General features: G+C 63.2%; 50 protein-coding genes and 1 tRNA gene (1 of these 51 only partly in view). 29 read left to right on the top strand and 22 right to left on the bottom strand.

Annotated features, from left to right (window positions below; translation table 11 throughout):
- Positions 1–40: 40 nt before the first annotated feature.
- Together PSO31014_RS16335 and PSO31014_RS16330 are read left to right on the top strand one after the other, a co-directional pair.
- Positions 41–967 (top strand): LysR family transcriptional regulator, encoded by a 927-nt coding sequence (locus PSO31014_RS16335; RefSeq protein WP_150552575.1) that lies wholly within the window; start codon positions 41–43, stop codon positions 965–967.
- Positions 968–1,769: 802 nt separating this feature from the next.
- Complete coding sequence (locus PSO31014_RS16330; RefSeq protein ID WP_150552574.1) at positions 1,770–2,312, top strand: GIY-YIG nuclease family protein; 543 nt, start codon at positions 1,770–1,772, stop codon at positions 2,310–2,312.
- A 289-nt stretch (positions 2,313–2,601) separates the two neighbouring features.
- Here the strand turns inward: PSO31014_RS16330 and PSO31014_RS16325 are convergent, their stop codons facing one another.
- A complete protein-coding gene (locus tag PSO31014_RS16325; protein ID WP_150552573.1) occupies positions 2,602–3,612 on the bottom strand; it encodes a hypothetical protein in 1,011 nt (336 codons plus the stop codon).
- A 557-nt stretch (positions 3,613–4,169) separates the two neighbouring features.
- Here PSO31014_RS16325 and PSO31014_RS16320 point away from each other — a divergent pair.
- Positions 4,170–5,311, top strand: a protein-coding gene (locus PSO31014_RS16320; protein WP_174976543.1) for an IS3 family transposase whose coding sequence is annotated in 2 segments (ribosomal slippage) — positions 4,170–4,407 and positions 4,407–5,311 — 1,143 coding nt in all. Because the reading frame shifts where the segments join, the coding sequence is not laid out codon by codon here.
- 95 nt (positions 5,312–5,406) lie between these two features.
- On the opposite strand, the gene PSO31014_RS22880 is transcribed toward PSO31014_RS16320, so the two are convergent.
- Positions 5,407–5,910 carry a site-specific integrase gene (locus PSO31014_RS22880; protein ID WP_343039589.1) on the bottom strand — a complete coding sequence of 168 codons (504 nt, stop codon included), beginning with the start codon at positions 5,908–5,910 and terminating at the stop codon, positions 5,407–5,409.
- A 580-nt stretch (positions 5,911–6,490) separates the two neighbouring features.
- Positions 6,491–6,567, bottom strand: a tRNA-Arg gene (locus tag PSO31014_RS16310).
- A 187-nt stretch (positions 6,568–6,754) separates the two neighbouring features.
- Between PSO31014_RS16310 and rocD the strand changes: the two genes are divergently transcribed.
- Entirely contained in the window at positions 6,755–7,960 is a 1,206-nt protein-coding gene (gene rocD, locus PSO31014_RS16305; protein WP_150552571.1) for an ornithine--oxo-acid transaminase, read from the top strand.
- Positions 7,961–8,032: 72 nt separating this feature from the next.
- Here rocD and PSO31014_RS16300 read toward each other — a convergent pair whose 3' ends face one another.
- Entirely contained in the window at positions 8,033–8,362 is a 330-nt protein-coding gene (locus PSO31014_RS16300; RefSeq protein ID WP_017233940.1) for a DMT family transporter, read from the bottom strand.
- 175 nt (positions 8,363–8,537) lie between these two features.
- Between PSO31014_RS16300 and alaC the strand changes: the two genes are divergently transcribed.
- The gene (alaC, locus tag PSO31014_RS16295; RefSeq protein WP_150552570.1) at positions 8,538–9,755 is read left to right on the top strand and encodes an alanine transaminase; all 1,218 of its coding nucleotides are present in this window, start codon (positions 8,538–8,540) and stop codon (positions 9,753–9,755) included.
- 80 nt (positions 9,756–9,835) lie between these two features.
- Here alaC and PSO31014_RS16290 read toward each other — a convergent pair whose 3' ends face one another.
- From PSO31014_RS16290 to PSO31014_RS16275, 4 genes are read right to left on the bottom strand one after another with little or no spacing between them, the layout of a single operon-like run.
- Complete coding sequence (locus PSO31014_RS16290) at positions 9,836–10,249, bottom strand: PPC domain-containing DNA-binding protein (protein ID WP_150552569.1); 414 nt, start codon at positions 10,247–10,249, stop codon at positions 9,836–9,838.
- The gene (locus tag PSO31014_RS16285; RefSeq protein WP_150552568.1) at positions 10,246–10,782 is read right to left on the bottom strand and encodes a PPC domain-containing DNA-binding protein; all 537 of its coding nucleotides are present in this window, start codon (positions 10,780–10,782) and stop codon (positions 10,246–10,248) included. The genes PSO31014_RS16290 and PSO31014_RS16285 overlap by 4 nt, the downstream gene beginning before the upstream one ends.
- Positions 10,779–12,386, bottom strand: coding sequence for an acyl-CoA synthetase (locus PSO31014_RS16280; RefSeq protein ID WP_281349128.1), 1,608 nt, complete (start codon positions 12,384–12,386; stop codon positions 10,779–10,781). The genes PSO31014_RS16285 and PSO31014_RS16280 overlap by 4 nt, the downstream gene beginning before the upstream one ends.
- A gap of 52 nt (positions 12,387–12,438) precedes the next feature.
- A complete protein-coding gene (locus PSO31014_RS16275) occupies positions 12,439–13,605 on the bottom strand; it encodes an acetyl-CoA acetyltransferase (RefSeq protein ID WP_150552566.1) in 1,167 nt (388 codons plus the stop codon).
- Positions 13,606–14,190: 585 nt separating this feature from the next.
- Between PSO31014_RS16275 and PSO31014_RS16270 the strand changes: the two genes are divergently transcribed.
- From PSO31014_RS16270 to PSO31014_RS16260, 3 genes are all read left to right on the top strand, one after another.
- Complete coding sequence (locus PSO31014_RS16270; RefSeq protein ID WP_150552565.1) at positions 14,191–15,210, top strand: TRAP transporter substrate-binding protein; 1,020 nt, start codon at positions 14,191–14,193, stop codon at positions 15,208–15,210.
- Between the two features lie 15 nt (positions 15,211–15,225).
- Positions 15,226–17,088, top strand: a complete 1,863-nt coding sequence (locus PSO31014_RS16265; protein WP_246176745.1) for a TRAP transporter large permease — start codon at positions 15,226–15,228, stop codon at positions 17,086–17,088.
- Between the two features lie 102 nt (positions 17,089–17,190).
- Positions 17,191–17,946 (top strand): SDR family NAD(P)-dependent oxidoreductase, encoded by a 756-nt coding sequence (locus tag PSO31014_RS16260; RefSeq protein WP_150552563.1) that lies wholly within the window; start codon positions 17,191–17,193, stop codon positions 17,944–17,946.
- A 27-nt stretch (positions 17,947–17,973) separates the two neighbouring features.
- Here PSO31014_RS16260 and PSO31014_RS16255 read toward each other — a convergent pair whose 3' ends face one another.
- On the bottom strand, positions 17,974–18,918 hold the full coding sequence (locus tag PSO31014_RS16255; protein WP_150552562.1) for a LysR family transcriptional regulator: 945 nt from the start codon (positions 18,916–18,918) through the stop codon (positions 17,974–17,976).
- A gap of 181 nt (positions 18,919–19,099) precedes the next feature.
- On the opposite strand from PSO31014_RS16255, the gene PSO31014_RS16250 reads away from it, so the two are divergent.
- Both PSO31014_RS16250 and PSO31014_RS16245 read left to right on the top strand, forming a co-directional pair.
- The gene (locus tag PSO31014_RS16250) at positions 19,100–20,329 is read left to right on the top strand and encodes a sigma-54-dependent Fis family transcriptional regulator (protein WP_343039588.1); all 1,230 of its coding nucleotides are present in this window, start codon (positions 19,100–19,102) and stop codon (positions 20,327–20,329) included.
- Between the two features lie 845 nt (positions 20,330–21,174).
- On the top strand, positions 21,175–22,335 hold the full coding sequence (locus tag PSO31014_RS16245) for a porin (RefSeq protein ID WP_017233951.1): 1,161 nt from the start codon (positions 21,175–21,177) through the stop codon (positions 22,333–22,335).
- A 113-nt stretch (positions 22,336–22,448) separates the two neighbouring features.
- On the opposite strand, the gene PSO31014_RS16240 is transcribed toward PSO31014_RS16245, so the two are convergent.
- Complete coding sequence (locus PSO31014_RS16240; protein WP_150552561.1) at positions 22,449–23,867, bottom strand: gamma-glutamyl-gamma-aminobutyrate hydrolase family protein; 1,419 nt, start codon at positions 23,865–23,867, stop codon at positions 22,449–22,451.
- Positions 23,868–24,228: 361 nt separating this feature from the next.
- On the opposite strand from PSO31014_RS16240, the gene PSO31014_RS16235 reads away from it, so the two are divergent.
- Positions 24,229–24,507 (top strand): YkvA family protein, encoded by a 279-nt coding sequence (locus PSO31014_RS16235; RefSeq protein WP_150552560.1) that lies wholly within the window; start codon positions 24,229–24,231, stop codon positions 24,505–24,507.
- Positions 24,508–24,640: 133 nt separating this feature from the next.
- On the opposite strand, the gene PSO31014_RS16230 is transcribed toward PSO31014_RS16235, so the two are convergent.
- Genes PSO31014_RS16230 through PSO31014_RS16220 form a run of 3 tightly spaced genes read right to left on the bottom strand, consistent with a single transcriptional unit; the run spans position 24,641 to position 26,880 of the window.
- Entirely contained in the window at positions 24,641–25,615 is a 975-nt protein-coding gene (locus PSO31014_RS16230) for a quinone oxidoreductase family protein (protein ID WP_150552559.1), read from the bottom strand.
- Between the two features lie 52 nt (positions 25,616–25,667).
- Positions 25,668–26,081, bottom strand: a complete 414-nt coding sequence (locus PSO31014_RS16225) for a methylglyoxal synthase (protein ID WP_150552558.1) — start codon at positions 26,079–26,081, stop codon at positions 25,668–25,670.
- A 19-nt stretch (positions 26,082–26,100) separates the two neighbouring features.
- Positions 26,101–26,880 carry an SDR family oxidoreductase gene (locus PSO31014_RS16220; protein WP_150552557.1) on the bottom strand — a complete coding sequence of 260 codons (780 nt, stop codon included), beginning with the start codon at positions 26,878–26,880 and terminating at the stop codon, positions 26,101–26,103.
- A 210-nt stretch (positions 26,881–27,090) separates the two neighbouring features.
- Between PSO31014_RS16220 and upp the strand changes: the two genes are divergently transcribed.
- Positions 27,091–27,741, top strand: coding sequence for a uracil phosphoribosyltransferase (gene upp, locus PSO31014_RS16215; RefSeq protein ID WP_150552556.1), 651 nt, complete (start codon positions 27,091–27,093; stop codon positions 27,739–27,741).
- 54 nt (positions 27,742–27,795) lie between these two features.
- Here upp and PSO31014_RS16210 read toward each other — a convergent pair whose 3' ends face one another.
- Both PSO31014_RS16210 and PSO31014_RS16205 read right to left on the bottom strand, forming a co-directional pair.
- Positions 27,796–28,731: a DMT family transporter gene (locus PSO31014_RS16210; protein WP_150552555.1), complete on the bottom strand. Its 936-nt coding sequence runs from the start codon at positions 28,729–28,731 to the stop codon at positions 27,796–27,798.
- A gap of 118 nt (positions 28,732–28,849) precedes the next feature.
- Entirely contained in the window at positions 28,850–30,343 is a 1,494-nt protein-coding gene (locus PSO31014_RS16205) for a helicase HerA-like domain-containing protein (RefSeq protein WP_246176743.1), read from the bottom strand.
- A gap of 310 nt (positions 30,344–30,653) precedes the next feature.
- Here PSO31014_RS16205 and PSO31014_RS16200 point away from each other — a divergent pair, with 310 nt between their 5' ends.
- The 15 genes from PSO31014_RS16200 to PSO31014_RS16130 all read left to right on the top strand — a co-directional run bounded on the left by PSO31014_RS16200 (position 30,654) and on the right by PSO31014_RS16130 (position 45,647).
- Positions 30,654–31,379 (top strand): YebC/PmpR family DNA-binding transcriptional regulator, encoded by a 726-nt coding sequence (locus PSO31014_RS16200; RefSeq protein WP_150552553.1) that lies wholly within the window; start codon positions 30,654–30,656, stop codon positions 31,377–31,379.
- A gap of 1 nt (position 31,380) precedes the next feature.
- Positions 31,381–32,658: a phosphoribosylamine--glycine ligase gene (gene purD, locus PSO31014_RS16195; protein ID WP_150552552.1), complete on the top strand. Its 1,278-nt coding sequence runs from the start codon at positions 31,381–31,383 to the stop codon at positions 32,656–32,658.
- A gap of 291 nt (positions 32,659–32,949) precedes the next feature.
- Positions 32,950–33,834 carry a mechanosensitive ion channel family protein gene (locus PSO31014_RS16190; RefSeq protein ID WP_150552551.1) on the top strand — a complete coding sequence of 295 codons (885 nt, stop codon included), beginning with the start codon at positions 32,950–32,952 and terminating at the stop codon, positions 33,832–33,834.
- A gap of 125 nt (positions 33,835–33,959) precedes the next feature.
- On the top strand, positions 33,960–34,895 hold the full coding sequence (gene hemF / locus PSO31014_RS16185; protein WP_150552550.1) for an oxygen-dependent coproporphyrinogen oxidase: 936 nt from the start codon (positions 33,960–33,962) through the stop codon (positions 34,893–34,895).
- A 13-nt stretch (positions 34,896–34,908) separates the two neighbouring features.
- The gene (locus PSO31014_RS16180) at positions 34,909–35,640 is read left to right on the top strand and encodes a nicotinate-nucleotide adenylyltransferase (protein WP_150552549.1); all 732 of its coding nucleotides are present in this window, start codon (positions 34,909–34,911) and stop codon (positions 35,638–35,640) included.
- 62 nt (positions 35,641–35,702) lie between these two features.
- Positions 35,703–36,140 (top strand): ribosome silencing factor, encoded by a 438-nt coding sequence (gene rsfS / locus PSO31014_RS16175; protein WP_150552548.1) that lies wholly within the window; start codon positions 35,703–35,705, stop codon positions 36,138–36,140.
- 27 nt (positions 36,141–36,167) lie between these two features.
- A complete protein-coding gene (rlmH, locus tag PSO31014_RS16170; RefSeq protein ID WP_017232866.1) occupies positions 36,168–36,638 on the top strand; it encodes a 23S rRNA (pseudouridine(1915)-N(3))-methyltransferase RlmH in 471 nt (156 codons plus the stop codon).
- A 263-nt stretch (positions 36,639–36,901) separates the two neighbouring features.
- Positions 36,902–38,233, top strand: coding sequence for a sn-glycerol-3-phosphate ABC transporter substrate-binding protein UgpB (gene ugpB / locus PSO31014_RS16165; RefSeq protein WP_150552547.1), 1,332 nt, complete (start codon positions 36,902–36,904; stop codon positions 38,231–38,233).
- A 157-nt stretch (positions 38,234–38,390) separates the two neighbouring features.
- Positions 38,391–39,287 (top strand): sn-glycerol-3-phosphate ABC transporter permease UgpA, encoded by an 897-nt coding sequence (gene ugpA, locus PSO31014_RS16160; RefSeq protein ID WP_150552546.1) that lies wholly within the window; start codon positions 38,391–38,393, stop codon positions 39,285–39,287.
- On the top strand, positions 39,284–40,129 hold the full coding sequence (ugpE, locus tag PSO31014_RS16155; protein ID WP_017232862.1) for a sn-glycerol-3-phosphate ABC transporter permease UgpE: 846 nt from the start codon (positions 39,284–39,286) through the stop codon (positions 40,127–40,129). The genes ugpA and ugpE overlap by 4 nt, the downstream gene beginning before the upstream one ends.
- 2 nt (positions 40,130–40,131) lie before the next feature.
- Positions 40,132–41,229: a sn-glycerol-3-phosphate import ATP-binding protein UgpC gene (locus PSO31014_RS16150; RefSeq protein WP_150552545.1), complete on the top strand. Its 1,098-nt coding sequence runs from the start codon at positions 40,132–40,134 to the stop codon at positions 41,227–41,229.
- The gene (gene ugpQ, locus PSO31014_RS16145; protein WP_150552544.1) at positions 41,226–42,005 is read left to right on the top strand and encodes a glycerophosphodiester phosphodiesterase; all 780 of its coding nucleotides are present in this window, start codon (positions 41,226–41,228) and stop codon (positions 42,003–42,005) included. The genes PSO31014_RS16150 and ugpQ overlap by 4 nt, the downstream gene beginning before the upstream one ends.
- A 204-nt stretch (positions 42,006–42,209) precedes the next feature.
- Positions 42,210–42,809, top strand: coding sequence for a Maf family protein (locus tag PSO31014_RS16140; RefSeq protein WP_150552543.1), 600 nt, complete (start codon positions 42,210–42,212; stop codon positions 42,807–42,809).
- A 45-nt stretch (positions 42,810–42,854) separates the two neighbouring features.
- Entirely contained in the window at positions 42,855–44,324 is a 1,470-nt protein-coding gene (rng, locus tag PSO31014_RS16135) for a ribonuclease G (RefSeq protein WP_150552542.1), read from the top strand.
- Between the two features lie 30 nt (positions 44,325–44,354).
- Complete coding sequence (locus tag PSO31014_RS16130; RefSeq protein ID WP_150552541.1) at positions 44,355–45,647, top strand: cation diffusion facilitator family transporter; 1,293 nt, start codon at positions 44,355–44,357, stop codon at positions 45,645–45,647.
- 56 nt (positions 45,648–45,703) lie between these two features.
- Here the strand turns inward: PSO31014_RS16130 and rfbC are convergent, their stop codons facing one another.
- Genes rfbC through msbA form a run of 5 tightly spaced genes read right to left on the bottom strand, consistent with a single transcriptional unit; the run spans position 45,704 to position 50,678 of the window.
- Positions 45,704–46,252 carry a dTDP-4-dehydrorhamnose 3,5-epimerase gene (rfbC, locus tag PSO31014_RS16125; RefSeq protein ID WP_150552540.1) on the bottom strand — a complete coding sequence of 183 codons (549 nt, stop codon included), beginning with the start codon at positions 46,250–46,252 and terminating at the stop codon, positions 45,704–45,706.
- Positions 46,253–46,295: 43 nt separating this feature from the next.
- Entirely contained in the window at positions 46,296–47,183 is an 888-nt protein-coding gene (gene rfbA / locus PSO31014_RS16120) for a glucose-1-phosphate thymidylyltransferase RfbA (protein ID WP_150552539.1), read from the bottom strand.
- Between the two features lie 7 nt (positions 47,184–47,190).
- Positions 47,191–48,255, bottom strand: a complete 1,065-nt coding sequence (rfbB, locus tag PSO31014_RS16115) for a dTDP-glucose 4,6-dehydratase (RefSeq protein ID WP_150552538.1) — start codon at positions 48,253–48,255, stop codon at positions 47,191–47,193.
- 32 nt (positions 48,256–48,287) lie between these two features.
- Positions 48,288–48,869, bottom strand: a complete 582-nt coding sequence (locus tag PSO31014_RS16110; protein WP_150552537.1) for a peroxidase-related enzyme — start codon at positions 48,867–48,869, stop codon at positions 48,288–48,290.
- 57 nt (positions 48,870–48,926) lie between these two features.
- Entirely contained in the window at positions 48,927–50,678 is a 1,752-nt protein-coding gene (msbA, locus tag PSO31014_RS16105) for a lipid A export permease/ATP-binding protein MsbA (RefSeq protein WP_150552536.1), read from the bottom strand.
- A 163-nt stretch (positions 50,679–50,841) separates the two neighbouring features.
- Between msbA and recQ the strand changes: the two genes are divergently transcribed.
- Positions 50,842–52,662 carry a DNA helicase RecQ gene (recQ, locus tag PSO31014_RS16100; protein WP_150552535.1) on the top strand — a complete coding sequence of 607 codons (1,821 nt, stop codon included), beginning with the start codon at positions 50,842–50,844 and terminating at the stop codon, positions 52,660–52,662.
- Between the two features lie 47 nt (positions 52,663–52,709).
- Complete coding sequence (locus tag PSO31014_RS16095; RefSeq protein WP_425494884.1) at positions 52,710–53,510, top strand: glycosyltransferase family 2 protein; 801 nt, start codon at positions 52,710–52,712, stop codon at positions 53,508–53,510.
- A 102-nt stretch (positions 53,511–53,612) separates the two neighbouring features.
- Here PSO31014_RS16095 and PSO31014_RS16090 read toward each other — a convergent pair whose 3' ends face one another.
- Together PSO31014_RS16090 and dnaE are read right to left on the bottom strand one after the other, a co-directional pair.
- The gene (locus PSO31014_RS16090) at positions 53,613–54,464 is read right to left on the bottom strand and encodes a glycosyltransferase family 2 protein (RefSeq protein WP_150552534.1); all 852 of its coding nucleotides are present in this window, start codon (positions 54,462–54,464) and stop codon (positions 53,613–53,615) included.
- Between the two features lie 75 nt (positions 54,465–54,539).
- Positions 54,540–57,260, bottom strand: the 3' portion of a protein-coding gene (gene dnaE, locus PSO31014_RS16085) for a DNA polymerase III subunit alpha (protein ID WP_150552533.1). It continues 873 nt past the right edge of the window; 2,721 of the gene's 3,594 nt are visible here — the last part of the coding sequence; its start codon lies off the right edge, out of view; its stop codon occupies positions 54,540–54,542.

Raw genomic sequence — 57,260 nt, 5'->3', positions numbered from 1 at the left:
ATTAACAATATGTTCAAAATTTTTTACATATAGAGATGCGATGGATGCCCACTCGCTGGTACTTTTTGTCGCAATCGTGGAAGCGGGTAATCTCAGCCTTGCTGCGCGAAACATGAAGATGACCCGCGCCAATGTCAGTTACCACCTCACTCAGCTCGAGAAATCGGTCGGCATGCAATTGATGCGACGTACCACGCGGCGAGTGGAGCTCACGGAGGTCGGTCAGCGGCTTTATCAGCACGGCCTGGTCATTCGTGACGAAGTGTTGGCCGCCAAGGAGTCCGTAGCGATGTTTGGCAAGAGCTTGCATGGATCGGTGCGCCTGAGCGTGCCGACCGGATTCGGTCACGTCGTGATGTCGGCATGGTTGATCGAATTCAAGCGTCGCTACCCCGAGATCTCGTTGGATTTGCTGTTCGACAACCGCGTTGACGACCTATTGCGAGAAGAAGTTGATATTGCCGTTAGAGTCATGTCGGAGCCGCCTCAGAACATGGTCGCTGTCGAGCTGGTGCAGGTCCGCCACATCATATGTGCCTCTGCGGATTATGCGCATGCACATCAAATGCCAGTTCGCCTGGACGACCTCCGCAACGTTCCTCTGATCACTTCATCCGTCGCCGGGCGCGACCTGCGCGTTTCTGCGTATGAGGGTGAAGAACGACGGGAATTGACGCTACATCCCACGTTGGCTTCAGAGAATTTTCAGTTTCTGAGGGAGGCGATCCTTGCGGGGCTCGGCATAGGGCTAGTCCCCGACTATGTCGTCGAGCATGACGTAAATGAGGGGCGGATGGTGATAGGGCTACAGAACTGGCGTCTCAGCGTATTCGGCGCTCGTATGTTCCTGCTTCGAATGCCGGGTAGATACCAGACACTTGCCGTTCGAACACTGATCGACTTTGTCGTTGAAAAGGCCAGGGCCTGGGGGAAGGGTAGCGGTCCAATGAATCCTGACACGGATTAACGCGAGAACGCTCACCGAAAGTCACTGGCATATGCCATCTGGCAGAGCAGATGGCAGCATCTGCAATTACGGTAGCCGAATTTGGCATTGAAACAGATGAGCAACACCTTTATATGCCGATGGAGCGAACCGGAACGTGTAAATTTCGTTGTCAATCGATGCGAACCGCGCGATCGGCAATTGGTGCAATGGCCGCACGTTCTACGTGCCGAAAATCGCGGACACAAGTAACGCATCGCAAACCGAAGCCCGCGCAATCGAATGGAATTTCAGGGGGGAAGCTGGCCTGCCCAGAGGGATTCGAACCCCCGACCGTCGGCTTAGAAGGCCTCGCGTTTGGGCGGCGGCGGGGCTGAGAGCCCCTTGCCTTCTATCCAACTGAGACGCGTGTGTCAGCGGATTATAGCGGGCGGTGTGATGGGAGTGTGACGAGTGGCGTGCGAAGAGACGGAGGGAGGGTCGCCGCTGGAAACGCGAAAAGGGAAGACGGATACGTCGTCCTTTCGAATCCGGTGGGGGCACAGGGCTCGAACCTGTAACCACTGCCGTGTGAACGGCTCCCTTCGCGTCCACGCTCCGCGCAGCCGCTCCTGCTCTACCACCGGGGTGCTAACTTCCGGTGAAAATCAGCAGAGTGTCTCGGAAAACGTCTCCGGGACTTGGTGCGAAAGGTATCTTGCCTGCCGTGTATCGTCAATCGTAAGTTTGTCGGGCAAGCTATGTCGAACACAGCTCGCCTCACAAATCTTTCCCGTCAGGTATCATTCGCTCCGAGCTTCAAATCAGAAAAGAATAATCAATCATGCCAATCATCAAAAATTTCGGTTTTCTTTGGGAACGGAAATACATTTATCGCGGAATGGGTGGCGATGCCGGGCACTTGAAGGGCGAAGCGCCAGCTAGACCAATCGCTGACTTTCGCGAGCAAATCGGAGTCTATGTCCTCTACGATAGGAATCAAACCATCGTCTACGTCGGGCAGGCGGGGAACGGCAACGCAACGCTGTTCACTCGACTTAAAAACCATATGGATGGGGCTCTCTGGAATCGATGGGAATATTTCAGCTGGGTTGGATTCCGTAGCGTTAATGCAGGCGGAGCATTAAGCGACCATCAATCAGTCGATTCCGGCGTTTCGGGCTTCAAATACGCCGATGCCTTGAACGAGATTGAGGGCATCCTGATCGAAATCATCGAACCAAAACTTAACAAGCAGGGCGGAAAACTCAAAGGGGCAACCGAGTACTTCCAGCACATTGACGATAAGGTGGCAGGAATCTCTCACAACGATCTGTATGCCGAATTGCGGCAACTTACCAAAACGGTCGAGTCCCTCCATAGATAACCGCGCACGGTCGCTCTGAACCCGCCTTGCAACTGGCATCGCTTTCCACATACCGGAAATCTTTTCGCCAGCCCGATAATCTCGTTTTTAGTCTCGCCGTCGGCTTAGAAGGCGCTCGCTTTAGGCGCCAGCGGGGATCGGGGCCCCTTGCCTTCAATCCAACTGAGACGCGTGTGTAAGTGAATTATGGCGGGCGATGTGATGGGAGCGTGGTGAGTACCTGCGTCGACACACGGTCCCAGCCCCCCCCGCCCACACACACATGATTAGCGATACGCAGATCAATCAATTACAAGTTATCAAGCAGGTCGCCGGTCTGCCCCGAAAAAGGCTCAAGATGGCTGAAAATTAGTTTAGGCCGCGTCGCACCGACCCCGCCCTTTTCGTCCAGGCGGTCCACAACCCCAACAAGCCTACATTTCTCGAACAGCATTGGCTTAAACGGTACGATGTTTCGCGTCTCCGGATACGCAGTAAGGATATGCCCCCGGTACTTGAAGCCCATTGACTGAGATGTCTTGTTCTCTCGTGTAACTTCCCCGCTCAACACAACTGATGCTCCGTGAATTAGCTCAGGGAACAGCACTTCATCCGTCACGTCATCTTCTTCGTCTACGAAAATTGCTTTGTCATCGACGGTAATAATCTCTTCATCGATCGATTCTCCCATTACTACACCAATCGAAAGGGTAGTTTTAGAGTCAACATTTGATGCCAATCGCTCGAGAATCCGGGGACTACAATTGGCGTAAAAATCTAGGTATTTCCGAGGGACATATAGATATTCCCCCTTGTCATTCTGGATGCCAATCAGCTCGTTGTTATCCGAGAATTTGACATTTTCAAATTGTCGTTGGAACAGATTTCCAAGGTGCTTACCAATTTTCGCCACCCATTTGACTGCTTCTAACGCCGTCTTGAATACGTCTTTGAACCCAACACCGTCGAAATCCTTCTCGGCCATCTTCTTCGCGGCATTCGTGACGTATGCGGTCGCTGCTATACCCGCCCCGAGCTTGAGCAAAGTCTCAATATCTGAGGGGATAGCAGCTAACCACGATCCCTTTTGGATACGAACTGGAATCTCAAAGTCGACGTCTCGCAAGTCCGGGGCCTGTGCAAGAACAAAATATCGGAGGGCGTCATCAAATCCAAGGAGTGCATTGGCGGACTTCCTTGCGTCGAAGGCGCCGGACTCTAGGCGCGGCCCCTCGTATTTTACAAACCCGATAAATTCGTCCGCATCCTGATTTTTCAACCCTTCAGACTCCGCTGCTTTTATCGAGTTTCCTGTTGCCATATATTAGAATCCTAAGTATCTGGTCATGTGTCCCCACCCGAAAGTATAACCAAATGTCAGGAGACTGAGGCCGTGGCTGGCACATAGAGATGCATTTGTGCGACATCGGTTCTACCCCTGAGATTCGCGCACCACCATATAGCAGTTCAAGCAGCCCGGACCAAAGTTCGTTTCGGATTTGCGCGAAGGTCGCGCCGCTGCCGCTGCGCAGCCCTCCTACGCCGCCCGGCCCGTAACTTGTTGCGTGACATCTGCCAGTCAACGGCTTACGCCGGGGAAACTGCCCCTGCCCGCAATTGCCTCGTCAACCGATGTCTCGTGGACCGTAAATCGTTGCGCGCATAGAAACACATCAGCAGCGAGGGATGGGGGGGCGCCCACACTGCCGTGATGCAACTCAGCGTTTCTCTCCGTATTCGTAGGGACCGCAAATGAATTCATTCGCTGATAAGCCCTGTCAACATGGTTGACAACTTCGGCTCATGCGGGAGATATGGACCGACCAGCCTTTCGTAGACATCTTCGAGCCATAATTTATGGCAACCGAGGAGGTCAGCATGAGCGGCAAGCGGTACACGGATGAGTTCAAGATCGAGGCAGTCAAACAGGTAACCGAACGGGGTCATTCGGTGGCGGATGTGGCGCAGCGGCTGGGTATCACGACCCACAGCCTTTACGCCTGGAAACTGAAGCTCGGCAGGCCCGACGTCGTGCGGCAGGCGGAGCTGGATCAGAGTGCCGAGGTTCGGCGACTGAAGGCTGAACTCAAGCGCATGACCGAGGAGCGCGACATTCTAAAAAAAGCCGCCGCGTACTTTGCAAAGGGATAACGGCAAGGTACGCGTTCATGCGAACCCATCTCGGCGAGTTCCGCCTGCACTCGATGTGCCGAGTCCTTGGAGTGCATCGCAGCGGCTATTACGTCTGGCAGCGGCAGACAGTCGGTGCCCGCAAGCGTGAGGATGATCGATTGCTCGGTCTGATCAAGCATTCCTGGTTGGCCAGCGGCGGCGTCTATGGCTACCGCAAGGTCACAGTGGATTTGCGTGAATCGGGCGAAACGTGCAGCCGTCACCGCGTCCATAGCCTCATGAAAGGCGAAGGTCTGCGGGCAGAAGTAGGCTATGGCAGTAAGCCCCGCTATCGGGGTGGTCCGGTCGGTGTAATCGCCAACGTGCTGAACCGTGAGTTCGCGCCAACCGCACCGAACCGGGTTTGGGTAACGGACATCACGTACATCCGGACCTACGAGGGCTGGCTGTATCTGGCGGCTGTTATGGATCTGTACTCGCGCCAGATCGTCGGTTGGGCTACGCGCTCGACGATGACCAGCGATCTGGTTTTACAGGCGCTGTTGGCTGCGGTTTGGAAACGCAAACCGGGCCCCGGAGTCATGGTGCATTCCGATCAGGGCAGTCAGTTCACCAGCGATGACTGGCAGTCATTCCTGAAGGCGCACCATATGGTGCCAAGCATGAGTCGGCGCGGTAATTGCCACGACAATGCCGTGGCCGAGAGCTTCTTCAGCGCCCTAAAAAAGGAGCGAATCAAGCGGCGCATCTATCCGAGTCGGGCGACGGCGACCTCGGACCTGTTCGATTACATCGAAATGTTTTATAACCCGGTTTGTCGGCATGGTTCCGCCGGCGATCTTTCACCGATTGAGTTTGAGCGGCGCTACGCGCTAAACGGCTCGTGAGTGTCTATGAAACTCTGGCCGGTCCAGTTTTGTGCCGACAGATTGCCTCGGGAGTGTGACGGGGATGTGTCGCGGATAAAGCCGCAGCAGTGCCGCTACCAAAGCTTCTTCGCCAAGTCCTCTGCCCTCAGATGCGTATATCGCTGCAACATCGAGAGAGTCTTATGGCCCGTTATTGCTGCGACCTCCATCATCGCAAGACCTCGCTCGAACAGCCGACTCGTCGCCTCATGACGTAGATCGTGAAATCGGACATCCGTCAAATACCCGGGGCTTGCCCCGCCCTCGCCCACATACTGATTTCGGGCGCGGGCCGATGCACGGTCGAACGCCTGTGTAATCGAGTCAGCCGCCAGTCCGAACACGGTGCCAGCGTCACGCGGCCCCGCTTGTGCCAGCACAGCAACAGCTCCGGACGAGAGAGGTACGGTGCGTGGCACATCCGTCTTGGTGCGCGGAATATGCGCGGTGCGCCGCTGAAGATCGACATACTCCCAACGCAATCCCGCGATTTCGCCACGCCGCATTGCCGTCTCGACCGCAAACCGGATGACAAGCTCAAGCACCGCAGAATGCGACGCACGGCCGATTGCTGCCATTTCGGCCCCCCGTCACCCTACGAGTTCGGCCGGGAGGTTTCTGAGGCTTCCTGACCAGCGCCGTCGGGATTCCCGCAGGCAAGGCGACGCCCCATTCGGATACGGCGTGTCGCAAAGCGCGACTTATGAGGTTCAGTTCATGGATAACGGTCTGCGGACCGACTGCGCGCAGACGCATGTTCCGATACTCAACCAACACGGCCGGGGATAGCGCAGGAAGACTGTACGCGCCGAGAGTCTGCTTGATCGTTCTAGCCCGGCCGAGATCACTCTTGCCGCTCCGCTTCGTCGGGGATACTTCGGCACAGTAGCGGTCGAGCAACGCCGCCAGAATCTCGCCGTGCACAGGTGGAGGGAGGAACTGTCCGCGATCAATTTGCGCTTCAAGCTCACGCCCCCATTGGGCGGCATCTGCCCGGGTACTGAAGGACTGAGTACGAGGCGGGTGCCCCTTCTTGCGCACTTGGCATTGCCACTTCGCGCCAAGCTTCCGGATGGTCGCCATGTGTCCTCACTGTGATGAAAGTGTGATGAACACGCGACTCGATGGAACCGGGCGACCGTAGGCCCTTGAATTGGCTGGCCTGCCCAGAGGGATTCGAACCCCCGACCGTCGGCTTAGAAGGCCGATGCTCTATCCAACTGAGCTATGGGCAGTGCGTGATGGCGGCGACAAGACGTCGCTGCCGGCGGGTTTTGCTGTGACGCGATAACGCATCACGTCCAAGCAATCGACGATTATAGCGCACGCGCATGCCAATTTCATCGGCGTCGCTTCAGGAGATGTCCCCCTTTGCGTGCCGTCTCGTTCGCCTTTAGACTGGCAACGTGGAGGAGCGCGAGCATGAACGAAATCGAACGCGAACAACGCTTTGGCGCCCACAACTACGCGCCGCTGCCCGTCGTGCTCTCGCACGCCAAGGGCGTCTGGGTCTGGGATGTCGAGGGCAACCGCTATCTCGACATGATGAGCGCCTACTCCGCCGTCAGCCACGGTCATGCGCATCCTCGCCTGGTCGCCGCGCTCACCGCGCAGGCACAACGCCTCGCCGTCGTCTCCCGCGCCTTCTACACCGACCGGCTCGGCGCCTTCCTTGAACGATTGTGCGACCTCACCACACTTGGCGGCGCACTGCCGATGAACACCGGCGCGGAAGCCGTCGAAACCGCCATCAAGGCCGCCCGCCGCTGGGGCTACAGCGCCAAACGCATTCCCGCCGACAAAGCCGAAATCATCGTCGCCGACGGCAACTTCCACGGTCGCACCACCACCATCGTAGGCTTCTCGTCCGAACCCGCCTATCGCGCCGACTTCGGACCGTTTGCGCCCGGATTCGTGCGCGTGCCCTTCGGCGACATCGACGCCGTGCGCGCCGCCATCACCCCCAACACCTGCGCCGTCCTGTTCGAAACGATCCAGGGCGAAGGCGGCATCGTGGTCCCGCCCGACGGCTTCCTGCGCGCTCTGCGACAGCTCTGCACAGAACACAACGTGCTCATGCTGCTCGACGAAATCCAGTCGGGCCTCGGACGCACCGGCCGATGGTTCGCCTATCAGCACGAAGACATCGTGCCCGACGGCGTGATGCTCGGCAAAGCACTCGGCGGCGGCCTGCTCCCTGTGTCCGCCTTCGTGGCGCGACGTGACATCATCGACCTGTTCGAACCCGGCAGCCACGGCTCGACCTTTGGCGGCAACGCGCTCGCCGCGACCGTCGCGCTCGAAGCGCTCGATGTGATGGCCGACGAAGACCTGCCGGGACGCAGTGCCGAGATGGGGGAATACCTGCTCTCGCGATTACACGCGATTCACTCGCCGCTCATTCGCGAAGTCCGCGGCCGCGGCCTCTGGGCCGGCATCGAAATCGACCCCGCACACGCCGACGCACACGACCTGTCCGTGCGCATGCTGCGCCGTCGTGTGCTCGCCAAGGAAACGCGCGCGACCGTGCTGCGCCTCGCACCGCCGCTCGTCATCGAACGCACGGAGATCGACACCTGCATCTCCGCCCTCAAGGCCGTGCTGGCCGAAGCGGAAAACGAGGTCTGACACGAAGCCTGACGCGAGGCCAGACCAGACACATGCGCGCCAGAGCGCTCGTGCATTCAAGCGCAGCGCCCGTCAATGCGCCGACGACTTCGACCAGAGATTCATCACCAACACGCCCGCGATGATGAGCGCCATGCCGATCAGCGCAGGGGCGTCGAGCTTCTGACCGAACAACACGCGTGCGGCGATCGAGATGAGCACAATGCCGAGTCCCGACCACATCGCATAAGCCACGCCCACGGGAATCGTGCGCAGTGTGAGCGACAGCATGTAGAACGCCACGCCGTAGCCCACCACAACCAGCGCCACCGGCCCCACGCGCGTGAATCCCTCCGAGGCCTTCAGCGCCGACGTGGCAATCACCTCCGCCACGATCGCCACCAGCAGGTATAGATACGCCATCGACACTCCTTTTCCTCGAATTCGCGGCCGATCATCATAACCGACGGGTTCTCCGCCTGGCCCCGCAAAATTCACTTGCCCAAGCGCCCCGCGTCGCGCTACAGTCACCGTCACGGTGTGGCCAGCACACCGGCGTCGCTCGGACGGTTCCGGGCGCTTACGTTCCAGGATTCTCATGTCCAGCTCTCAGGGCTCGCGCAGCTTTACGCGCATCAATCGTCTTCCCCCTTACGTTTTCAATATCACCGCCGAGCTGAAGATGGCCGCGCGCCGACGTGGCGAGGACATCATCGATCTCTCGATGGGCAACCCCGACGGCGCGACCCCGCCGCACATCGTCAACAAGCTCGTCGAAGTCGCGCAACGCCCCGACACACACGGTTATTCGACGTCGCGCGGCATTCCGCGTCTGCGCCGCGCGATCACGCGCTGGTACAAGGATCGTTACGACGTCGATCTCGATCCCGAGCGCGAAGCCATCGTCACGATCGGCTCGAAGGAAGGCCTCGCTCACCTGATGCTCGCCACGCTCGATCAAGGCGATACGGTGCTCGTGCCGAATCCGTCGTACCCGATTCACATCTACGGCGCGGTCATCGCGGGCGCGAACATCCGCTCCGTGCCGATGACGCCCGGCATCGACTTCTTCACCGAACTCGAGCGCGGCATTCGAGAAAGCCATCCGAAACCCAAGATGGTGATCCTCGGCTTCCCGTCGAACCCCACCGCCCAGTGCGTCGAACTCGAATTCTTCGAGCGAGTGGTCGACCTCGCGCGCAAGCACGACATTCTCGTCGTGCACGATCTGGCCTACGCCGATATCGTCTACGACGGCTACAAGGCGCCCTCGATCATGCAAGTGCCCGGCGCGCAGGACGTGGCCGTCGAATTCTTCACGCTCTCAAAGAGCTACAACATGGCCGGCTGGCGCATCGGCTTCATGGTCGGCAATGCCGAACTCGTCGCCGCGCTCGCGCGCATCAAGAGCTATCACGACTACGGCACGTTCACACCTTTGCAGGTCGCCGCCATCGCCGCGCTCGAAGGCGATCAGCACTGCGTCGAAGAGATTCGCGCACAATATCAGCGCCGCCGCGATGTGCTCTACAAAGGGTTGACGGAAGCGGGTTGGGAAGTCGATCTGCCGCGCGCGTCGATGTACATCTGGGCGCGCATTCCCGAACCGTATCGCGCGCTCGGCTCACTCGAATTCGCGAAGAAGCTGCTCGCGCAGGCCAAGGTCTCGGTCTCGCCGGGCATCGGCTTCGGCGAGTATGGCGACGAATATGTGCGCTTCGCCTTAATCGAGAACGAGTCGCGCATTCGTCAGGCCGTGCGCGGCGTCAAGCACATGTTCCGCGAAGACGGGCTGGTGCACCCGACGGTCGCCTGAGCCGCGACGGCTTACGCCCCAAAGCAACGGGGAGTCCGAAGACTCCCCGTTTGCCTTGCCCTGATCGATGCCTACGCCCCCTATGCGGGCAACCACTCCTGCAACGTCACTTCAATGGTGATGAACGAGAGGTTGCCGCCGCGCACGAAGCGCCCGGCGAACATGCGCCCGTCGGTGTCCGCGACCATGCCGTGCAGCGTGGGAAGCTCGCTCACCGCTTCGGGCCGTACGTCGACCTCACCGAACACATTGAGGATTTCCACCCCGGGCCCACTCACCCGCTGCTCACGCCAACCGTCGCCCGCGCGAAACGCCAGACGCGCGTCGATCAGGCTTCCGACGGCACCGCGCACGATGGCGCGCGAGATGGCATGCTCCGCACATAACGCTTCGATGCTTTCCGTCAAGTCCTGATTGGGTTTGAGACGGGCTACGACCAACCTGCCGAGCGTGCCGTTCTCGATGTCGACCGGGATATCCAGTGCGGCGCTCATGAGAGATCTCCCGCGATGGGATGCAGCAGACGGAAACGCGTTTCCTCGTCATCCGCACTCACGTAGCCGCCGCGCTCGAACAGACACAGGCGAATCACGACCGGCTCGTCGCCGGCCCATGTGTGATCGAGAATCAGATGGCCGCCATGCAGCTCGCCGCTCGGGTCGGAAAACCCCGCATGGCAATGCAGCAGCGTGGCGCCGTCGGCCGTGCGGCCCACAGTGATCGCGCCACCGATCAGATCCACCTCCCGGATTTCGTCGACCGGCGCCCCATAGCCAAAGGGACGCTCCGCGTCTGCGGTGGTCTCGATCATGTGATACCGCAGACCTCGCGCGGTGCCCGCGCAGAAACGGCCGACGCCGCCACCATACGCATAGCGGGATAACGCTTCGCGTAAGGACTCGCCGAGATTCGCACCCGACCGGATCGTGACGCGCAGTTCGTGCTGCCCGCTCAACACGCAGTCTTCCACACGGGGTAACGTGGGGGCGCCTGCATGTTGATAGATCCGTGAAAGCGCAGGTTTCATAGTCGATAGTCTCCTTGCTCTTCGAGCATCGTCTTGATTTGCTTCTTCACGATCTTGCCGTAGCCCGACTTGGGCATGGCATTCCAGAATACGAAGCGCCGCGGCCACTTGTAGCGGGCGATACGCGCTTCGAGATGTCCGAGCAGTTCATCGGCCTGAGCGGCCATGCCTTCCCGGGCGACCACCACGGCAAGCCCGCTCTCGCCCCACTTGGGGTCGGGCACACCCAGCACCGCGCACTCCGACACGGCCGGGTGCGTGAGCAACGCTTCCTCGATCTCGCGCGGATAGACGTTCGAGCCGCCCGAGATGTACATGTCCGACGCGCGGCCCGTGATGTACAGGAACCCCTGCGCATCGACGTGTCCGAGATCGCCGGTGTGAAACCAGTCGTCCTTGAACGCCTTGGCATTCGCCTCCGGATTGTTGTGATATCCCATGAAGACGGCCGGACCGCGCACGCAGATCTCGCCCGACGCGAACGGCGGCTGACGCTCGCCACGCTCGTCGAGAATCGCCACCTCCATACCGGTACGCGGCACGCCGCAGGTGCCCACGCGCGCGTCGGGTGCGTCGTCGTCATCGGTGTGCAGCCACGGCGGCAACACGGTGATGTTGCCCGTCACCTCGCCCAGCCCGTAGTACTGCACCAGCACCCGCCCCAGCTTGCGCAGCGCATATTTCTGATCGGCACGATACATCGGCGCCCCGGCGTAAATCACGAACCGCAGCGAGCGATGGTCGTAGCGATCGACGGCCGGGTCTTCGACCAGCATCTTGACGATGGTCGGCACCGTGAACATGTTGTCGACGCCATGACGCTCGATCGCCTGCCAGACTTGTTCGGCATCCATTTTCTCGCCCGGCAGCAGCACGCTGGCCGCCCCGCGCGCCGTATTGACGATGGCGTGAATGCCCGCCCCGTGCGAGAGCGGCGCCACCACCATCGAGCGGCTGCGATAGGTAATGCCCGGCATCAGGTCGGCCAGATGATTCGTCACGACGAACGCCATCTGTCCATGCGAGAGCACCCCCGCCTTCGGATGCCCGGTCGTGCCCGACGTGTAGAAGAACCACAGTGGATCTTCGTACTCGACTTCCGCCTCGTAGCCGGGCGCGCCATGATGTTCCGTGATCAGCGTCTCGTAATGCAATTCCCCTGCGCGTGGCTCGCCCAGCGCGATCACATGACGCAACGCGGGCGACGCGGCGCGCACGGCTTCGACGTGCCCGTCGAAGCCAGCGTCGTAGATCATCACGCACGCACCACTCGATTGGCCCAGGTACGCCGCCTCCGGCGCGGTAATTCGGAAGTTCGTCGGCACCCACACCGCGCCCAGTCGAAAGGCGACCCATGCACTCTCGAAGATGGGCAGGTTGTTGCGCGAGTGAACCAGCAGCTTGTCGCCCTTGCCCACGCCCAGCTTGCGCAGCGCATCGACGGCGGCGTTCACGCGCGCATCGATCTCGCCCCATGTGCTGACCTTGTCGCCGACAATCAGGCCGGGCTCGTCCGGATGACGTCGGGCAACGTCGGCCAGCAGGCGGCCGAGATTCATGACCTTCTTGAGCATGTCGCTCGTCTCCTCGTTCTTTTCGCTCAGCCCCGCCCGGCAAATGCCGGGCAGCCTGCCTCACCACCGTTCAAGCGAAGCATCAGCGTGCTTCGAGGATGCTCACGTAATTGGCCACCGCCGCGCCGCCCATGTTGAACACGCCCGCGAGCCGCGCATTGGGAATTTGCATCTCGCCCGCGGTCCCCGTCAGTTGCATCGCGGCCATCACGTGCATCGACACGCCCGTGGCGCCGACCGGATGGCCCTTCGCCTTCAGGCCCCCCGACGGGTTGACCGGCAGCAGACCGTTCTTCTCCGTCACGCCCTCGGCGACCAGGCTCGCACCCTGCCCCGGTTTGGCCAGACCCATCGCCTCGTACTCGATCAGCTCGGCGATCGTGAAGCAATCATGCGTCTCGACCAGCGACAGATCCCTCAACGAGACACCAGCCACCCCCAATGCCTGACGCCACGCATGCTGGCCGCCTTCGAACGCCAGCGGATCGCGCCGCGAGAGCGGCAGGTAGTCGTTGACCTGCACCGCCGCGCGAAAACCGACCGCCTTTGGCATCGTGCGCGCCACGTCGGCCTTCGAGATCACGAGCGCTGCCGCGCCGTCCGACACCATAGAACAGTCGGTGCGCTTGAGCGGCCCGGCCACGAACGGATTCTTCTCGGAGACGTTGCGGCAGAAGTCGTAACCGAAGTCGCGACGCATGTGCGCGTAAGGATTCACCGACCCATTGCGATGGTTCTTCGCCGCAATGCGCGCGAGCGCATCGGACTGATCGCCATAGCGATCGAAATAGGCCTGCGCGATCGTCCCGAACACGCCGGCGAAGCCGCCCGGAATGTCGGCCTCTTCGCGTGCATACGAACACTTGAGCAGGACCTCGCCAACCTGCGGCGTCGCCAACTCGGTCATCTTCTCAAAACCGATCACGAGCACGTGAGTCGCCTTGCCCGCCTCGATGGACTGCAAACCACCGTGCACGGCCGCCGACCCCGTTGCGCATGCATTTTCGTAGCGCGTGGCCGGCTTGAAACGTAGTCCGGGAATGCGATTGAAAACGAGCGACGACGGAAAGTCCTGGTACAGGAAGCCACCGTTGAACGTGCCGACGTGAATGGAATCGATCTGCTCGGGCGCGAGACCCGCGTCGTCGAGCGCGGCTTGGGCGACATCGGCCAGCAGGACTTCGGCATCGACGTTATCGAGTTTTCCGAACTGGGAGTGGGCCCAGCCGGTGAGGCATGCAGCTACCATGAAGTGTCTCCGGAAAAATGAGGTCATCCCGCTCCGGTGAGCAATTTCAATGCCAGACCTGTGCGGCACAGCCCCGCCGTGCGCGCCCCACGAGCGCCCGCGCTCCATCGCCGTCTCGCTGCGTCCTCCTCGCCGCGTTCGCGTGCGTGGCGCACTCGCCGTTGACGTAAGCGTAAAGCCGCCGTCGATGGCCCATCAAGCGAATTTGTCGGCGCGCCGGGTCAGCGCTGCTTGCTGCACCGCAACGCGATATCTCGCACCTAAAACCCAGCGACACCTGTCGCATCGTTGTCGTCTGCCGCATGCGACAGGTGTCGCAGCACGGGCAGCCGATGCGACAGGTGTCGCACAATCTGTCGGCCAACCAAACAATGTCCGCGGCGCGGGAGGTCAACAATGCTTAATAACGTAAGGGTTTTCCCGTCCGAACGACGATCTGGCACTCGATTTGCGTAAGATAGCCAAGCCACTTGCGAGCCGCGTCACGCTCGCCTTACGAGATGGCCGAGGCGTTGCAGGGCAACACGTCCGCCCACCTCGCGCTTCAGACGCAGTCACCAAACCTAAAATCAGGAGACATGCAGTATGAGCAACATGGATCGCCGCCACTTCATCAAAGTCGTGGCAGCCACGTCGGCCGCCGCCGCCACGGGCTTGTATCAGACGCAAGCGCACGCTGCCGAATTCACGCTGAAGTTCGCCAACAATCTTCCCGTCAGCCACCCAATGAACGTTCGCGCCAAAGAGATGGCGCAAAAGATCGCGGAGCAGTCGAAAGGTCGCATCGACTTCCAGATTTACCCGAACAACCAGTTGGGCAGCGACAGCGACATGCTGAGCCAGGTTCGCTCGGGCGCCATCGACTACTTCACACTCTCGCCGCTGATTCTTGGCACGCTCGTGCCCTCGGCGCAGATCTCCGGCGTGGGCTTCGCGTTCAAGGACTACGGTCAGGTATGGGCCGCGATGGACGGCGACCTGGGCGCCCACGTACGCAGCCAGATCGCAAAGACTTCAGTGTTCGCCTTCGACAAGATCTGGGAAAACGGGTATCGCCAGATCACCACCAGCAGCCGCCCGATCAATTCGCCGGCCGACCTCAAGGGCCTGAAGATCCGCGTGCCGACGAGCCCGCTGTGGACGTCGATGTTCCGCGCCTTCGACGCGTCGCCCACGTCGATCAATTTCTCCGAGGTGTATTCCGCCCTGCAGACGCACATCGTCGAAGCCCAGGAGAATCCGCTGGCCATTCTGACGACGGCCAAGCTGTACGAAGTGCAGAAGTACGTGTCGATGACGAACCACATGTGGGACGGCTTCTGGTTCCTTGGCAACAAGCAGAAGTGGGACAAGCTGCCGAAGGATCTGCAGGCGATCGTCACCGCCAACGTGAACGCCGCCGCGCTCGCGCAACGCGACGATGTGCGCAAGCTCAACGACAGCGTGACGACCGAACTCAAGCAGAAGGGCCTCGTGTTCAACGCACCGAACAACGAGCAGTTCCGCGACAAGCTTCGCGCCGCCGGCTTCTATGCCGAATGGCACAAGAAGTTCGGTGACGAAGCGTGGGGGATGTTGGAAAAGTACACCGGGAAGCTCGCGTAAATGGAAACGTTGACGATGACGGCCGAGCCGACGCATGCGCTTGCCCGCCTCTTCTGCCACGTCAACCGCGCGGTGATGAAAGTCACCGAAGCGGTTGCCGTGCTGCTGGTGGTGGCCGAGACGCTCATCCTGCTCGCGGGGGTGATCTCGCGTTATGGGTTCGACAATCCGCTCACGTGGTCGGACGAACTGGCACAGATCCTGTTCATCTGGTTATCGATGCTCGGTGCTGTGCTGGCCCTCGACCGGGGCGAGCACATGCGGCTGTCCGCCATCGTCAACAAACTTCCCGCGGCATGGCGTGACTGGTTCCAGACCATGGCCGCGCTCACGGTCTGCGTATTCGTCGCGCTCATTATCGTGCCCGCGTATTCGCATGCCATCGAGCAGATGGACATCACCACGCCCGCGCTCGAAATTCCCGACGGGCTGCGCGCCGCGGCCCTGCCGGTGGGCGCGGTGCTGATGCTCCTCGCCGCCGTCTCGCGCTTGGCGCGCTGCTCGAGCCTGCGTCAGCTCGGTCTGGGTGTGCTGGTCGTGGCCGCGCTAGGTGCTGCGCTGTGGCTTGGGCGCCCCGCGCTCATCGCCATGGGCAATTACAACCTGCTGGTGTTTTTCGTGCTGATCGTCGGCGTATGCGTGGCAGGCGGCATTCCGATCGCGTTTGCTTTCGGGACGGCAACACTGGCGTATCTGGCGCTAGTGACCGACGCCCCGCTGCAGATCGTCGTCAGCCGCATGGACGAAGGGATGTCGGGCCTCATCCTGCTGTCGGTGCCGCTGTTCGTACTGCTCGGCGCGCTCATCGAAATGAGCGGGCTGGCACGCAGCCTGATCGAATTCATGGCCGCGCTGCTCGGTCACGTGCGCGGTGGCCTGCAGTATGTGCTGCTCGGCGCCATGTTCCTGGTCTCCGGCATTTCGGGATCGAAGGCAGCCGACATGGCGGCCGTCGCGCCCGCGCTCTTCCCCGAGATGCAGCGACGCGGCTCGAAGCCGGAAGATCTCGTGGCGCTGCTCTCGTCGACCGGCGCCATGACGGAGACGATCCCGCCGAGCCTGGTGCTCATCACGATCGGCGCCGTGTGCGGTGTATCGATCACCTCGCTCTTCGTCGGCGGCCTGCTGCCCGCGGTCATCGCCACGCTTGCCATCGTCGTGGTGTGTTTCGCACGTTCGCGCAAGGAAGCGCCGAGTGCGGCCCGCCGCGCGCCGTGGCGCGTGATCGGCAAGACGTTCATCGTGGCCTTGCCGGCGCTCGCGCTGCCGATTCTCATCCGCACGGCCGTGATCGAGGGGGCCGCCACGGCCACCGAAGTCTCGACCGTCGGCATCGCCTACACGGTCGTGATCGGGCTGATCGTGCATGCGTTCAAGAAGCACCTGAACTTCAAGCGCCTGTATCCGCTGTTGACGGAAACGGCCGCGCTCTCCGGCGCGATCCTGCTGATTATCGGCATGGCCACGGCCATGGCCTGGGCGCTCACGCAATCCGGGTTCTCCGCCGCGCTGGTCAGTCTGATGCACGGCATGCCCGGCGGTCAGGTCGGCTTCCTGCTCATCTCGATGGTCGTATTCATCATCCTGGGCAGCGTGCTCGAAGGCATTCCGGCCATCGTGCTGTTCGGACCGCTGCTGTTCCCGGTGGCACGCTCCCTGGGCATTCACGACGTGCATTACGCGATGGTCGTGATTCTTTCGATGGGCATGGGACTGTTCGCCCCGCCGCTGGGCGTTGGCTTCTACGCCGCGTGCGCCATCGGCAAGACATCGCCCGACAAGGTGTTCAACCGGATGTGGACCTACATGGGCGCGCTGTTCGTCGCATTGCTGCTCGTGGTGCTCGTTCCCTGGATCTCGATCGGCTTTCTGAAGTAAGGCAAATCCGCTAACGGTTTCGCAATATCACCGACGGGCTCCGCCGCACTGCTGGCGGCGGAGCCCGATCTGTAAAAATCATCAAATTTAGGAGTCCATATCATGACGGAGAAAGTGGCGATAGTGACGGGCGGCGGAATGGGCATTGGTGCCGCCATCTGCGAACGCTTGATGAATGACGGCATGACCGTGGTGGTCGCCGATCTGAACGAAGGCGCCGCGGCCGAGACGGCGGCAAAGCTCGGCGCGGCAGGCGGCACCGCGTGGGCCCTGGGCATGAATGTCGGCGACGCAGCGTCGATTGCCGACGGCTTCGCAACGATTGCGCAGCGCCACGGCCGCTGCGATGTGCTCGTGAACAATGCCGGTATCGCCAAGACGTTCCCGTTTCTCGACTATCCGCTCGATCACTGGCATCAGGTCATGGCCGTGAACCTCACGGGCACGCTGCTGTGCGGGCAGCACGCTGCGCGACTCATGCGCGAGCAGCGCTGGGGGCGCATCGTCAATCTGGCGTCCGTGGCGGGCATTCTGGCGAGTGCCGGACGCACGGCCTACGGCACCTCGAAGGCCGCCGTCATCGGGCTCACGCGTCAGATGGCCATCGAACTCGCGCCGTTCGGCATCACGACCAACGCCGTCGCCCCCGGTCCCATCGACACGCCGCTCACGCAGGCGCTGCATTCCGACATTTCTCGTCGCCACTACACGGAGACGACACCTCTCGGCCGTTATGGGCAGCCGCGTGAGATTGCCGGTGCCGTGAGCTTTCTCGCGTCGGACGACGCCTCGTATGTGACCGGCCATGTCCTGCCGGTCGACGGCGGCTTCGTGGCCGCCGGCATTCTGGAAATCTGAAGGCAGCGCTTGTCTCTCGCGCCGCCTTCAGCGCGCGCTGGTGTCCGGCCCATCGGGCACCAGCCGTGCGCCCGGCGCGCGCTGCATATCGCGCCACACCGCTCGCGCGTTCTCCACAAACGTCTCGACGCACGGATTGTGATTGTCGCGGCTCCAGAGTAGCGCCACTTCCGCCACCGGTGCGTTGCGCAACGGCTTGAAAACCGCATTGCCGAACGCGCTCGTGCTGCTCATCGACATCGGCACCATCGCCACGCCCAGCCCTTCCCCCACCAGGTTGATAATCGTTTGCTGCAGATTGGTTTCGAGCCGGATATGCGGCGAAAAGCCCGCACGACGGCAATGGTCGACGACCAGGTCATAGACAAGCGGCGCGATCTCACGCGGAATGCTCACGAACGACTCTTCGGCCAGTTGCGCGGCGTCGAGCACCCGCGCCCTCCCCAACGGGTGCGTGCGCGGGAGCACGGCCACCATCTCCTCGCGAAACACGGTCGCCGTATCGAGCCCGGTCAGGTCTTCTGGGCGATACATGATGCCGACGTCCGTCTGCCCGGCCCGCACGGATTCGGCGAGCAGATTCGGTAACGTCTCCGCCAATTTCATGTCGACGCGCGCATATGCGGCGGCATACGTACGGGTGAGCGCGGGCAGGATGTTGTACGCGGAGGACATCATGAAGCCGACTGTGATCGCGCCATCCTCTCCCCGGCTTGCCGCCACGACGTTGCGGCGCGCCCGATCGACCGAGTTGAGAATTTCCACCGCGTCCTGATATAAGCGGGCGCCGGCGCGCGTGAGGCGCACGCTGCGGCGCGTACGCTCGAAAAGCTGCACACCAAGCTCCGCCTCCATCAGCGCAATCTGGCGCGACAGCGGCGGCTGGGAGATATGCAATTGCTGTGCGGCTCGGCCGAAGTGCAGGGTCTCTGCGAGCACCACGAAGTATTGGAAATGGCGCAGCTCAATCATCTGATACCTCAAAGGTATTAATAGCGCATCTATATTGTATTGGATGTTATGACAGCGCGGTCGTATCCTGCATCAGCGGTTGGCCACCCGAGCCGGCTGCGACATAAAGAGACGTCAGGAATCGCCAGGCCACAAGCCACCGTCGGCGACCTTTCGTACCGATACGAGAAGGAGACAAGTCATGCCCGCTCACCTCGCTGTAGCGCCAGCCCCCGCTCGACCTGTCGGCCACGCCAGCCCCCTCGGCGCCGCCACTGCCAATACCGCCTTCAGCCACATCACCGCGCTCGCCGAACGCATCGTTCGGGTACCGGCCACCCCCGCCGCCGCATCTCAGATGCGCCCGGACTACCTCGCCATCGACGATCTGTGCGGCACCGACGCCCGCATGCGCGAGTTGCTCTCGCGCGGCAAGCGCTTCGTCGATCGCGGACTGCCGGTGTTGATCCTCGGAGAGACGGGAACGGGCAAGGAGTTTCTGGCCCGCGCGCTGCACGAGTACAGCGAGCGACGCGCACAAGCGTTCGTCGCGATCAATACGGCATCGCTGCCGGAACATCTCGTCGAGAGCGAATTGTTCGGCTATCAGCGCGGCGCATTTTCGGGCGCCCTGCCCGGCGGAATGAAAGGGAAGTTGCAGCAGGCCGACGGCGGTACGCTGTTCCTCGACGAGATCGGGGACATGCCTTATGCGCTGCAAACACGGCTCCTGCGCGTGCTCTCGGAGCGTGAAGTCACGCCGCTGGGCGCGAGTCACCCGGTGCCCGTCAACGTCCAGCTCATCTGCGCCACGCATCAGGATCTCGCCAGCGCGGTGGCACAGGGCACGTTCCGCGAAGATCTTTACTACCGCATTGCCGTGGGCGTACTCACGCTGCCGACGCTGCGCGAGCGCGACGACAAGCGCGAGTTGATCGCGCGCATGCTGTGCGACGAGTGGCCGGGATTGCGCGCCGATCAGGCACTGGCTCGCGTAGCGCCGCACGCCATGTCGTGCCTGCTCACCCACGCGTGGCCGGGCAATCTGCGCCAGATGCGCGCCGCATTGCGTTACGCGTGCGCGGTGATGGCTGGCCATATGCTGGGGATGGACGACCTGCCGCCAGAACTCGTCATGCTGCCGTCGACGCGCGGCGTGGATGGCAATGTCGCGATGCGTGTCATGGAAGCACGAGATGTCGTGGCGTCGAGCCCCGTCGCCGCCCCGAACGAAGCAAGTGCGCAGGCATCACCGCACGACCGCGAGCGTGAGCGCATTCTGCAGGCGCTCGCGCAACACCGCTGGAACATCTCCGCAGCGGCACGCACCCTCGGCTTCTGCCGAGCGTCGCTGTATCGCAAGCTCAAGCAGTTGCGCATTCCGCACGTGCGCGATTGCGGCGACGCCTTCGGCGCGAGCCATTACGCGTAGCCAAACATGCGGTAAAAAACGCAGGCAAAAAACGCAGACAAAAAAAAGCGCGGCCAATGAGGCCGCGCCAAGGTTTGGAGACTTTTCACTCAACGCAAAAGTCTACTTCTCGCGGAACGTAGTATAGGGTCTGGCCTCCCGAATCATTCTCATCATTCGGCGCAATGCATTATTCGGCGACTCGCAATAGTCCGTAAAACGCTATCAACAAAGGACTTTTTGGCGCGAATCCATTTTTCACGCCTGTCGGCATCTCGGATTTTCCTCATCGCATGTGCTTCAGTACGCGCAACGACGCGATCATCACGGCTACCCGCACCGCGCCCCTACACTTCTCCCTATAGCCACCACAAAACCTCACTGATCACGCAATGAAAGGTGCCTCTGTCGACGGCATTATTTCGTTCGGCGCGTGACGTGGGTCAATGATCGCCATCGCGGAGATCACGTGTCGCCGGAACTTAACGCCTTGCCCCATGTCGCGTGTAGATCCAGTGCTGGCAATGCTTCGCGAGCGATGCCGCTTGCCCTCTGCACTGTGTCCCAAGCGCAACACACGTCGCTTGCGTGGTCATTTATCGCCTAGGCTTAATCAAGCCAATCCCTTATTGGACAACGCTTTTCGGCACATTCGGCGGATTCTTCCCGTATCCGAAATAGATTCTTGCGGATTCTGAAATAGGCGCGGATCTCGCTCACTCATACACTGCCCCCTGTCAACAGAGCAGTGCCGATACTTGATCGGGTCCGCGAATGACAAACCGTCACCTCGACATGTTCTGTTTCGCCGCGTTCTGTTTTCACGCGAATTCTGCGATTCGTGTCACGTTACTGGAGCTTAAACCATGAAAAAAACTCTTCTTGCCGCTGCCGTTGTCGGCGCGTTCTCCGCGAGCGCCCAAGCGCAAAGCAGCGTCACCCTGTATGGCTTGATCGACGCTGGCGTCGCTTACACCAGCAACTCGACGACCTCGACGGCTTCGGGTTCGAAGAACTTCCGCGCAACGAGCGGCCTGATCAACGGTAGCCGTTGGGGCCTGAAGGGCGCGGAAGATCTGGGTGGCGGTAACAAGGCCATCTTCGTGCTGGAAAACGGCTTCTCGATCAACAACGGCACGTCGGGCCAGAACGGCCGCATGTTCGGTCGTCAGGCTTTCGTTGGCCTGCAGAACGACAAGTTCGGCTCGGTGACGATCGGTCGTCAATACGACTCGCTGGTTGACTACCTGGCACCGCTGACCCTGAACGGCTCGTCGTTCGGCGGCACGATCGCAGCGCACCCGTACGATAACGACAACACGAACAACTCGTTCCGTGTGAACAACTCGGTCAAGTACTCGAGCGCCAATTACAACGGCCTGACCTTCGGCGGCCTGTATGGCTTCTCGAACAAGGCTGGCGATTTCGCCAACAACCGCGCCTTCAGCGCCGGCGTGAACTACGCGAACGGCCCGCTGACCGTGGCCGCTGCCTACCTGGAACGCCAAGGCAACACGGGCGCCAACAACACCAGCGGCGCAGTCGACACGTCGACTGGCGGTGACTCGGTGTTCAGCGCCTCGAAGCAACGCGTCTGGGGTATCGGTGGTAACTACGCCTTCGGCCCGGCAACCGTCGGCCTGGTGTACACCCACACGCAACTCCAAGGCCTGACCGGCCTGAACTTCAACAGCACCGCAGTTGCCTTTGGCAACGACGGCCTGAAGTTCGACAACTTCGAAGTCAACGGTCGCTACATGCTGACCCCGGCAGTCTCGCTGTCCGCCGCGTACACGTACACGATGGCCAAGCAAGATTCGACGGACAAGAAGCCGAAGTTCCACACCGTGACGCTGCAAGCCGACTACCGTCTGTCGAAGCGTACCGATGTGTACCTGACCGGTTCGTACCAGCACATCTCCGACAACGAAGGCACGGGCCTTCAAGCCGGTGTCGGCGCTGCCGGCGGTATGTCGTCGACCAGCTCGCAAACCGTTGTGGGCACGGGCATCCGTCACCGCTTCTAATCGACGCGGCGCGCGCACCGGCGGCATGATGCCGGTGCGCCTGACATGAAAATGGGCAGCCTCGCGGCTGCCCATTTTTCATTGCGTCGATCGCGGTGCGATCAAACGCCCAATCAGAAGCGCGTTTCGCGCGCGGCGCGCAGGAAGTTGTCGAGCACCGGTGTGCAATCGAGATACTCCGGCCCGCCCGCCCGGTGAAATTCCGGGTGCCATTGCAGCCCCATCACGAACGGCGCCTTGCGGTAGCGAATGGCTTCCACCACCCCATCTTCCGAGCACACCGCCTCCACACTCAGGTCGCGCCCAAGCGTTCTCACCGACTGGTGATGGATCGAGTTGACGATCGGCACATCGACCGGCCCGAGCATCTGCGCGAGCGATGAGCCCTCGGGAAACGTCAGCGTGTGACGGTTGTGTTCGTAGGTATCGGTCACGTGCGGGATCGCGTCGGGCAGATCCGTGGCGATGTCCTGGTGCAGCGTGCCGCCAAATGCCACGTTGATGAGCTGGCAGCCGCGACACACACCGAGAATCGGCTTGCCCTGCTCCACGAACTCATGCAGCAATTCGAGTTCGTACATGTCGCGCATGCGATCGCCCTGCCATTCGTGGCGCGTCGCCACTTCCGAATAGCTGTGCGGCGAGACGTCCGCCCCGCCCTGCAACACCAGCCCGTCGAGATGCTTCGCATAATCGTGAAGACGGATATGGCTCGGATGCAGCAGACCCTGCGTGTCGACCGTGGGAATCATGAACACCAGCACGTCGCGCGACATCACCCAGTGCGCGATCGACTCTTCGAGGTACTGAAGCGTCTTGCTGCGCAGCCCCTTCGCCCCCGGCTCCGGATGAAAAATGCGCGCTGAAATGCCGATCTTCAGGGTGCGCTGCGTGATGCGCTGCCCCGCGCGGTCGTACCACGCGCGAAACCGTGCCGACGTGATACGACGCAGCACCGACCACGGCGAATCGCCCGCCTGCAGGTACGACGGCTGAGTACCCATCGAGGCGGGGCTGCCAGGACGCGCGGCACCGGGGCCGAATGTCGGCTGATGCGGCGGCTCGTCGCTACCGGTACTGCCGGCACTGCCGGGCGCACTCTCACTCCCCGTGCCACCAACGCTGCTGGGCACACCGGTAGCTTCGCTCGGCTTTGGCGCCGGCGTGCCAATCGGATTATGGTCGGCGGCCACTTCGGCTGCCGACGCCCGGACTGAGGGGCTCGTCGCTGAGGCAGGAGCCCCTGTCGACGCCTCGGGCGCGGGCGCTGGACGCGTGAGCGTGTCGGGGTTCGCTGGCATGTTGCCCGATGCCTCGGCCGTGCCCGCAACGGGTTTCGCCGTCGCATGAGACGTCGCCGTTGTCGGCGGCTCCACGTACTCGGACGCGCCCTGCGAGGCTGGCGTTGGCGACGTACCGGCGTCGGTGGACGGCGGCGTCTGCGGTGGGGTTGCGCTCGTACTCGTATCGGGCTCGGGCTTATTCGAAGGCGGCGAAGGCTGCGGCGATTTCGGATCTTGAGCGTCAGTCATGGTGGCGTTTGGATGGCGTCCGCGAAGGGGGAAAAATGGATGGACCACTGCGGCTGGCAAATTATCCCGCTGGCCTGATCCTGCCGCAACCGGGAAAGCCGATCGTCCGTCAGATCCGGCACCAAGGCACCGGCCAGGACTCGATGTACGATGAAACCACCCCGACTCGGCGTGGTCGAAGCACAATATCACGCATCGTGCGTATGAGCCCACATGCTACGGACGACGCAGCCCGGCAGAGGGATAAGCACACGATGCGATAACTTAAAGAATCAATGAGCGACGTTTCCATCAATACAATGAAGACGCCTGCCACATTCGGCGGCGATATTCATTCAGGAGCCTGCAAGTGAAGCGTTTTATGCGTCTTTGGCAAGTTGCGCGCCACGATTTCCGGGTTCTCTGGCACGCGGCTCGCGATCCGCGCCGCCCGCGCTGGTTGCTGCCCGCGCTGGCGCTGCTCGCCGTCTATTTGGTCAGTCCATTCGATCTGATTCCGGACTTTGTGCCAGTCTTCGGCCTGCTCGACGATGTCGTCGTGATCGGGCTGGTCGTGCATTGGCTCATCAATCGTCTGCCCGAGGACGTGCGCGAGGATGCGCGCGCCCACGGCGCCCACGGCTTCAGGCAGCAAGCCTAAGTCGGGTCGTTGACGACGTCGTCGGCCATGAGCAACGGACCTTGGCCGAGTCTCCCCGAACGTTGGACCGGCGTCCGGCGTCCGGGAGCACATCGCATTGATGCCTGCTGGCGTTAGCGTCATTCGCCCCCACTCAGGGCATGAGCAACGTCGACCCAGTGGTTTTGCGCGCCTCGAGATCGCGATGGGCCTGGGCCACGTCGGCCAATGCGTAACGCTGATTGACCTCGATCTTGACCGAGCCCCTGGCGACGACGTCGAACAGGTCCTTGGCCGTCGCTTCCAGGTCGGCCCGCTTGGCCGTGTAGCTGAAGAGCGTCGGTCGCGTGAAGAACAGCGAGCCGCGCGACACAAGGTCGGCAGTGTTGATCTGCGCGACGGGCCCCGACGCGCTCCCGAAGTTCACCATCATGCCCAGCGGCCGCAGGCAGTCGAGCGAGCCGATGAACGTGTCCTTTCCAATGGAATCGTAGACGACCGGCACACCTTCGCCACTCGTGATCTCCTTCACCCGTTCGACGAAATTCTCACGCGTATAGACGATCGGATGGTCGCAGCCATGCTGGCGCGCGAGCGCCGCCTTCTCGTCGGAGCCGACCGTGCCGATCACCGTCGCGCCCAAGGCCTTGGCCCACTGGCACACGATGAGCCCCACGCCGCCGGCGGCCGCATGAATGAGGATCGTGTCGCCCGCCTTGACCGGGTAGGTGCGGCGCAACAGGTACTGCGCGGTCATGCCCTGCAGCATCATCGCGGCGGCCTGATCGTCGCTGATGCTGTCCGGCAGACGCACGAGCGACGCCACCGGCATCACGCGGGCCTGCGAGTAGGCGCCGCAAGGACGGCTGGCATAGGCGACGCGGTCGCCCGCCTTGACGAGCGTCACGCCTTCGCCCACAGCCTCGACCACGCCCGCCGCTTCCATGCCCAGACCGGCCGGCAGCGGCTGCGGGTACAGGCCGGTGCGGAAATACACGTCGATGTAGTTCAGCCCGACGGCGTTGTGGCGCACACGCGCCTCGCCCGGCCCAGGGTCGCCCACTTCGACGTCGACATACTTCATCACTTCCGGGCCGCCATTCTGTTCGATGCGAATTGCCTTGGTCATCCTCGCTCCTCTCACTCGTGTGAAGTGTGTTGTGAACTGTCGGTTCTCGGCGTCACGCCGCCGGCTGCGCGGCCAGACGCACGATCAACTGCTCGAGCAGCATGCGCGCCGTGGCGCTGTTGGTCGCACACGGCACGTTGTGTACGTCGCACGCCCGCACAAGGGCGTTGATATCCGGTTCGTGCGGTTGCGGCGTCATCGGGTCGCGCAGGAACAGCACCATGTCGACACGCCCCTCCGCCAGTTGCGCGCCAATCTGAAGGTCGCCGCCGTGCGGACCGGAAAGCATGCGCTCGACGTCCAGGCCAAGCTCGGTGGCGATGCGTCCGCCCGTCGTGCCCGTCGCGACGAGCTTGCACTGGCGCAGCACGTCGACGTAGTCGTGCGCCACCGCCAGAATGTCGTCTTTTTTCTTGTCGTGCGCGATGAGCGCAATCCGGACTTTAGGTGCCGTCGATACAGTCATTGAAGCCATCTCAGAAAGGTTAAAACGTGCCCGGGTACGCGCCACCGTCGATCAGCACGTTCTGTCCGGTAATGTAGCCCGCCTGCGCGCTGCAGAGAAACGCGCAGGTCGCACCGAACTCGTCCGGCTGCCCGAAGCGGCGGGCCGGAATTGCGGCAGCCCGCTTGGTGCGAACTTCTTCGACCGTCTGTCCGCTCTTCGTCGCCGATGCCTGCAGGGTGGCCGCGAGGCGGTCGGTATCGAAAGCACCCGGCAGCAGATTGTTGATGGTCACGTTGTGCCCAACGGTCGTGCGCGCCAGCCCGGCGACGAACCCGGTCAGCCCGGAGCGGGCGCCATTGGACAACCCGAGGATGTCGATGGGCGCCTTCACGGCCGACGACGTGATGTTCACAATGCGGCCGAAACCGCGCGCCATCATGTCGTCCACGCACGCCTTGATCAGTTCGATGGGGGTGAGCATGTTCGCGTCGAGCGCGCGAATCCAGTCGTCGCGTTGCCAGTCGCGGAAGTCGCCCGGCGGCGGGCCGCCTGCGTTGGTCACGAGAATGTCGAGTTGTCCGCACGCCGCGAGCGCCTGCGCGCGCCCCTCTGGCGTGGTGATGTCGCAGGCCACGGCGGTGACGCTCACGCCCGTGGCCGCGCGAATCTCGTCGGCCGCCGCGTTGAGCGTCTGCGCCGTGCGCGCAACGATCACGACGTTCGCGCCCGCTTCGGCCAGCGCCTGCGCGCACGCGCGTCCCAGCCCCTTGCTCGCGCCGCAGACCAGCGCGGTGCGCCCCTTGATTCCCAGATCCATGTTCAGCCTTCAAGACAAGTGACACGTTGGACGACGGCGGTGGCACCGCCGTCTTGCAGCGATTCTAAGGGAATCGCGCGCGCGCCGCTTTGTGGGGGCAATCGCTTGGGCAATCGGTCCCGAACGACAGCGAAACCCGGACCGACGGCGCCGCATCGGCTAAAATCGCGGCCATGCGGGCCACACCGGCCCTGCCCCGGATTGCCAGCCATGAAACAAGATCCCCGCTTCCCGAATCTCTTTATCTGCGATCACCCGCTGATCCAGCACAAGCTCTCGCACATGCGCGACAAGGAAACGTCGACGCGCACGTTTCGCGGCCTGCTGCGCGAGATCACCTTGCTCATGGGCTACGAGATCACGCGCGACCTGCCGCTCACTACCGAGCGCATCGACACGCCGATGGTCGCCATGGACGCGCCCGTCATCGCGGGCAAGAAACTCGCGATCGTGCCGGTGCTGCGCGCCGGCGTGGGCATGAGCGACGGCCTGCTCGATCTGGTGCCGTCGGCACGCGTCGGTCACATTGGCGTGTATCGCGACGAGCAACATCGTCCGGTCGAATATCTCGTGCGCCTGCCGGATATCGCCGAGCGCCGCTTCATCCTGTGCGACCCGATGGTGGCGACCGGCTATTCGGCCGTGCACGCCGTGGACGTGCTGCGCAAGCGCGGCGTGGCCTCGGAAAACATTGCGTTTCTCGCCCTGGTGGCCGCGCCCGAAGGGGTGAAGGTGCTGCATGACGCGCATCCGGACGTGAAGCTGTATGTCGCGTCGCTCGACGAGCGTCTGGACGATCACGCCTACATCATTCCGGGCCTGGGCGACGCGGGCGACCGCCTGTTCGGCACCAAGAACTGACGCAACACGGATCCCACGCCCCGGCCCGCCTGCGCCGGGGCGACCCTCCCCGCTCTACCGCTCTCCCCGGTGTCCCCGGCCCGGGCGCCGTGTGGCCATCGCCACGCCTACGGCTGCCAGCCCCATCCCTCCCCAAGCGAGCGGCGGCATGTGCTCCCCGACCATGAGCCACGCAGCAAGCGCCGCTGACGGCGGCACGAGGAAAAACAGCGCCGAGACACGCGACGCCTCGCCACGCCGGATCATCGCCAGCAGCAACGAAATCGCGACGATCGAGTTGCCGATCACGAGGTAGACGAGCGCCGCGCCGAGCTGCCATGTCCATTCGATGCGCATCGGCTCCAGCCATGCGGCCAGCGGCAGCGTCGCCGCGAAGCCCACGGCGTATTGCACCAGATTGGACGTGACCGGGTGCTGGCCCACGCCGAAGCGCTTTTCGTAGAGCGTGCCGCACGTGATCGCGCCAAGCGCCACGAATGTCAGTGCCAGCCCCAGCGCGGAAGTCGCCTCCACCGCCGAGCGCGCCACAATGACCAGCGCCGCCCCCGCCAGCCCCAGAAACAGTCCGACCCAGTTCAGTCCGCTCACGCGCTCGCCCACCAGATGCGGCACAGCCAGCGCCACGAGAATCGGTTGCAGCGAGGTAATCAGCGCCACGCTGCCGGCCGACACGCCCAGGCGTAGCGCCAGATAGGTCATGCTGAAGTACAGCGCCTGAATGAGCAGGCCGATGACGACGAGATGACCCCAGGCGGCCGCCGTCTTCGGCAATGGCGGGCGCATGACGAGCGCCAGCGGCGCGAGCAGCACGAGCACCAGCCCATAGCGAAGCGCGAGGAACGTGAGCGGGTCGGCATAGATCAGGCCGATCTTGGCGACGGTAAAGCCGACCGACCATAGAAACAGAAAAATGAGCGGCGCGGCGCGCAGCCACAAGGGGTCGTGGGCGACACCGGTGCGCACCGGTTCCAGCGACGATTTCAGCGACATGAGGGGACGAGCGTTCGATGTAGGGGAGACGGTGCCGGCGATACGTCAGTGGCAAGGCGTACGCCACGCGCCACCGATCGTCGGACGGGGGTGTTGTCGCGGCGACAGACAAGCCCGGTCATCGCCGCCTGCTGCCGCCGAGAATGCTGCCCAGCACGCCGCGCACGATCTCGCGGCCCAACTGGCTGCCGATGGTGCGCGCCGTACTCTTGACCATCGCTTCGACGAGCGTGTCCTTGCGACGCGAGCCGCCCGCACCGCCCAGCAAGCCGCCGAGCGAGTCCCTGACCGCGTCGAGCAGACCGCCGCCGGCCGTTTCGCCGCCGGTCGGCGGCGGCGCGTCCGGCGCCTGCGCCCCACCGCCTGAGGCGGGCGGCACGTCGCCCTGACGCGTCCGGGTGCGCCCGACCAGCGTTTCGTAAGCCGACTCGCGATCCACCGTTTTCTCGTACACGCCAGCCACGAGCGACGCGGCGATGAGCGCTGCACGCTCCTGCGGGGTAATCGGTCCGATGCGCGAGGCCGGCGGCGCGATGTACGCGCGCTCCGTCACGGCGGGACGCCCCTTCTCGTCGAGCAACGACACCAGCGCTTCGCCCACGCCCAGCTCGCCGATCACCGTTTCGATATCGAGCGACGGATTGGCGCGCATTGTCTGCGCCGCCACCTTGACCGCCTTTTGATCGCGCGGCGAATACGCCCGCAGCGCATGCTGCACGCGATTGCCCAACTGGCCGAGCACGGTGTCCGGCACGTCGACCGGATTCTGCGTCACGAAGTACACGCCAACGCCCTTCGAACGAATCAACCGCACCATCTGCTCGATCCGCTCGAGCAACGGCTTCGGCGCCTCGTTGAACAACAAATGTGCCTCGTCGAAGAAGAACACGATCTTGGGCTTGTCGGGATCGCCCACCTCCGGCAAACGCTCGAACAGCTCGGCGAGCAGCCACAGCAGGAACGTGGCGTAGATGCGCGGCGCGGCCAGCAGTTTGTCCGCCGCGAGAATGTTGACGACGCCCCGCCCTTGCGCGTCCGTCTGCATGAAGTCGTCGATATCGAGCATCGGTTCGCCGAAGAACTTGTCGGCGCCTTGTTGCTCGAGCGTGAGCAACCCGCGCTGGATCGCGCCGACCGACGCGGCCGAGATGTTGCCGTACTGCGTGGTGAAGGTCGAGGCATTCTCGCCCACGTGCTGGAGCATGGCGCGCAGGTCCTTGCTGTCGAGCAGCAGAAGGCCGTTGTCGTCGGCAATCTTGAAGACGAGATTGAGCACGCCGGTCTGCGTCTCGTTCAAGCCCAGCAGCCGCGAGAGCAACAGCGGACCAAGATCGGAAACCGTTGCGCGCACCGGGTGGCCCTGCTCGCCGAACACATCCCAAAGTGTGGCGGGGCTGGCATGCCAGTCGGGCGTTTCGAAGCCGAACTGGGCAATGCGCTCCTTGAGCTTGGGCGTCTCGGCGCCGGGCTGCGCGATGCCTGTCAGGTCGCCTTTCACGTCGGCGAGGAACACGGGCACGCCGATGTCGGAGAAGGCCTGCGCCATGACCTGGAGCGTGACGGTCTTGCCCGTGCCGGTGGCCCCGGTAATCAACCCGTGGCGATTGCCCATGGCGGGCAGCAGGCCAAGAACGTGCTGATCATTGCGTGCGATGAGAAGCCGGTCGCCGGGGTCGCCGGCGGGGCTCGCGGCCCCGGCGGGCGCGAGCGGGGATGCCGTTGAGGAAGCGGCAAGCGACGAGGCTTGCGGCGGCACGGGCTTCTGGGGCATGAGAGACCTCGGCGGTAAACGCGGCGCGGCTCGTGACACGGCGCAGCAAACACCCGTGGCACGGTGCGGCGGCATGATAAAATTGCCTCCGATTATAGCGGCAGGTTGCCGCTCTGACTTCGCCGCACAGCGCGGCACGACGGAGAAATTCATGGCGGGTCATTCCAAATGGGCCAACATCAAACACAAGAAGGCAGCGGCAGATGCCAAGCGCGGTAAAGTCTGGACACGCCTGATCAAGGAAATCACGGTGGCCGCGCGCCTGGGCGGCGGCGATGTCGACAGCAACCCGCGTCTGCGCCTGGCTGTGGAAAAGGCCGCCGACGCGAACATGCCCAAGGACAACGTCAAGCGCGCGATCGATCGCGGCGTTGGCGGTCTTGACGGCGCCAACTACGAAGAAATCCGCTACGAAGGCTATGGCATCAACGGCGCCGCCGTGATCGTCGATACCATGACGGACAACCGCGTGCGCACCGTCGCGGAAGTGCGTCATGCCTTCTCCAAGTTTGGCGGCAACATGGGCACCGACGGCTCGGTGGCGTTCCTCTTCACGCACTGCGGCCAGTTCCTGTTCGCGCCGGAGACGCCGGAAGACAAGCTGATGGACGTGGCGCTCGACGCCGGTGCCGACGACGTGATCACCAACGACGACGGCAGCTTCGAAGTCATCTGCCCGGCGAACGACTTCCAGGCCGTGAAGGCCAAGCTTGAAGCGGCCGGTCTGAAGGCCGAAGTCGCGGAAGTCACGATGAAACCGCAAACCGAAGTGGTCTTCACCGGCGAAGACGCCCTGAAGATGCAAAAGCTGCTCGACGCGCTCGAAAACCTCGACGACGTGCAGGAAGTATTCACCAACGCCGTCATCGAGGAATAAGATGAAGATTCTGGTTGTCGGCTCGGGCGGCCGCGAACACGCGCTGGCGTGGAAGCTTGCCCAATCGCCTCGTATTCAGTTGGTTTATGTCGCCCCGGGTAACGGCGGCACGGCGCTCGACGAGCGCCTGCGCAATGTCCCGATCAGCGATCCGAACGTGCTCGCCGAGTTCGCCGTGCGCGAAGGTATTGCGCTGACGGTGGTCGGCCCGGAAACGCCGCTCGCCGCCGGTATCGTCAACATCTTCCGTGCGCGTGGCCTGAAGATTTTCGGCCCGACGAAGGAAGCGGCGCAGCTCGAATCGTCGAAGGACTTCGCCAAGGCGTTCATGAAGCGTCACGGCATTCCCACCGCCGATTACGAAACGTTCTCCGACGCGGCCAGCGCCCACGCCTACATCGACGCCAAGGGCGCGCCGATCGTCATCAAGGCGGACGGCCTCGCCGCAGGCAAGGGCGTGGTCGTGGCGATGTCGCTCGACGAAGCGCATCACGCCGTCGACATGATGCTCGCGGACAACAAGCTCGGCGACGCCGGTGCCCGCGTGGTGATCGAGGAGTTCCTGCAAGGCGAGGAAGCCAGCTTCATCGTGATGGTCGACGGCAAGAACGTGCTGCCGCTGGCCACATCGCAGGATCACAAGCGCCTGCTCGATAACGATCAGGGCCCCAACACCGGCGGCATGGGCGCGTACTCGCCCGCACCGATCGTCACGCCGCAGATCCATGCGCGCGTGATGCGCGAGATCATTCTGCCGACCGTGCGCGGCATGGAAACCGACGGCATCCGCTTCACGGGCTTCCTGTACGCCGGCCTGATGATCGACGCGCAAGGCAACGTCAAGACGCTCGAATTCAACTGCCGCATGGGCGACCCCGAGACGCAGCCGATCATGGCGCGCCTGAAGGGCGACTTTTCGGTCGTGGTCGAGCACGCGATTGCGGGCACGCTCGACAAGGTCGAACTCGACTGGGACCGCCGTTATGCGCTGGGCGTGGTGCTCGCCGCTCACGGCTATCCGGACACCCCGCGCAAGGGCGACCGGATCTCCGACGTGCCGGCCGAGACCGCCGAATGCGTGACGTTCCACGCGGGCACCCAGATCGAGAACGACGTGCTGACGGTGACGGGCGGGCGGGTGCTGTGCGTGGTTGGCCTGTCCGATACCGTGCGTGGCGCGCAGAGCGTGGCGTACCAGACCGTCAATCAGATCAATTTCGACGGCATGCAGTATCGCCACGATATCGGCAACCGCGCACTGGCGCGCAAACCGGAGTAAGCCAGCCGAAGTCAGGCAACCGGCGTCAGGTCGGCCACGCTTGAAGGCAGACCTTGAAGCGCCAAATCGTTGTGCTACGGCCCGGAGACGTCATGTCGTCCGGGCCGTTGTCGTTTTGGCGGTCGTTTTGGCGGCACCTCGTCCGCGAATGCCGTCACAGCGTCGCGATTGACAAGCGCCGAGCAAGTTGGCACGCTGACACCGCGCGGGCACGTCACCGCCGCGCGTCCGGCCAGCCCCGGCGGAATGTATACAGTTTTCCCGACAGACCCTCGCTCGACGGAGACTTACATGTTCGATCTCGACAAGCTGGTCAACGATTATCTGATGCCGTTCGGCCTGAAGATCCTGATGGCCGTCGTCATCTGGATCGTCGGCGGTATCGTCATCAATGTGGTGGCGCGGCTCGTGCGCAGCGCCATGACTCGCCGGGCCATCGACCCCACCCTCGTTCGTTACACCGAATCGACGCTGCGCATCGCCTTGCGCATTGCGCTGATCATTTCCATCCTCAGTGTCTGCGGTATCGAGACGACGTCGTTCGCCGCGCTGCTCGCCGCCGCCGGCATCGCCATCGGCGCGGCCTGGTCCGGACTTCTGTCGAACTTCGCCTCAGGCATCTTCCTCATCGTGCTGCGCCCCTTCAAGACCGGCGACATGATCAGCGCAGGTGGCGTGACCGGGGTGGTCGACGAGATCGGCCTGTTCGTCACCACGCTCACGACGGCAGACAATCTGCGGGTGTACGTCGGCAACACGAAGGTCTTCGGCGACAACATCACGGTGTACGACGCCAACGCGTTTCGCCGCGTCGACTTGACGGCGCAGCTCGCCCACACGGTCGATGTGCAGGACGCGATAGCGCGCCTGAAGGCACGCATCGCGCAGATCCCGAACGTGATGAGCACGCCCGCGATCGATGTGGTGATCCTCGAATTCAATCCCGCCGGGCCGGTACTCGCGGTGCGTCCGTACTGCCACAACCGCGATTACTGGCAGGTGTATTTCGATACCAACCGGGCCATCGCCGAGGTGGGTGGCACGGCCCAGTGGCCGGTGCCGGCGCCGCGTCAGATCCTCATGCCGCCGCCGGGCGACACCGGCAAAGGCATGCCCATTGCGCCCGCGGGCGGCGCGCCAGCGACCAGCCCCTTGCCCAACGCGCCAGCGCCGTGACCGCCAAGGCTTGATGCAGGTCATTCGGGCGGCATTCGGCGAGGCCGTTTGCCGCGTCGGCCTGCCCCCGACCGCGTGGCTGCCGGTACAATCGCGGTTATTACCACGCATCGGGACGTCACAGAATGACAGCGCAAGACGCCGCACCGGCGCCGGATACGGGCGCAGTGCGAACTTATCTGCTCGGGCTTCAGGACCGCATCGTCGAGACGCTCGGGCGCCTCGACGGCAAACGCTTCCTCGCCGACGACTGGCAACGCCCGGCCGATAGCGCGCTGCGCGGCGACGGCCGCACCCGCGTGCTCGACGATGGCGACTTCTTCGAGCGCGGCGGCGTGAACTTCTCTCATGTGGTCGGCGACAAGCTGCCAGGTTCGGCCAGCGCCTCCCGCCCTGAGTTGGCCGGGCGCGGCTTCGAAGCGCTCGGTGTCTCGCTCGTGCTGCATCCGCGCAATCCGTACTGCCCGACTGTGCACTTCAACGTGCGCATTCTGATCGCCACGGCTCCCGGCCAGTTGCCCGCGTTCTGGTTCGGCGGCGGTATGGATCTCACGCCGTACTATGCGTTCGAAGAGGACTGCCGGCATTTTCATCAAACCTGCAAGGACGCGCTCGATCCCTTCGACACCGCGTGGTATCCGCGCTTCAAGACGTGGTGCGACGAGTACTTCTACCTGAAGCATCGCCAGGAGCCGCGCGGCATCGGCGGCATCTTCTTCGACGACTTCTCGGGCGGCGGTTTCGACACGGGCTTCGCTGTCATGCAAAGTGTCGGAGATGCCTTCCTCGACGCTTATGTCCCGATCGTCGAGCGCCGTCGCGGCATGCCCTACGGTGAACGCGAACGGGATTTCCAGGCCCACCGGCGCGGCCGCTATGTCGAATTCAATCTGGTCTGGGACCGTGGTACCCATTTCGGCCTGCAATCGGGGGGACGCACCGAATCGATTCTGATGTCGATGCCGCCGATCGTGAAATGGCACTACGACTGGAAGCCCGAGCCGGACACCCCGGAGGCGAAGCTCTATACCGACTTCCTCGTGCGCCGCGAGTGGGTGTGAAGGCTGGCCGCGCATGACCGTCTCCTCCCCTGCCGCACCCCACGCCACGCATGCGTCGCCCACCGGTTCGATCCGGCGCATCGGTGTGCTCGGCGGCACGTTCGATCCGATTCACACCGGGCACCTCGCGCTCGGCGCGCTGTTCGCCCGCACGCTCGCGCTCGACGAATTGATCCTGATGCCGGCCGGCCAGCAGCCGCAAAAGCAAGGCAGCACAGCGGCCGAACATCGTCTGGCCATGACACGCCTCGCCGCCGAGCAACTCGCCGCAGAGCTCGCGCGCACGCAACCGTCCACCCGGTTGCGCGTCAGCACGCGCGAGATCGAGCGCGCCGGGCCGAGCTACACCGTCGATACGCTGCGCGAGATGCGCCGTGACGTCGGCCCGCAGGCTTCACTGTCACTGCTCATCGGCTCCGACCAACTGGTGCGCCTGGATACCTGGCACGCCTGGCGCGAGCTGTTCGACTACGCGCACGTCTGTGCGGCCGCGCGCCCCGGTTTCCGCTGGGCCACGGCCTCCTCGGAACTGCGCCAAGTCTTCGCCGAACGGGAAAAGTCCGCGCTCGGGGTACAATCCACGCCATGCGGCGGCATTCTGATCGACAACTCACTGGCTGTCGACATCTCCGCCACCGAGTTGCGCGCCACGCTGGCGCACGCGCGAGACGCGGCCACGCCCCCGGCGAACCTGCCCGAATCCGTGTGGCATTACATCCGCGCGCAACACCTGTATCGCGCCTGACGGCCCCTGGCCCTTACCCGGTCGCCGCCTCGGCGCTCCCTGTTTCACCAAAAAGACGCACTATGGATATTCGTAAACTTCAGCGCCTGATCGTCGACGCCCTCGAAGACGTCAAGGCCCAGGACATCAAGGTGTTCAACACCGAGCACCTCACCGCCCTGTTCGAGCGCGTGATCATCGCGAGCGGCACGTCCAATCGCCAGACCAAGGCGCTCGCCGCCAGCGTGCGCGACAAGGTCAAGGCCGCCGGCGGCGACATCATCAGCATGGAAGGCGAAGACGTGGGCGAATGGGTGCTGGTCGACACGGGCGACGCCATCGTGCACATCATGCAGCCGGCCCTGCGTCAGTACTACAACCTCGAAGAGATCTGGGGCGAAAAGCCCGTGCGCCTGAAGGCGGCCGGTACCAAGGCCGGCGCCAAGGCCAGCGTGGAAGATCACGACGACGAGGACGACTCGGTCGAAGCGCCGCCCCCCGCACGCCGCAAGGCAAAGTAAGCCGGCACTGCGCGGAAGTCAGCCGACATGCGCCTGTTCATTCTCGCGGTCGGGCACAAGATGCCCGGCTGGATCGAGACCGCTTTCGCCGAGTACGCCAAGCGCATGCCGCCCGAGCTGCGCATCGAACTCAAGGAAATCAAGCCGGAGCAACGCTCCAACTCCCGCACGGCCGAGACCGTCATGGCGGCCGAAGCGCAGCGCATCGACGCGGCCTTGCCGCGCGGCTGCCGTCTCGTGTGCCTGGACGAACGCGGACAGGACCTCACGACGATGCGTCTGGCCCAATCGCTCACCGGCTGGCAGCAAGACGGGCGCGACGTGGCGTTCGTGATCGGCGGCGCGGACGGCCTCGACCCGGCCCTCAAGGCACGCGCCGACACCCTCATCCGGCTCTCCAGCCTGACGATGCCCCACGGTATGGTGCGGGTATTGCTCGCCGAGCAGCTCTACCGCGCGTGGAGCATCAATGCCAATCACCCCTATCACCGCGTCTGACGACACCCCAAGTCAGAAATAAGTCGGAAATAAGTCAATTCGTCTTGTGCGGTGCAACGCCGCGTTGCGCCGCACGCCAAATCGCGCGTAGCGCCCCGCTGCCCGGCATCCCCCGAAGATTGTCAATCCCCTCAGACGCCGCCATGCAACACGCGTTGTGCGCTGCGGGTGGAAAAAACACAATGACGTGGTAGTCTAGCCCGCGCTGCAAGGTTCGCACCGCGAACAACAACTAGACTTCTCGTGAACCACCGGAGATTGGCATGAAGCAACCGTCCCTGCGAAGTATCGTTTTGGCCGGCGTTGGCGCTGCAATGGCGTTCGGCATGAGCACGTCGGCCCTGGCCGCAACCGAGATTCAGTTCTGGCACTCGATGGAATCTGCCCTCGGCGATCGCGTCAATCAGATCGCCAACGATTTCAACGCGTCGCAAAGCGACTACAAGATTGTCCCGATCTACAAGGGCAACTACGAGCAGGGACTGGCCGCCGGTATCGCCGCGTTCCGCGCCGGTAACGCGCCGGCCATTCTTCAGGTGTACGAAGTGGGTACGGCCACGATGATGCAAGCCAAGAAGGCGGTCAAGCCGGTGTGGCAAGTCATGAAGGACGCCGGCGAGCCGTTCGACGAAGCGGCGTTCGTGCCGACCGTGGCGAGCTACTACGCGGACAGCAAGACCAACCATCTCGTGTCGATGCCGTTCAACAGCTCGACGCCGGTGCTGTATTACAACAAGGACGCCTTCAAGAAGGCGGGCCTCGATCCGAACACCCCGCCGAAGACCTGGGCCGACGTGAAGACCGACGCCGAGAAGCTCAAGGCCGCCGGCCTGTCGTGCGGCTTCAGCACGGGCTGGCAGGGCTGGACGCAACTCGAAAACTACAGCGCCTGGCATGCCCTGCCGTTCGCCACGAAGAACAACGGCTTCGACGGTCTGGACGCCAAGCTGAACTTCAACGGCCCACAGCAGATCAAGCACATCCAGTTCCTGGCCGACATGGCCAAGGAAGGCACGTTCACCTACGTGGGCCGCAAGGATGAAGTGACCTCGAAGTTCTACAGCGGCGACTGCGGCATTGCCATCACCTCATCGGGCGCTCTCGCCAACATCGCCAAGTACGCCAAGTTCAGCTATGGCGTGGGCATGATGCCGTACGATGCCGACGTGAAGGGTGCACCGCAGAACGCCATGATCGGTGGCGCCAGCCTGTGGGTGCTCGCTGGCAAATCGTCCGCCGAGTACAAGGGTGTCGCCAAGTTCCTGAACTACCTCGCATCGCCCGCGGTGGCGGCGAAGTGGCACCAGGATACCGGTTACCTGCCGGTAACGAAGGCCGCCTATGAACTGACCGAGAAGCAAGGCTTCTACGCGAAGAACCCCGGCGCCGACGTGGCCATCAAGCAGATGCTCAACAAGCCGCCTCTGCCGTTCACGCGGGGTCTGCGCCTGGGCAACATGCCGCAGATTCGCACCGTGGTCGACGAGGAACTCGAAGGCGTGTGGAGCGGCAAGCAAACGCCCAAAGCCGCTCTGGACAAGGCCGTCGCCCGTGGCGACGAGCTGCTGCGCCGCTTCCAGAAGCAGGGCGGCTAAGCAGTCCTCGAAACGCACGATCGCGCACGCTAAGCCGGCGAATTGGCGAATGAATGGCGTTCGCGGCGCGCATTGCGGCGTTACCGTCGCGACGTTACTATGACCACCCGGCCCGTCGACAACACGGGCCGGGTTGGTTTTTTCTGCTCATTACGTTATGGCGCATAACTCCAGAGAACGCCCTCGCTTCGGAACCGGCTGGCTGCCCTACGCTCTCGTAGCCCCGCAGCTCCTCATCACCGTCGTGTTCTTCCTGTGGCCTGCGGGCGAGGCCCTGTGGCAATCGACATCGACTCAGGACGCCTTTGGGCTGTCCAGTGAGTTCGTCGGCCTGGACAACTTCGTGTCGCTATGGCGCGATCCGCTCTACCTCGCGTCGTTTCGCACCACGATGATCTTCAGCGGGCTGGTGACGGTCTGCGGACTGGTCATCTCGTTGCTGCTCGCGGCCATGGCCGACCGGGTCACGCGGGGCAAGCGCACCTACCAGACGCTGCTCATCTGGCCGTACGCGGTGGCACCGGCCATCGCGGCCGTACTGTGGGCCTTCCTGTTCAATCCGAGTATCGGGCTCGTCACCTACGGTCTGGCGAAGCTCGGCATCGAGTGGAATCACGCGCTCAATGGCGGCCAGGCGATGTTCCTCGTAGTGCTCGCCTCGATCTGGAAGCAAATCAGCTACAACTTCCTGTTCTTCTACGCGGGTTTGCAGGCGATTCCGCGCTCGCTCGTGGAAGCGGCGGCCATCGACGGCGCCGGGCCGATCCGGCGCTTCTTCGGGCTGGTGCTGCCGCTGATTTCGCCGACGACGTTCTTCCTGCTCGTGGTCAACCTCGTGTACTCGTTCTTCGACACGTTCCCGGTGATCGATGCCGCGACCGGCGGCGGGCCGGGCCAGTCGACCATGACGCTGATCTACAAGATCTACTCGGAAGGCTTCAAGGGGCTCGACCTCGGCAGCTCGGCTGCCCAGTCGGTGGTGCTGATGGTCATCGTCATCGTGCTCACGGTCGTGCAGTTCCGTTTCATTGAACGCAAGGTGCAATACGCATGATCGAGAATCGTCGCGGCCTGGATATCTTCTGCCACGTCATGCTGGTCATCGGCGTGCTGTTGGTCGTCTTCCCGCTCTATGTGGCGTTCGTCGCCGCCACCATGAACGAGCGCGAAATCTTCAACGTTCCGTTGTCGCTCATCCCGAGCACGCACCTGCTCCAGAACCTTGCCACCGTGTGGAATCAGGGCACGGGCGATTCCGCCATGCCGTTTGGGCTAATGCTCGGCAACAGCCTGTTCATGGCGCTGGTCATCACCATCGGCAAGATCTCGGTGTCGATCCTGTCGGCCTTCGCCATCGTGTACTTCCGTTTCCCGTTGCGCAATCTGTTCTTCTGGCTGATCTTCGTCACCCTGATGCTGCCGGTCGAAGTGCGGATTTTCCCGACGGTGCAGGTGATCTCGACCCTCGGACTCATCAACACCTATACGGGGATGACGCTGCCGCTTATCGCGTCGGCCACGGCCACGTTCCTGTTCCGGCAGTTCTTCATGACGCTGCCCGACGAACTCGTCGAAGCCGCGCGCATCGATGGCGCCGGCCCGATGCGCTTCTTCGTCGACGTGGTGCTGCCGCTGTCGAAGACGAACATCGCTGCGCTGTTCGTCATCACCTTCATCTATGGCTGGAATCAGTACCTGTGGCCGATTCTGGTCACCAACGCGCCGTCGATGACAACGGCCGTGGTGGGTATCAAGAGCATGATCGGCAGTGGTGACACCGCCACCCAATGGCAACTCGTCATGAGCGCCACGCTGCTCGCCATGTTGCCGCCGCTCGCGGTGGTCCTGCTCATGCAGCGTTGGTTCGTGCGCGGTCTGGTCGATTCGGAAAAGTAATCATGGCAAATCTCAAACTCCATCGCGTCAAGAAAACCTACGACCGGAAGAACTATGTCCTGCACGGTGTCGACATCGACATCGAAGACGGCGAATTCGTGGTCATCGTCGGCCCCTCGGGCTGCGGCAAGTCGACGCTGCTGCGCATGGTGGCCGGCCTCGAATCGGTCAGCGAAGGCAGCATCCTGATCGGCTCGCAAGTCGTCAATGAACTGGAGCCGAAGGATCGCAATATCGCGATGGTGTTCCAGAACTACGCGCTTTATCCGCACATGGATGTGCGCCAGAACATGTCGTACGGCCTGAAGATTCGCGGCATCGACAAAAAGACCATCGACGAGCGCGTACTCGCCGCCGCACGCATTCTGGAACTGGAACCCCTGCTCGCACGCAAGCCGCGCGAACTCTCGGGCGGTCAGCGTCAGCGCGTGGCCATGGGCCGGGCGATCGTGCGCGAGCCCGCGGTGTTCCTGTTCGACGAACCGCTGTCGAACCTCGATGCCAAGCTGCGTGTGCAGATGCGCCTGGAGATCCAGCGACTGCACGCCCGGCTCAAGACCACCAGCCTGTATGTCACACACGATCAGATCGAGGCGATGACGCTGGCCGATCGCGTGATCGTCATGAACAAGGGCTACGCCGAACAGATCGGTACCCCGACGGATGTGTACGAGCGCCCGGCGTCGCTGTTCGTGGCAAGCTTCATGGGCTCGCCCGCCATGAACCTGCTGAAAGGCCGCGTGGACTCGGAAGGCCGTACGTTCGAGGTCGACGGTGGCGGACCGGCCCTGCGTCTGCCGCCCACGAGCATGGCGTACGCCAACCGTGAACTCGTGCTCGGCGTGCGTCCCGAGCATCTGGTGCCCGCCGAGCAGCACAACGGCCTGGGTGCCTTCGCCGCGCAGACCAACATCCTCGTCGATCAGCTCGAACTGCTCGGCGCCGACAATCTGGCGCATGGCCGCTGGGGCGAGCAGCCCGTCACGGTGCGTCTGCCGCACGAGATGCGGCCGGCGGCAGGCACGGTGGTGCCGCTGGCCATCTCGGCCAAGGCGTTGCACCTGTTCGATCCGGCGACCGGCAAGCGAGTCGAAGCATGACCGAATCCTCGACACGGACACATTTGTGGCCCGCCTGGCCCTATCCCCGCATCGTCGCGCACCGTGGCGGCGGCAAGCTGGCCCCGGAAAACACGTTGGCCGCGTTCGAGATGGGGGCGTCGCTCGGCCTGCGCATGGTCGAGTTCGATGCCAAGCTCTCGGCGGATAACACCGTCTTCCTGCTGCACGACGACACGGTCGATCGCACCAGCAACGGCCACGGCGCCGCCGCGCAGATGACCTACGCCGACATCGCGAAGCTCGATGCCGGCAGTTGGTTTGGCGCCCGCTTCGCGGGTCAGGTGATGCCGACCCTCGCCCAGGTGGCCCAGCGCTGCCTTGCGCTGGGGCTGGCGGCGAACGTCGAAATCAAGCCATGCCCGGGCCGCGAGGCGGAAACGGGCAAGCGGGTCGCCCAGGCCGTTCAGGCGCTCTGGGCCGGGCAGGCGCAGCCGCCATTGCTCTCGTCGTTCTCGTACGAGGCACTCGAAGCGGCGACGGCCGCTGCCCCCGATCTGCCGCGCGGCATGCTGTACGAAGCCGTTCCGGCGCATTGGCGCGAGGACGCCCGCAAGCTCGGCACCGTCTCGCTGCACGCGAGTCATCAGTCGCTCGACGGCCCGCAGGTCGCACAGATCAAGGCGGCCGGCCTGCAAATGCTGGTCTACACGGTCAACGATCCGGCCCGCGCACGTGAAGTGGCGGCGTGGGGCGTCGATGCCATCTGCACCGACCGCATCGATCTGATCGGCGCCGACTTCCTCGTCGACGCCTGAGCGCTCGGCCCGGCGAATCCGCGGCAATCCGCCCGTTTCCCCGCCGGCATCGCCGTCCGGCCTCCCCCGCGCGCTGGCGGGCGTGAGCGCAAGGCGGCATAATAGGGCGTTCCCCTCGCCCAGCCCATCCCGCGGCCCGGTGCACGCGATTGCAATTCATTGCGAAGTCGTGTGCCGGGCTGGACGAATTCAAGCCAAGCCGCCATGCCGTACATCTATCTCGCGTCGCAAAGTCCCCGCCGTCAGGAACTGTTGCAACAGCTCGGCGTTCGTTTCGAACTGTTGCTGCCAGACGCCCACGAGGACGCCGAAGCGCTCGAAGCCGTGTTGCCGGGCGAGCCGCCCGACGACTATGTGCAGCGCGTCACGCGTGCCAAGGCCGAAGCGGCGCTCGCGCGTCTGGCCCGCGCCGGCCTGCCCGGCGCCCCCATTCTGGCCGCCGATACGACGGTGTGCCTGGATGGCACCATCCTCGGCAAGCCTTTCGACGACGCCGACGCCTGCGCCGTACTCGCCCGTCTGTCGGGCACACGTCATCGCGTGCTGACCGCCGTCGCCGTGTGCGCCGACGGCCAGATCCATCAAGCGGTGAACATCTCGCACGTTTGGTTCCGGCCGATGCGTCGTGAGGAAATCGAGCGTTACGTCGCCTCGGGCGAGCCGAGAGGCAAAGCAGGGGCCTATGGCATTCAGGGCAAGGCCGCCGAATTCGTGCTGCGCATCGATGGCAGCTACTCCGGCATCATGGGGCTACCGCTGTGCGAGACCGCCGCGCTGTTGCGTCAGGCCGGCGTCGACTTCTGACGCTTACCGAATTTGCCAAGCCTTATTGAGTCAGGTCGACACTTTATGAACGAAGACATTCTGGTCAACATCACGCCACAGGAAACCCGTGTGGCGCTCATGCAGCTCGGTGCGGTGCAGGAATTGCACATCGAGCGCACGCTTTCGCGCGGTCTGGTCGGCAACATCTATCTGGGCAAGGTCGTGCGCGTGCTGCCAGGCATGCAATCGGCGTTCATCGATATCGGACTGGAGCGCGCGGCGTTCCTGCACGTGGCCGATATCTGGCATCCGCGCACGAACAACGACACCTCCACGCCGCACCCGCAGCCCCCTATCGAGAAAACAGTGTTCGAGGGGCAGACGCTGATGGTGCAAGTCATCAAGGATCCGATCGGCACCAAGGGCGCACGCCTGTCGACGCAGATCAGCATTGCCGGGCGCACGCTCGTCTACTTGCCGCAGGAGCCGCACATCGGCATCTCGCAGCGTATCGAGAGCGAAGCGGAGCGCGAGGCGCTGCGCAGCAAGATCCAGGCGCTCGTGCCGGCGGATGAGAAAGGCGGCTTCATCGTGCGCACCATTGCGGAAGACGCGGCCGACGCCGAACTGGCGAACGACATCGCCTATCTGCGCAAGTCCTGGCAGACCATCGGCGAGCAGAGCACGCGCATGCCGGCGCCTGCGCTGCTGTATCAGGATCTGAACCTCGCTCAGCGCGTGCTGCGCGATTTCGTGCACGAGGAGACGGGCAAGATTCTGGTCGACTCGCGCGAGACGTTCCAGAGGCTGGCCGAATTCGCGGCGACCTATACACCGGCGGTGCTCGGCAAGCTCACGCATTACACCGGCGAGCGGCCGCTGTTCGACCTGTACAACGTCGAGACGGAAATCGAGAGGGCGCTGTCGCGTCGCGTCGATCTGAAATCAGGCGGGTATCTGATGATCGATCAGACCGAGGCGATGACGACCATCGACGTGAACACCGGCGGCTACGTCGGTGCGCGTAACTTCGACGACACGATCTTCAGGACGAACCTGGAAGCGGCCTTGATGATCGCGCGCCAGTTGCGACTGCGCAATCTGGGCGGGATCATCATCATCGACTTCATCGACATGGAGAACACCGAGCATCGCGACTCGGTGCTTGCCGAACTGAAGAAGGCGCTCGCCCGCGACCGCACGCGCATCACCGTGAACGGCTTCTCCCAGCTCGGACTCGTCGAAATGACCCGCAAGCGCACACGCGAGTCGCTCGCCCACGTGCTGTGCGAGCCGTGCGCCGTCTGTCAGGGCAAGGGGCAGGTCAAGACGCCGCGCACGCTGTGCTACGACATTCTGCGCGAGATTCTGCGCGAATCGCGTCAGTTCAATCCGCGCGAATTCCGGCTGATCGCTTCGCAGGAAGTCGTCGATCTGTTCCTCGAAGAGGAGTCGCAGCATCTCGCGATGTTGATCGACTTCATCGGCAAGCCGATTTCGCTGCAAGTGGAATCGTCGTTCCATCAGGAACAGTACGACATCATTTTGATGTAACCCCACTCAACGCTCGCACGTTCCGACGTCATGCCCTACTCGAACTACGACAACCTGGCGGCATCGAGCGAGGCGCTCGACAAACACGCCGTCGCGCGCAAGACAACCTGGGTCAGCATCTGGGTCAATATCGTGCTCACGACGGCGCAGATCGTCATCGGCATCTTTGCCCGTTCGCAGGCGTTGATTGCCGACGGCATTCACTCGCTCTCGGACATCGTCTCGGACTTCGTCGTGCTGGCCGCCGCACGGGGCAGCGCCCGCGCGCCGGACGCCGACCACCCCTACGGTCATAGCCGCTACGAAAACGCGGCGTCGTTGTTTCTCGGCGTCATTCTGTTCGTCGTAGGGGCGGGAATGCTGTGGCGCGGCATCGAGCGGCTGCTGCATCCGGAAGACATTCCGGAAGTGCACATGATCGCGCTGGTCGTTGCGGTCCTGGTGCTGGTCAGCAAGGAAGGCCTCTTTCGCTACATGCTGCGCGCCGCGCAGCGCGTGCGCTCGGCGATGCTCGTGGCCAACGCGTGGCACGCGCGCTCCGATGCGCTCTCGTCGCTCGTCGTGGCGTTCGGTATCCTGGGCAACCTTGCGGGGTATCGCATTCTCGATCCGCTCGCTGCCGCCCTCGTGGGACTGATGATCGGACGCACCGGGTGGAAGTTCGGCTGGAACGCATTGCAGGACCTCATCGATCGCGGCGTGGACGACGCCACGACCGTCACGATTCGGGAGCGGCTGCTCGCGACGCCCGGCGTGCGCACCATCGACATGTTGCGCACGCGACGCATGGGTGATGAAATCGTCGTCGATGTGCACATCCTCGTCGATGCGCGGCTGTCGGTCTCCGAGGGGCACTACATCGCGGAACAGGCGCGCGCGACGGTCATGCTGGAGCCGCAGATTCTCGATGTGCTCGTACACGTCGATCCGGAGAGCGACACCAAGGGCACCGCGTTGCAGCAATGGCCTGCGCGCTCGGCCGTGGTCGGCGCGGCAGAGGCATTGTGCCGCGCCAATGCGCTGGCACTGCACGACGTCAAACTGCACTATCTGAACAACGGGCTGGAAGCCGACGTGATCGTCGAAGGGCTACATGAACCGGCAAGTTCGGGCACGGAGGGCGCCGATGGCGTGCCCGTCGGCGACGGCATCGAACCGTCGTCGCAGAGCGTGGCCGATGCGCTCACCGCGCGCTTTGGCCTGCGCGCCGTAAGGGTACTGCGGGTCACAGGCGACACGTCTGCCGCACGGGACGAGGTTGATGTCGCGAACATCACAACACCGCCTGCAAAAGCAACGGCCGCCGGTCCCGCCGTCGATTGACGACTGGGCCGCGGCGGCCGTGGATACCCCTACGGAACGGTGCCCCGTAGGCGACATCAGTCTTCGTGCCGGTACTCCGAGAACAGCATGCCCTGCCGATCCTTGTCCGAGACGATCGGCGTGATGCCGTCGAGCGGCCAGGGAATCGCGAGCGTCGGGTCGTCCCAGCGAATGCAGCGCTCGAACTGCGGTGCCCAATAGTCCGTGGTCTTGTACAGCACTTCGGCCGTCTCCGACGTCACCACGAAACCGTGGGCGAAGCCTGCCGGGATCCACAATTGCTTCTTGTTCTCGGCGCTCAGCACTTCCGCGACCCACTTGCCGAAGGTCGGCGAGCCCTCACGAATATCGACCGCCACGTCGTAGATTTCGCCGTGCAGCACGCGCACGAGCTTGCCCTGCGGTTGCTTGACCTGGTAGTGCAGGCCGCGCAGCACGCCGCGCCCCGAGCGCGACTGGTTGTCCTGCACGAAAGTCAGCGTCTCGCCAAGCGCGTTGTCGAAGCCGCGCTGGTTGAAACTCTCGAAGAAATGGCCGCGAGTGTCGCCAAAGACCTTGGGTTCGATCACGCGAACGGCAGGAATGGCGGTGGGAGTCACTTGCATATCGAAATACCTGTAAAAATCGAAAGTGAGCGGTGTGCGAGACTCAGAACAACCGCTCGCGCAACATCGAGAGCAAGTATTGGCCGTAACCGGTCTTGGCGAGCGGTTGTGCGAGTGCCTCGATGGCGGCGGCATCGATCCAGCCCCGCCGGTATGCGATCTCTTCGGGGCACGCGACCTTCAGGCCCTGACGGCTTTCGATCGTCTGGATGAACGTGCTCGCTTCGAGCATCGATTCGTGGGTGCCGGTATCCAGCCATGCATAACCCCGCCCCATGATCTGGACGTTGAGCTTGCCGCGACGGAGGTATTCGTTGTTGACGTCGGTGATTTCCAGCTCACCCCGCGCCGACGGCTTGATCGAGCGAGCAATCTCGATAACGTCGTTATCGCAGAAGTACAACCCGGTCACGGCGTAGCGCGACTTCGGCTCCTTGGGTTTCTCGACGAGGTCGATGGCCTTGCCGTTCTCGTCGAACGTCACCACGCCGTATCGCTCCGGATCGTGCACCCGGTACGCGAACACGGAGGCGCCGTCCGTCTGGGTATTCGCTGCTGACAGCAGTGACGCGAAATCGTGTCCGTAGAACAGATTGTCGCCCAGCACCAGCGCGCACGGGTCGCGACCGATGAAGTCCGCGCCGATCAGGAATGCCTGCGCCAGACCGTCCGGCGACGGTTGCACGGCATATTGCAGGTTCAGGCCCCACTGGCTGCCATCGCCAAGCAGTTGCTCAAAGCGCGGCGTGTCCTGCGGCGTCGAGATGATCAGCACGTCGCGAATCCCCGCCAGCATCAGCGTGGACAAGGGGTAGTAAATCATCGGCTTGTCGTAGACGGGGAGCAACTGTTTGGAGACGGCCAGCGTCGCCGGATACAGTCGCGTGCCAGAGCCGCCGGCGAGAATGATGCCCTTGCGCTTGATACTCATGCGTGCCTCAGTCGTTCTTTTGGTAGTGTGTTTCGATCCAGCGCTGGTATTCGCCCGACTGCACTTGCCGCACCCATTCCCCGTTGGCGAGGTACCACTGCACCGTCTTGCGCATGCCGGTTTCGAACGTCTCGGCCGGGCGCCAGCCCAGTTCGCGCTCGAGCTTGCGCGCGTCGATCGCATAGCGCCGATCGTGGCCCGGGCGGTCGGTGACGAACGTGATCTGATCGCCGTACGATCTGCCGTCGGTGCGCGGCGACAGTTCATCGAGCAGTGCACACAGGTGCTTCACGACCGACAGGTTGTTCTGCTCGTTCCAGCCGCCCACGTTGTACACCTCGCCCGTGACACCTCTAGCGAGCACCTCGCGTATGGCGGAGCAATGGTCGCCGACATACAGCCAGTCGCGCACGTTGCTGCCGTCGCCATAGATCGGCAACGGCTTACCGGCCAGCGCATTGGCGATCACCAGCGGAATAAGCTTTTCGGGGAATTGGTACGGGCCGTAGTTGTTCGAGCAGTTGGTCGTGAGGACCGGCAGGCCATACGTGTGGTGATAGGCGCGCACCAGATGGTCGGAACCGGCCTTTGATGCCGAGTACGGGCTGTTGGGCGCGTACGGCGTGGTCTCGGTGAAGGCCGGATCGCTCGGGCTCAGCGAGCCATAGACTTCGTCCGTCGAGACGTGCAGGAAGCGGAAGGCATCGCGCGCCTCGCCGTCGAGCGCTCCCCAATAGGCGCGCGCGGCTTCGAGCATCGTGAACGTGCCGACGATGTTCGTCTGCACGAAGTCGCCCGGCCCATGGATGGAACGGTCGACATGGCTTTCCGCCGCGAAGTGCAGCACCGCGCGCGGGCGATGCTCGGCATAAAGCCGATCGAGCGCGGCGCGGTCGCAGATATCGACTTGCGCAAAGCGATGCCGCGGATCGTGCTCGATACTGGCAAGATTGGCCAGATTGCCCGCGTAAGTCAGCTTATCGATGGTCAACACAGGCTCGTCATGCTGGGCGAGCCAGTCAAGAACGAAATTCGCACCGATAAACCCGGCACCGCCAGTCACAAAGATCATGGGTCGAAAATAAAGGAGTGTGGGCGGCGGCCTTACTTGCGCGGCACGCGTCCCATCAAAAAGAATTCGTCGTTCGGCCGCATCGAGATGGCATTGGCAATGCGGTTGGACATGCCGAAAAACGCCGTGATCGCGGCAATGTCCCAGATGTCCTCGTCGTCGAGACCATGTTGGCGCAGCGCCACGTAATCGTCGTCGCCGACTTCGTGGGAGCGCTCGCACACCTTCATCGCATAATCGAGAATCGCCCGCTGACGCGCGCTCAGGTCCGCCTTCAGGTAGTTGACGGCCACCTGATCGGCGAGCAACGGCTGCTTCTCATAGATGCGCACCAGCGCACCGTGTGCAACGACACAATACAGACACTGATTCACAGCGCTCGTGGCGACCACGATCATCTCGCGTTCGCCTTTGCTCAGATTGCCCTCTTTGAGCATCAGCGCATCGTGATAGGCAAAAAAAGCGCGGAATTCGGCGGGACGATGCGCCAGCGTGAGGAACACGTTCGGGATGAATCCGGCCTTTTCCTGCACGTCGTCGATACGTGCCCGAATATCGGCCGGCAACGCGGCAAGGTCGGGCACAGGGAAACGGCTGATCGGCGGCTGACTCATCGTGATCTTCTCCAAGACAGGCGGATAAGCGCTGACGTTCGCGACGCGACGGCGACGTCAGGCATCCTGCTGCTGTGCGTACTGAATACGGTGCAGATGCGCGTAGAGGCCATTATGCGCCACCAGCACCTGGTGCGAGCCCTGCTCCACGATGCGGCCGTGTTCGAGCACAACGATTCGGTCGGCGCGCTCAATGGTCGAGAGGCGGTGTGCGATCACCAGCGTGGTGCGCCCTTCCATCAGGACTTCCAGCGCGGCCTGCACGTGACGCTCAGACTCCGAATCCAGCGCGGACGTTGCTTCGTCCAGGATCAGGATCGGGGCATCCTTGTAGATCGCGCGTGCGATGGCCAGACGTTGACGCTGACCGCCCGACAGGCGCATGCCGTTGTCGCCCACGAGCGTCTCGACGCCGTCGGGCATGGCCGCGACCGCGTCGGCCAGATTGGCCGCCCGCAGCGCCGCCTGCACGCGCTCGGCGTCGATCTCCTGGCCGTAGGCCACGTTCGCGGCGATAGTGTCGTTGAACAGCACGACGTCCTGACTCACGAATGCAATCTGACTACGCAGATCGGCCAGGCGCAAGTCCGTCAGCGGAATGTCGTCGAGCAGAATCCGGCCGCCGGTCGGATCGTAGAAGCGCGGCACCAGATTGACCAGTGTGGTCTTGCCGCTGCCGGAGGGCCCCACCAGCGCCACCATCTCACCGGGCGCCACCTCGAGCGAGATCCGATCGAGCGTCGGACGCTCGCTGGCACCATAGTGGAAGCTCACCTGATCGAACGTCACGCGGCCCTTGGCGCGCTCGAGCGTGCGCTCTCCGCCGGTCGGTTCGACTTCGACGTCCATGACTTCGAAAATCAGCTCCGCGGCCGTCACGCCGCGCTGCAGCGGTTGATTGACATCCATCAGATGCTTGAGCGGGGAGACGACAAGCAGCAGTGCCGTGACAAAGGCGGTGAAGCCGCCCACGGTCATCTCGCCCGACGACGACTCGATCATCGCCACCGTAATGACGATGGCCAGTGCCAGCGAGGCGAGGGCCTGCGTCACCGGCTGCGCCAGACCGCCGGAGACCGTCACACGCATGGCGTAACCGCGCAGCGTGCTCGTCATCTTGTCGAAGCGCGACTTTTCGTACGCTTCGCCGTTGTGTATCTTCACCACCTTGTAGCCACCCACGGCTTCTTCGACCACGTACGACAGTGCATTGGTCAGCGTTTGCTGCTCGCGGTTCAAACGACGCAAGCGCCGGTTGATCTTGCCGACCAGCCAGCCGATGAACGGCAGAATCACGGCCACGACGAGCGTAAGGCGCCAGTTCAGATAGAACAGGTAGCCCAGCAGGCCGACGACAGTGAGCGAATCGCGTACGAGCGTGATGAGCACCGTGGTCAGTACGCCGAGCACCTGATTGACTTCATAGACAAGCGCATTGATGAGCGTGCTCGTCGTCTCGCGTTGATAGAAGACGGCCGGCGCATGCAGCAGGCGGTCGAACATGCGCACGCGCAGGTCGAGCAGCACGCGGTTGGACACCCACGAGAGCATGTAGTTGGCCGAATATTGCGCTACCCCCCGGATGACAGCCAGACCGATCACGGCGGCAGGCACGTACCACAAATTCCATGGATCCTGGCCCGAGAACCCCTTGTCGAGCACCGGCTTGAGGACGGCCGGAATGGCCGCTTCGGTCGCGGCCACGAGCGCCATGGCGAGAACGGCCAGCAGGCCCATGTGCCAATACGGCTGAAGATAGCCCAGCAGACGCCGAAGAATCGGTCCGACGGGCTTGTGCGGTGCGCTCATGTAGGTGGGGGACGGCGGAAAAACCGCTATTCTATCGTACCGGCCGGTCTTGCCGGGACACGTCCGAGCCTGACTCGGACATCACCGCAAAATTCACCACAATGGCCGCGCTCGGGGGCCGATGCGCGCCGCAGCCGGGGGGGGAACCGGTATACTCCCGCCCATGGCAAGCGCACTCGAAGTCCTCCGTACCGTATTCGGCTATAACGCATTCCGTGGCGATCAGGCCGCTATCGTTGACCACGTGGCCGACGGGGGCGACGCGCTTGTGCTGATGCCGACCGGCGGCGGCAAGTCCCTGTGCTATCAGATCCCCGCGTTGCTGCGCCCCGGCGTCGGCATCGTCGTCTCGCCGCTCATCGCGCTCATGCAGGACCAGGTCGATGCGCTGCTGCAAGCCGGGGTGCGCGCGGCCTACCTGAACTCCAGTCTCGGCTTCGACGAAGCGCTCGATACCGAGCGCCGCGCCGCCCGCGGCGAACTCGATCTGCTCTACGTGGCGCCCGAGCGCTTGCTGACCGATCGTTTTCTCGATCTGCTCGACCGACTCGACGAGCGCGGGCAACTGGCGCTGTTCGCCATCGACGAGGCGCATTGCGTCTCGCAATGGGGGCATGACTTCCGTCCCGAATACATTCAGCTCTCGGCGCTGCACGAACGTTATCCGCGCGTACCGCGCATCGCGCTGACCGCCACGGCGGACGCCGCGACGCGCGAGGACATCCAGACGCGGCTTGGCCTGACCGAGGCGCGGTTGTTCGTCTCGAGCTTCGACCGGCCGAACATTCGCTACGAGATCGTCGATCGCGACAATCCCCGCAAGCAGTTGCTCGCGTTTCTGGGGCGGCATCGGGGCGAGGCGGGCATCGTCTATTGCCTGTCGCGCAAGAAGGTGGAAGAAACCGCCGCCTGGCTCGAGACGCAGGGCATTCCGGCCCTGCCCTATCACGCCGGGCTGGACGCGGACGTGCGCCGCACGCACCAACAGCGCTTCCTGCGCGAGGAAGGGCTGGTGATGTCGGCCACGGTCGCCTTCGGCATGGGCATCGACAAGCCCGACGTGCGTTTCGTCGCCCACCTGGATTTGCCCAAGAGCCTCGAAGCCTACTACCAGGAGACGGGGCGCGCGGGGCGCGACGGCGAACCCGCCGAAGCCTGGATGACGTATGGGCTGAACGACGTCGTGGTGCATCGCAGCCGCATCGACGAGTCGAACGCGCCCGACCAGCAAAAGCGCATCGAACGCCAGAAACTCGACGCCCTGCTCGGCTATTGCGAAGCGCCGCGCTGCCGCCGCACGGTGCTGCTGTCGTATTTTGGCGAGTCGAGCGAGCCGTGCGGCAACTGCGATGTCTGCCTGAGTCCGCCCGAAGTGTTCGACGGGACCATCGCCGCCCAGAAGGCCCTCTCGGCCATCTTGCGCACGGGCCAGCGTTTTGGCGCCGGGCATCTGGTCGATCTGCTGCGCGGGCGCAGCACCGACAAGATTCGTCAGTTCGGGCACGAAGCGCTGCCGACGTTCGGCGTTGGCGGTGAACTCGACGATCAGGGCTGGCGCGCGGTGTTCCGGCAGTTGATCGCGCATGGCATCATCGAGCCCGACAGCAGCCAATACGGCGCGCTGACGCTCAACGCGGCGGCACGCCCGGTGCTCAAGGGAGAAACGACACTGTCGTTGCGACGCCAGCGGGCCTCCGTCGGAAAGAAAAGCCGTTTTGCCGGGTATGCGTCGTCGCAGGCGATCGAGCTGGATACTGCCGATCAGCAACTGTTCGAAAAGCTGCGGGCCTGGCGGCAGGAGATCGCCAAGACGCAGCAGGTGCCCGCCTACGTTATCCTGCACGACCGGACACTGCGCGAACTCGCCCAGCGCCGCCCCCGCCATCGCGAGGGGTTGGCCGATATCACCGGACTCGGCGAAGCCAAGATCGAACGCTACGGTGAAGCGCTTGTCGAGTTGCTCAACGACGTTGCCAACGCTTGATCACCGCGCGGGTCCGGAAATCGGACACTGCCATTTCGTGAGTTGTCATGATTGAAGCTTCATCGCCTGCCGCCTCGCTCGAATGTTCGCCGCGTCTGCCGCTCACGGTCACGATTCTCACGCGCAACGAGCGTCACAACATTGCCGATTGCATCGCGTCGGTGCAGTCGTTGGCGTCGCAGATCGTCGTGCTCGATAACGCGAGCACGGACGGCACGACGGACATCGCTCGCGCCGCGGGCGCGGAGGTGCACGTCACCGCCGACTGGCCAGGCTTCGGCCCGCAGAAGAATCGCGCACTGTCGCTTGCGACACAGCCCTGGGTGCTGTCGCTCGACGCCGATGAACGCGTCACGCCCGAACTGGCGACCGAGATTGCGGCGGCGATTGCCAGCGGTGACCGCGGTAGCTACACGGGCTACCGCATGCCTCGCCTGTCGCAGTTCCTCGGTCACTGGGTTCGGCATTGCGGCTGGTACCCGGACTACGTGTTGCGACTGTTTCGACGCGAGGCCGGGCGCTTCTCCGACAATCTCGTGCACGAGCGGGTGATCGTCGACGGCGAGATCGGCACCCTTGCGCATCACCTGCTGCATTACAGCTATACCGAGGCGCGTCAGGTCGAGGACAAGGTTCAGCGGTATGCGCGCGCGGGGGCGAAGGAGATGGCGTTGCGCGGCAAACGCGTCTCGCCGCTGAAACCTTGGGTCAATGGCGGATGGGCGTTCGTGCGCACGTATTTGCTGCGCAGAGGTTTTCTCGACGGCGCCACCGGCGCCGCGATTGCGCGGATGAATGCTCGCAGCGCGTTTCTGAAGTACGCGCTACTGCGGCGCGCAGACGCCTGACGCACCCTCACCGGCCTATCGCAAATCACGATCGGCTAACTGCGCACATTGAAAGCAAAACGGACGCCGATGGCGTCCGTTTTGTTTACCCCGACTTCGGCGTTACTTGGCGAGCGCCCGCTTCACGCGCGAGCGGAACAATTCCCAGCGCAGCTTGCCGTCATCGACCGGCTCGGGCAGCCGTCCGTCTTCACCTGCCGGCACGGGCTTGCCACGGCGCAGGTAATAGCGGTCGAAAATGGATTGTGTCATGCCCCACTTGCGCAGAAACTGCGTGCGACCGTCGTTCTTCACCACCTTGCCCGTACTCTTGCACTGAAAGTGGTAAACAAGGCTCGCGCCAACGCCAACGAAGCGGCGTGCGCCCGCCGCCCACATCTTCATCGAGAAGTCATTGTCGCTGCTCATGCCAGGGCTAAGCTCGGTGCTGTAGCCGCCGACGAGAAACCACCAGTCGCGGTGCACGAGCGTAGGTGGCCAGGTGGCGCCGAACCAGTCGGGCTTGCGGTAGGTCGGGACAGTGGCGAGCAGTCCCGCCTCGTCGAACGTATCGACATCGCGGCCGAAGTCCTGCACGAGCACGCACGGATTGCCGGTGTCGACCGGCTCGATCATGGTGCCCGAGAGCATGAAGGCCTTGTCGGGCATGGCTTCGGCACGCTCGATCAGCGCACGATCCCAGCCCGGGCAGCAATACATGTCGTCGTTCAGGTAGACGATGTACTTTTCCCGCGCGAGCGCTGCCGCCTGATTCACGGCGTAGCAGATACCGATGTTGTCCGGCGAGGCCGTATGTTCGATCCCCTCCGCCCGCACCCAGTCGAGCGAGCCGTCGGAGCCGTCGTTGATGTGGACGATGATCTGATGCGGATGGCTCGAATTCTCGCGAATGCTGCGCACGCAAAGTTGCAGCAAGGCGAGATTGTTCCACGTCGGAACGATGATGGAGAACATCCGGATTTCCTTGTTGTATCGAAAGACACGCGGCATCGCGCGGCGTCATGCAACGCCGCGCCCGCGCCGCCTGCCTCAATAGATGATTTGCACCGAATCGGTCGTGAGCCACTGGCGAAGCTCGCCGAGCAATTCGTCGCCCGGCTGGACCTTCCAGTCGTCGCCCAATCGCGACTCGCATTCGGCATCAGGACGGCGATACACAATGTGCACCGGCAAGCCGTTCTGCTTGTCGTTGTCGTCGTCATTGCGACGTCCGAAGGCACCGCCCCGGCCACCGCCACCACCACCGCCGCCTCCGCTGCCGTTGAAGCCGACGCCACGGGAACCGCCGCCCGCGCCTGCCATTGCCGCGACGCGGTACATCGTGCAGTGCGGTTGCAGCGTGGCGCGCAGACGCGTCCAATCGGCATTGCCGTTGAACGACAACTTGAGCGCACGCGCGAAGCGCGCCCGCGCACGGCCGAGATCCATCAAGCTCTCCACGGTGAAGCGCAGGCCACCGGTGAAGCTGTCCGGGCGTGCGTTGCCCTGCACGATGAGCAGTTCGTCTTCCTTGAAGAGGTGCTTGTTCGCCTCGAACTGCTCGTTGAAGATCGTGACTTCGAGCGTTGCCGTACCGTCGTCGAGCTGTACGATCAGCATCTTGCCGCGCTGGGTCATCATCGTGCGCATGCTGGAAATCACGCCGGCGACCAGCCTGTCGCGGCCCTCTGACAGATCTCGAATGCGGGTACGGACGAAGCGCCGCACTTCCTCGGCGTAGGAATCGAACATATGGCCGGACAGGTAGAAGCCGAGCGCCTGCTTCTCCTCCTGCAACTTGCGCTTGTCGGTCCAGGCCGGCTCGTCGGCCAACTCCAGCGGCGCTTGCAGGCTTTCGTCACCGAGATCGAACAGACTGACCTGATTGGCCGCCGCACTCGCCTGCTCGGCGGCTTCCATCGCCAACGGCACCGACGCCATCAACTGCGCACGATTGGCATGAATGCTGTCGAAGGCGCCGGCACGAATGAGCGCTTCGATCGTGCGACGGTTCACCACGCGACGATCGATACGTGCGCAGAAGTCAAACAGATCGGTGAACGGTTTCCCTTCGCGCGCCCGCAGAATTTCTTCGATGGCCGACTGACCGCTCCCCTTGATCGCGCCCAGGCCGTAACGCACCGTCTTCGCGTCGGCCGGTTCGAATCGATAGGCGGAGACGTTCACATCCGGCGGCAGCACGCCCAGGCCATTGGCGCTGGTCAGGCAGTCTTCGTAGAGAATCTTGACCTTGTCCGTGTCGTCCATGGCCAAGCTCATATTGGCGGCCATGAATTCGGCGGGATGGTGTGCTTTGAGCCACGCGGTGTAATACGCCAGCAGTGCGTAAGCCGCCGCGTGCGACTTGTTGAAACCGTAGCCCGCGAATTTCTCCATCAAGTCGAAGATTTCGTCCGACTTTTCGCGGGTGAGGCCATTCCCCGCGGCTCCCTGCGCGAAAATCTCGCGATGCTGGGCCATCTCCTCGGCCTTCTTCTTGCCCATCGCGCGACGCAACAGGTCGGCGCCACCGAGCGAGTAGCCGCCGATGATTTGCGCCATCTGCATCACCTGCTCCTGGTAGACCATGATGCCGTAGGTCTCCTGGAGCACCGGCTCGACGCGCGGGTCGGGGTACTCCACCTTCTCGCGGCCGTGCTTACGGGCACAGAAGCTCGGGATCAGGTCCATCGGGCCCGGACGATACAACGCCACCAGCGCGATGATGTCCTCGAACCGGTCCGGCTGGGCATCCTTCAACATGCCCTGCATGCCGCGGCTTTCCAACTGGAACACCGCCACCGTGTTGGCTTTCTTGAGAATGCTGAAGGCGGCCGGGTCCGTGAGCGAGACCTGGTCGAGCGACCAGTCCGCCATCTCCGGGTGCAGCCGCTTGATGTAACGCTCGGCCCAATTCAGGATCGTCAGCGTGGTCAGTCCCAAAAAGTCGAACTTCACCAAGCCGACGGCTTCCACGTCGTCCTTGTCGTACTGGCTCACCACGCCGCTGGCATCTTCGCCGCTGCCCTGCGTGTACAGGGGACAGAAATCCGTCAGCTTGCCCGGTGCGATCAACACACCGCCCGCGTGCATGCCGACGTTCCGCGTGAGGCCTTCGACGCGCTGTGCCAGCTCGATCAACTGCTTGACTTCGTCCTCGGTCTGGAAGCGCTCGGCAAGTTGCGGCTCTTCCTTGAGCGCGTCGTCAATGGTGACGTGCTTGCCCGGCTTGAACGGAATCAGCTTGGAGATACCGTCGACGAAGTTGTAGCCCAGATCGAGCACGCGGCCGACGTCGCGCACCGCCGCCTTGGCGGCCATCGAGCCGAACGTTGCGATCTGCGAGACGGCGTCGGCGCCGTATTTGTCCTTCACATACTGAATGACGCGATCGCGCCCGTCCTGACAGAAGTCGATGTCGAAGTCGGGCATCGAAACGCGTTCCGGATTCAGGAAGCGCTCGAACAGCAGGTTGTACTTGAGGGGGTCGAGGTCAGTGATGCCCAGCGCATAAGCCACGAGCGAACCCGCCCCCGACCCGCGCCCCGGCCCTACCGGCACACCATTGTTCTTCGCCCACTGGATAAAGTCCGCCACGATCAGGAAGTAGCCGGGGAAGCCCATCTTGATGATCGTGCCGGTCTCGAAGTCGAGCCGCTTGTAATACTCGGGACGCTGCGCGTCGCGCTCGGCCTCGTCGGGGAAAAGTTGGGCGAGACGCGTCTCCAGCCCTTCCTTGGACAGATGCACGAGATAGTCGTCGAGCGACAT

The sequence above is a fragment of the Pandoraea soli genome (assembly GCF_902459595.1).
Classification (GTDB): domain Bacteria; phylum Pseudomonadota; class Gammaproteobacteria; order Burkholderiales; family Burkholderiaceae; genus Pandoraea; species Pandoraea cepalis.
Note: the sequence above shows the minus strand (reverse complement) of the source record. Positions and strands in the feature narration are given on the sequence as shown.

Coding starts and splice junctions, on each gene's coding strand:
- msbA (WP_150552536.1), bottom strand. CDS start 50,678: ATGAGCGCACCGCACAAGCCCGTCGGACCGATTCTTCGGCGTCTGCTG.
- PSO31014_RS16245 (WP_017233951.1), top strand. CDS start 21,175: ATGAAAAAAACTCTTCTTGCCGCTGCCGTTGTCGGCGCGTTCTCCGCG.
- rfbA (WP_150552539.1), bottom strand. CDS start 47,183: ATGAGTATCAAGCGCAAGGGCATCATTCTCGCCGGCGGCTCTGGCACG.
- recQ (WP_150552535.1), top strand. CDS start 50,842: ATGGCAAGCGCACTCGAAGTCCTCCGTACCGTATTCGGCTATAACGCA.
- purD (WP_150552552.1), top strand. CDS start 31,381: ATGAAGATTCTGGTTGTCGGCTCGGGCGGCCGCGAACACGCGCTGGCG.
- ugpE (WP_017232862.1), top strand. CDS start 39,284: ATGATCGAGAATCGTCGCGGCCTGGATATCTTCTGCCACGTCATGCTG.
- PSO31014_RS16325 (WP_150552573.1), bottom strand. CDS start 3,612: ATGGCAACAGGAAACTCGATAAAAGCAGCGGAGTCTGAAGGGTTGAAA.
- PSO31014_RS16095 (WP_425494884.1), top strand. CDS start 52,710: ATGATTGAAGCTTCATCGCCTGCCGCCTCGCTCGAATGTTCGCCGCGT.
- PSO31014_RS16235 (WP_150552560.1), top strand. CDS start 24,229: ATGCGTCTTTGGCAAGTTGCGCGCCACGATTTCCGGGTTCTCTGGCAC.
- PSO31014_RS16140 (WP_150552543.1), top strand. CDS start 42,210: ATGCCGTACATCTATCTCGCGTCGCAAAGTCCCCGCCGTCAGGAACTG.
- PSO31014_RS16270 (WP_150552565.1), top strand. CDS start 14,191: ATGAGCAACATGGATCGCCGCCACTTCATCAAAGTCGTGGCAGCCACG.
- PSO31014_RS16335 (WP_150552575.1), top strand. CDS start 41: ATGGATGCCCACTCGCTGGTACTTTTTGTCGCAATCGTGGAAGCGGGT.
- rfbB (WP_150552538.1), bottom strand. CDS start 48,255: ATGATCTTTGTGACTGGCGGTGCCGGGTTTATCGGTGCGAATTTCGTT.
- PSO31014_RS16225 (WP_150552558.1), bottom strand. CDS start 26,081: ATGACTGTATCGACGGCACCTAAAGTCCGGATTGCGCTCATCGCGCAC.
- PSO31014_RS16190 (WP_150552551.1), top strand. CDS start 32,950: ATGTTCGATCTCGACAAGCTGGTCAACGATTATCTGATGCCGTTCGGC.
- ugpQ (WP_150552544.1), top strand. CDS start 41,226: ATGACCGAATCCTCGACACGGACACATTTGTGGCCCGCCTGGCCCTAT.
- rng (WP_150552542.1), top strand. CDS start 42,855: ATGAACGAAGACATTCTGGTCAACATCACGCCACAGGAAACCCGTGTG.
- PSO31014_RS16240 (WP_150552561.1), bottom strand. CDS start 23,867: ATGACTGACGCTCAAGATCCGAAATCGCCGCAGCCTTCGCCGCCTTCG.
- PSO31014_RS16110 (WP_150552537.1), bottom strand. CDS start 48,869: ATGAGTCAGCCGCCGATCAGCCGTTTCCCTGTGCCCGACCTTGCCGCG.
- PSO31014_RS16290 (WP_150552569.1), bottom strand. CDS start 10,249: ATGAGCGCCGCACTGGATATCCCGGTCGACATCGAGAACGGCACGCTC.
- rlmH (WP_017232866.1), top strand. CDS start 36,168: ATGCGCCTGTTCATTCTCGCGGTCGGGCACAAGATGCCCGGCTGGATC.
- PSO31014_RS16130 (WP_150552541.1), top strand. CDS start 44,355: ATGCCCTACTCGAACTACGACAACCTGGCGGCATCGAGCGAGGCGCTC.
- alaC (WP_150552570.1), top strand. CDS start 8,538: ATGTCCAGCTCTCAGGGCTCGCGCAGCTTTACGCGCATCAATCGTCTT.
- PSO31014_RS16300 (WP_017233940.1), bottom strand. CDS start 8,362: ATGGCGTATCTATACCTGCTGGTGGCGATCGTGGCGGAGGTGATTGCC.
- PSO31014_RS16220 (WP_150552557.1), bottom strand. CDS start 26,880: ATGGATCTGGGAATCAAGGGGCGCACCGCGCTGGTCTGCGGCGCGAGC.
- PSO31014_RS16180 (WP_150552549.1), top strand. CDS start 34,909: ATGACCGTCTCCTCCCCTGCCGCACCCCACGCCACGCATGCGTCGCCC.
- PSO31014_RS16205 (WP_246176743.1), bottom strand. CDS start 30,343: ATGGGCAATCGCCACGGGTTGATTACCGGGGCCACCGGCACGGGCAAG.
- PSO31014_RS16265 (WP_246176745.1), top strand. CDS start 15,226: ATGACGGCCGAGCCGACGCATGCGCTTGCCCGCCTCTTCTGCCACGTC.
- PSO31014_RS16150 (WP_150552545.1), top strand. CDS start 40,132: ATGGCAAATCTCAAACTCCATCGCGTCAAGAAAACCTACGACCGGAAG.
- PSO31014_RS16260 (WP_150552563.1), top strand. CDS start 17,191: ATGACGGAGAAAGTGGCGATAGTGACGGGCGGCGGAATGGGCATTGGT.
- PSO31014_RS16210 (WP_150552555.1), bottom strand. CDS start 28,731: ATGTCGCTGAAATCGTCGCTGGAACCGGTGCGCACCGGTGTCGCCCAC.
- ugpA (WP_150552546.1), top strand. CDS start 38,391: ATGGCGCATAACTCCAGAGAACGCCCTCGCTTCGGAACCGGCTGGCTG.
- PSO31014_RS22880 (WP_343039589.1), bottom strand. CDS start 5,910: ATGGCAGCAATCGGCCGTGCGTCGCATTCTGCGGTGCTTGAGCTTGTC.
- ugpB (WP_150552547.1), top strand. CDS start 36,902: ATGAAGCAACCGTCCCTGCGAAGTATCGTTTTGGCCGGCGTTGGCGCT.
- PSO31014_RS16255 (WP_150552562.1), bottom strand. CDS start 18,918: ATGATTGAGCTGCGCCATTTCCAATACTTCGTGGTGCTCGCAGAGACC.
- upp (WP_150552556.1), top strand. CDS start 27,091: ATGAAACAAGATCCCCGCTTCCCGAATCTCTTTATCTGCGATCACCCG.
- PSO31014_RS16330 (WP_150552574.1), top strand. CDS start 1,770: ATGCCAATCATCAAAAATTTCGGTTTTCTTTGGGAACGGAAATACATT.
- PSO31014_RS16090 (WP_150552534.1), bottom strand. CDS start 54,464: ATGTTCTCCATCATCGTTCCGACGTGGAACAATCTCGCCTTGCTGCAA.
- PSO31014_RS16200 (WP_150552553.1), top strand. CDS start 30,654: ATGGCGGGTCATTCCAAATGGGCCAACATCAAACACAAGAAGGCAGCG.
- rfbC (WP_150552540.1), bottom strand. CDS start 46,252: ATGCAAGTGACTCCCACCGCCATTCCTGCCGTTCGCGTGATCGAACCC.
- rsfS (WP_150552548.1), top strand. CDS start 35,703: ATGGATATTCGTAAACTTCAGCGCCTGATCGTCGACGCCCTCGAAGAC.
- PSO31014_RS16250 (WP_343039588.1), top strand. CDS start 19,100: ATGCCCGCTCACCTCGCTGTAGCGCCAGCCCCCGCTCGACCTGTCGGC.
- rocD (WP_150552571.1), top strand. CDS start 6,755: ATGAACGAAATCGAACGCGAACAACGCTTTGGCGCCCACAACTACGCG.
- PSO31014_RS16275 (WP_150552566.1), bottom strand. CDS start 13,605: ATGGTAGCTGCATGCCTCACCGGCTGGGCCCACTCCCAGTTCGGAAAA.
- PSO31014_RS16230 (WP_150552559.1), bottom strand. CDS start 25,615: ATGACCAAGGCAATTCGCATCGAACAGAATGGCGGCCCGGAAGTGATG.
- hemF (WP_150552550.1), top strand. CDS start 33,960: ATGACAGCGCAAGACGCCGCACCGGCGCCGGATACGGGCGCAGTGCGA.
- PSO31014_RS16285 (WP_150552568.1), bottom strand. CDS start 10,782: ATGAAACCTGCGCTTTCACGGATCTATCAACATGCAGGCGCCCCCACG.